Genomic DNA, 51040 nt, shown 5'->3' with positions numbered 1-51040 from the left:
GGCGTTTACAGGAGGACCAGCACAACGGCACCGAAACCAGTCGATCCGGGCAGCATGAGGCGTGCCCGCCCGACCATGTATTTCCGCCCCGTAGACCCGCCGCCTTGCCTAGCTGCTGCCGAGACGCGATCTGCACGATGTGATCGAGCCAGATCACCGGTCCTCACTCTGTACGCCTTGTACGACTGGGCGGTCCTCGTCCGGCTCGCCCGGCGTCCGTTGACGCAGCTGCTCCTCGGCCGTGTGCTCAACCCGTCGCATCGTGAAGCGCAGTGCTGGTGGTGCCATCAGCGACGTCACGATCGCGACCAGCACGATAACCGTGTACGCCGCTGTACTGAGCACCCCGAGTTGTAGACCCACCATGGCCACGATCACCTCGATCACACCGCGCGCGTTCATGCCTGAGCCGAGCGCCAGGGCCTCCCAGCGGGTAAGCCTGCTGGCGCGGGCTCCGATGTACGCGCCGGCGAACTTTCCGAGGATGGCGATCAAGAGCACGACAATGGCGGCGGCTAGCACGACTGGGTCACCGAGGGCGGTGAGGTCCATCCGCAGCCCTGCGGTGGCGAAGAACAGTGGGGCGAGCACGCCCAGCACCACGGTGCGCAGCGGGGCCAGTCTTCCCAGGTCGACCCCGCTGCGGACGCGATCGCGGATCGGCGCGTCGACAGCGCCCGGGATCGCGGTCTGGTCGCGGATGGTCCTGCCGCACATGCCAATGAGGATGCCCGCGACGAATGCGCCGAACACCGCCTCAAGTCCCATCGCGTGGGTGGCGGCCGCACCGAGCAACACGATCACCACGGTCGTCGCTACGATCGGTCCAGCCTCAGCAGATCGTGCGGCGAGCCGCAGCGCCGACCGCACGAGGGGGCGCCCGATGAACGCCGCGAACCCGATGACGACGAGAAGGTACAGCAGGGACAGGCCGACCTGTTGCACGCGCAAACCAGTGGTGGCCATCGCGGACACGACCGATAGCATCAGCCAGCCGAACACGTCGTCGACCATGCCGGCGGACAGGATGAGCTGACCCACATTGCGGTGCATGAGGTTCATGTCCATCAGCGTTTTCGCAATGACCGGAATGGCACTTACGCACATTGCTACACCGAGGAACAGCGCGAATACCGTCCGATCACCTTCGTCAGCGAGGAATGACGCAGGCAGGAGATACCCGGTGGCGACGCCGAGTCCCAACGGCACGATGAATCCGCCGATACTGACACGGGCAGCGGTCGCTCCACGACGTCGCACCAGTGCGAAGTTTATCTCCGTGCCTGTGATTCCGACCAGCAGCAACACCCCGATCTGCCCAACCGCGTCAAGCAGATGGAATTGCCCTGCATCTTTAGGCAACAGCCAGTCGGCAACGCCGGGTGCAACATGGTCCAATAGCGATGGACCCAGCAGGACCCCGGTGCACAGCTCCCCAACGACCGCTGGCATCCCAAAACGAGTGGCCAGTCGGCCAAGCAGCAGTGCGAGGAGGAGCAAGATACTGACTTGGAGAAGGAAGACGAGTAAATAGTGGGCGGCAACCGGGGCGACAGGCGCGGCAAACACCAAGAGAGGTCTCCTAAAGCAGGGCTCAACCCATCCCCAAAGAAGATGGGGATAGGAAAGCAACAGATGAAGGAATTTGAGCGGACGGCACCGTCAGGTACCCAATCCGGGGCGCGAACCAAGGCGGGGCGCGGAAGCGGGTCGAATCAGTCCCTATAGCCGCTCACCGTTCATCTAGGACGCGACCGAGCTACTGTGCCCGCAGCGCGCCTAGGCCGCTGTCGATCGCCTTGACACTGGCCGGCGGCAGGTCCGCGAGGGCTCAAAACACATCCGCCGCCCATCCCGCCTTGTGTGGATCTGTCAACCAATCGACCTACGCAGGTCCCGTTCACGTCATCCACCAGGCCCTCCCCTGTGGCCTTGCGCCCCTCCGACAGCCCGGTCCTACCCCGTGACCAACCTGATCGATGGGCCGTCGGAAGGCCAGGGCGGCCAGCCAGAACCCATCATGAACATCGTCAAATCCCAATGTCAACGGGTTCCACCGATGTTAGGCCCGGATTACCGAACACTCTGTATCGCTGACGCGACCAATGAGTTACGCGGGGATGGCGCCGTCGTCTGCGGGACGGGATCGCGCTCGCGGCAGTCCACCAGCCATGAGTGCCGCATACCACCCGCTCGATCTTGGCGCCTGCTTGTGACAGCGGGCAGGAGGGACGACAGCGGCACCCTGTTGGCCCCGCAAAGAGACCGCGCACCCGGACGGGACCATCGACAGACGAGATGACTTGGCGGCCGCACTGGCGTGGGACACGGCCTCGTTGAGGGCGGGATGTGGGAGTGCCGTCCCACGGTCACGGTGAAGCGTCCGGTTCAGCCAAGCGTGCACGGACCCACGCTCCGAGGTCGTTCTCGCCTGTGACAGTGCCCGGCATCCAAATCCCGACGTCGTGGATCGGTGTGGACGTGTCGGCGGCCAACCCGGCGCGGTCGGGTTGGCCGAGTCGAGGAAGCGAACAGGCCGGGTAGCGGCGGATTCTGCGCGTGCCTCCTGACCTACCTAAATGGGGATGATCGCCGCAAGCCTGGGAGTCGCCGCCGCCACCATCGCGCAGAGCGACCGCCCGGCGCCGAATTGCCGCGAACTCGATTGCAATGACGGATGCCAGCAACCCGAGTCGACGGTCAGCGATTCAGACGCCGGGCACCGTCAGGCTCAGCGGCTGCCGCCCTGTGCGAGCTGCTCCGGTTGCGACACTTCGGTGTCGGCCGCTGCGGGCGCGGTGGGTCGGCCGGGTAAAAGTACGGCGGTGAGGATGGCGCTGACCAAAGCGATGATCGCGGTGGCGACGAGGACAAGGGTCATACCGTGCAGGTACGCGGTCTTCGCTTCCAGAGCCAGCGCTGGATTTCCGAGGCGGGTGGCCACAGCCAAGGCTCCGGCGATGGAATCATGGGCGACATCGGCGGCTGGTGCGGGCAGGCCGGTGGTGTCGAGGCGGTCGCCGTAGCCCTGGGCGAGGAGACTGCCCAGCAATGCCACGCCGAGGGCCCCCCCGACCTGGCGGAGAGTCATGGTGATGGCGGTACCCGATCCGGACCTCTCGGGTGGTAGTGCACCCAGGACGGCGTCCATCGCCGAGGCCAGGGCCATACCGATTCCCAATCCAACCGCCGCCAGCCAGGCGGCTACGAACCCGTATCCGGTCGCTGTGTCCGTGGTCGCCCCAGCTGCTAGGCCGCAGGCAAGGATGAGCAGACCCAGCGCGACTGGGCCCCGGTAGCCGGCTCGAGCGGCAAGCCGTTCCCCGAGTGGCGCGCCGACAACCAGGCCAGCGATCATCGGCAGCAGCCGCAGGCCAGTGCCGAAGGCGTCGAATCCCGCCACGAGCTGCAGGTATTGCGGCACCACGAACAGCATTCCGAGCAGGCCGAACGTGACGAGCACTCCGGCCACACTGCCCCATAAGAACTGGGGTCGCCTGAACAACCGAAGGTCAATCATCGGCTGTGCGGTACGCAGTTCCCACCACACGAATCCTGACAACAGCACTACGGCGAGCCCCAGCGCGCTGAGAACCAGAGAATCCGTCCAGCCCCGACCAGGTGCCTCAATCAACCCATACACCAGGGCTCCCAGACCGGCGATCGACAGCCCACCGCCGGGCAGATCGGGTCGCGGAGGATGAGGGTCGCGCGTTTCCGGCAGGAGCAGCCCAATGGCGGCCAGCGCGATCGCCACCATCGGCACATTGATGAGGAAGATCGAACCCCACCAGAAGTGTTCGAGCAGGAACCCGCCGATCAGCGGCCCCAGCGGGATGCCCACACCAGTACCGATGACCACGACTGCCACCGCCCGAGGCCGCTCGTGTGGCGGGAACAGTGCCGGCAGCACCGCGAACGCGACCGGCATGATGATCGCCCCACCGACGCCCATCACCGCACGGGCGGCGATCACCACTCCTGCGGAGTCGGCCCAGGTAGCCAAGGCCGACGCAATGCCGAACAACGCCAGCCCTACTATCAGCAGGCGCTTACGCCCGTAACGGTCACCCAGCGCTCCGCACGTAAGCATCAACCCGGCCATCACCAGCACATAGGCATTCACCATCCACTGCAGCCCGTTGGTGCCGACCGAGAGTTCCCCGGCGATCGTCGGCAACGCGACGTTCATGATCGTGATGTCGAAACCCAGGGTTAACGCGGCAAGCACGATGGCCGCGAGCCCCCACCATCGCCGCTTGTCCGATTCCTCCATGTCAACCTCCCGCTATCGCCGCCATCGCCATGTGCCGCCATAACCACCGATCGTCGATGATTGGAAGATGACGCTATCATCGCCACATGGCGATGAGAAGGACCCTGCACCCATGCGGCCCTGTGAGAACCTGACGCCCGCGGCGGCGCTGTTTCATGGCCTGGCCGATTCCGGTTAGCGATTCTGCGCCGGCTCGTCGGCGGCGAAGCGCGAGTGGTTGCCTGACCGGGAGCTGGAACTGGCAGAGTCCAGCGTGTCGGCGCACCTGGCCTGCCTGCGGGATTGCGGCCTGATCGTTGGCCGACCGGAAGGCCGGTAGATGCTTCTACGCCCTGACCCGCCTGGGACTACTCGACCTACTCACCCTGCCGAGGGACTCCTCGCCGCCACAGGCCATGAGGTCGCGCCTTGCCCAACCTACGGCTCATCGAGCACCGGCTGCGAGAGGAACTGCTGATGAGCGCCGCCGCTGAGCGCGGACCGGACTGTGAGCCACAGGAATCGGCGCCGATGAGCACGGTGGTGACGACGAGCCCGGCGGCGATTGGCCTGCGCTGACCTGTGCGGGTCGCGGTGATGAGCTACGAAGAGTGCCTTGCCGAGAGTCACCGCCGCCGCGCATAGACGCTGTGCGCCTGCCGGACGAGTTCAGACCGGCAGGCGCGGCGACAGCGTGGTTCAGGCGACGGGGATGAGGTCGGTGAGGAGTGCCTGCACCCGGGTGCGGATGTCGTCACGGATCGGGCGCACGGCCTCGACGCCCTGGCCGGCGGGGTCGTCGAGTTTCCAGTCCTCGTAGCGCTTGCCGGGGAAGACGGGGCAGGCATCGCCGCAGCCCATGGTGATGATGACGTCAGACGACTCCGCAGTGGTGTACTCCAAGAGTTTGGGCGTCTGGTCGGTGATGTCGATGCCGACCTCGCGCATGGCCTGCACGGCGGCGGGGTTGACGGTGTCGGCGGGGGCGGAGCCGGCGGAGCGGACCTCGACGGTGTCGCCGGCCAGGTGGCGCAGCCAGCCGGCGGCCATCTGGGAACGGCCGGCGTTGTGGACGCAGGCGAACAGGACGCTGGGTCTCTACGAGCGCCGCGGACTGCTCGCCGAACCGGACCGCACCTTGGGCGGGCATCGCCTCTACCCCGCCGAAGTGGTCACCGTGCTGAAAGTGATCAAGGCGGCGCAGGGGCTCGGGTTCACCCTCGACGAGGTCGCCGACCTGCTCGACGCGGGCCAGCACCGTCACGGCCGCAACCCCGACACTGGTCTGCGGGTCCGCGCCCAAACAAAACTCGCCGAGGTCGAGGCGAAGATCGCCGACCTGCAGGTCATCGCCGGCACCCTGCGCGCCGCGGTGGACGCTGGCTGCGACGACCTCGTCGCGTGCGCCGGGCAGCCGTGCTGCCCCATCCCCTTCGCCACCATCGCCGTGGGGCGTAGCCGGGGGCTGGAGCCGCAGGCGATCTGGCTTCAGACGGCTTACCCGACCCCGCGAAGGCATCGCCGTCCACCGGTTGCGCCTCGCAAGCCCGCTTGAAGCGGTGCTCGTCGCCGCCAGCGACGTAAAGCCCCTCGGGTATGCCGTGGTAGCGATGGCTCTGCTCAAGTCTGGCCTTGGAACTCTAATGGACTGGCAGAAGCACCGAGCCGAGCTGCGGACTTCCTATCCGACGTCTGCGGAGGTCGAAAGAGCGGAAGCCAGTGAACAAAATTTGGCGACGATCGTGGTGGTGGATATGCAACGAGCGGCAGGGATGCCACTCGACGGCACAAAGGAACAGGAGTTGATCCGCGCGGTGCAAATCTTGAGCGGGTTTCCCCTGGTGCGTCTTCAGGCCGACGTGACGCCGCCCCAGCAAGCGGCGATTAGACGCCGAACAGACGGCCGGTCGTCTTTCGACGCTTTGCGAGCACGCCTTCCGGGATCACGCGACCGCGCCATCTGGGCGAGCAGCAACGCCGCCAGGGTGTCGACCTTCTTCGGGGGCTCGCGGACGGTGATAGCAGCAGCCGCGTAGGAAGGCGTACGGTTAGACGCCTTCCAGCCTGGACTTACACGGTCGAGATGGTCGACAGGGCGGCGCCGCGAAAGGGTCACCTGATGGCAACCGGGGACGAGGCGTCGGACCGCACCGTCCAGTGGCGGGTTCCTGCGCTGGCTTGAGTGGACGGATGACGACACGGACGAGTCCGGCTAGCCGTTCACGCTGGCCGTCGTCGCTAGCCTGCGGGCCGGCGGCCGGTTGGAACTGGATCCAGCGGTGACGTTCCTGGTCGACGACAACCGCCGGCGGGAGGAGCGCCGGATGCCCTCGAAGACGATCTGCATTGCCAGTCGCGGAACCATCTAGAACTGGGGCTCATCCAGCCACGGTGGCGCGGCCGGGGCATCGCCGGCATCTCGTGAGAGCCGTGGTCGTACAGTGCCGGACGCAAGCTCAGCGACTAGTGGGTGCTTTTCACCGCAAAGCGCGCTAAGTGCTCTCGCTACCTCATATATGTCCGCCTTAACGTAGGTCGTTGTCGTCCCGGCGGCAGATCTGCCGTCGTGCCCAGCGTAAGCGCGAGCGATGCCATAGCCGAAGTTGCGCTCTACCCAGGTCAGAGTCGTGTGGCGGAGCCAGTGAGTGCTGACTTGCTGCGCAGCGATCCAAGGCAGCGATTTGCCTAGCCGCTGCCAGATGTAGTCGTAACGACGGCGCGTGATCGGTGCCCCATTCCGATACCTCAGCAGCTGGCCGCCAGACCCTCGATCCTTGTTGAGTTGCGCAAGCGAACGGGCCAGCGTTGGCGAGATCGGCTGCCACCGCACCGTCTCACCCTTCTCTCGCAGTTGCACGAGACAGCCGTCGAGGTCTAGGTCTTCTCGTTGAAGCGCGAGAGCACCACCTCGCCTACAGGCCGTCTCCTCGTGAAGCCTGAGCAGAATCGAATCAAGCCGGGGATCATTTCCGGTATTTGCCACCATCTTGTTTATCCCAGCCAACTGATTGTCAGAAAGCGCCCGGCGAGTGCTTGCAATGCGACGAGGCTTGGCGACCCTCGCAGCGGGATTCGCCGTTTCCGAAATCAGCCCATCAGCCACCGCGTAGCCGTACAGGCAACGCATGGCTGATATGAAATGTTCCACTGCGGTTCGTCCGCCACGTGAATTCCGGCGCACGACGACGTTCTTCTTGATGAACTCGGCGAGGTGCCTTATCTCCATGGCCGAAGGTTCGTCTATGCGCCGATCACCCCAAACTTCTTCAATTTTTCGCCAGTAGGTCCCATACACCCGACGCGTGCCTTCGGCAACAGCGCCGGAAACTCTTGAAATATGCTCGCTAAAAGTTGGAATTTCTTTCGACGGTGCAGCGCCTTTGAAGACTTCTTCGGCACTCACCCCCAGCCGGTCGATCAAAAACCGCACTGCCTCCAACTCCGCGCCGCCTCTCAGGCGTCCACCTACATCGTCAGCCATGCTCTGTCACCCTTCTCAGAGATTGCTGGAGCCCGAGCGCGCGGTCGAGCCTATTCATGGTAAATAGCCGGAGTTCCACGCCTCGCAAGTCCGCTACCATCAGGAGGCGATCTATCGGCCTGATTCCGACGGCGAGTCGGACGCTTGACGGAATGAACAGGTGGCCTTGCCGGGTGACTGTCCACATGCCTGACCCTGACCTTGTCACGCGGAGGGACCCGGGTTCCACCTCGTATTCGATTGGTTGAAGGGCGCTCCACTGCATAAGGCGGAGCGCCGATCGGTCGGCCAAGCGGCCCCGATCATTAATAGGGGTCACGCAATAGTAGAATGGCGATTTCTCTACTTCTTCGATCAGCTCGGCGAGGGGAAAGCCTCGATGGCGTGCTCGAATGGAGGCCTCAGCGTCATCCGAGCCGCGTTGATCGCCAAATTCGCCATCCTCCCAATTGGGCCAATCCTCGCTTGACGGAAGCACTCCTCCCACTTCCGTCGCCTCCCTTCGTCCGCCACCGGCCCACGGCGCCCGTAGGGGCCTCTCCCACAGAGAAGTGCCACGCTGCCCCCAGCCCGCTCGTCGGCTCTGGCTAGGTTCGCTTCGAGAACCAGACTTGAAAATGCACCCTCTCATAATCGTGAACTACCGAACGGGCGCTAGACCGTCCTAGGACAGCAGTAATTGTCTGCTGGTTTGCTCTCTCCTTCCGCTGGCCGGGCCGGCCTCGACGAACGCCGGGCCCGGCCAGCTGCCAAACGACAGCATCGCTCGCTACTTCGATGCTGCTCTTCCTTCCGCTTTGTTGCCTTCGCGGGAGTTAGAGACCACAGTCAAGGGAATCCTTAGAGAAGCAACTGAACCTTCTCGTTTGACTTCAGATCGACGGCCGATCCGCGCCACGGTTCGTAGCATCGGCGTGTTCTGTGATTGGATATGCATGACAACGGCCCTTTTGCCGCACTTCTCTACGTAGTCCAGCAGACGCCGCAGCAGGCCCGTCCCGATGCCACGCCGCTGCCAGTCATCTCGCACAAGGAGACCGACCTCTGCATCAACACCTTGAGCGATCAGGTTTGCCACAGCAATGATCGGCTGGCCGTGCTCTGACCGGTCATCACTCACGAGGTGGAGGGCCGCACGGTGAGGACGTCACCATTCGCGAGGGCAAGTGGTTCTGGTCTCACGTCCGGCTGATTAGGCACCTTCCGTTGTTCGGAGGCGCCGCGATCTCCGGGCAGATCGGGAGTGAGGCCGGCTGCCGCGGATCCCGCGAGAGCTGCGTAGTCCACACCGCACAGTTCGACCGACAGGTCCCACAGCAGGCGGCCAGCCTGCGCGTCGTGAGAGTTGACGCTTGATTTCTCGATTGTGGCGGGGCCTCGCGTTCGCCACCAACGGCTTGGCCCGAGGTATACGCCGGATGGAACGTCGGCAGTGGCAGCGCGCAGTAGGGGCTGCGCGCCGTCTTCTGCCGGCTGCGCGATGATGGCGCCGATTGCCTGTAGGGCAGCCACGCTTGCTCGGTGTTTCGGGCTTCGCGGCCTGGGCCACAGCAGCTGTGTTGCTGCCCAGCCCGGGTGGCAGGCGATGCTGCGCATCGGGGCTCCGGATGCGGCGATCAGGCTGTGGAGGTGGTAGGCGAACAGGAGGTTCGCGAGTTTGCTCGCACTGTAGGCGTGGTAGATGTTGGGGTTCTGTGGGCTGGGCCATTCTTGCGTGTTCAGACGCGCGGCGCGGTGGGCGGTGCTGCTGACGGTGACGATCCGCGCGTCAGCTGCGCCGATCAGCTTGTCCAGCAGGAGTCCGGTCAACGCGAAGTGGCCCAGGTGGTTGATACCGAAGCAGGCTTCGAAGCCGTCGAGGGTTCGCCATCCGGGCTCACCGATCACCCCCGCGTTGTTGATCAGGATGTCGACGTGTGGGTGACTGTCGATGATCGCACTGGCCGCGGCTCTGATGGAACGAAGACTTCCTAGGTCGATGCTGACCTCATCGATGACAGCGTCGGGGAACTCATCGCGGATGGCTCGGGCCGCCTCTGCCATCCGGCCCGGGTGCCGGCAGGCCAGGACGACGGTTGCTCCTGCTGCGCCGAGTTGACGGGCGGCTTGGTATCCGATGCCGGCGTTGGCGCCGGTGATCACGGCGATCTTGCCACGCGCGTCGATTGGCGCCTGTCGGGTGTCGTTGGCTGCCCGGAGGGCAGCGCGGGACCGAAGTCCCGACGCTGCCTCCCGTTCGCCGCCCGGCCGAGGTTGATCGGTCGGCATAGTCAGCGGCTGGTTCACCAGTCACCGACCGCGGAGGCACCGTTGTAGGTGCCGAGGTTGACGCTGATCCAGATGCTGAAACGGGTGCCGTCCTTGACGTTGGTCGCCAGATTTCTCCACTGCCGCGGCGGTACGTAGGTCCAGCGGTTGGCGCACGTCGCCCGGCCGGAGTAGACGACGCACGCATGGAAGGGTGCACCCCAGCTGCCGCCGTCTCCGGTGTTCTTGACCTGGATGTCGCGGCACTGGCTCGTGGTGCGGTAGGTACCCGTGCGCGGTGCTGATGCGACCTCCACGCCGTCGAAGACCATGAAGTTGTCGGCCAGGCCGAAACTGGCGCTGTAGGGCGCACTGCGGCAGCCGGACGCTGCCTGTGCCGGTGCCGCCGCCACGGCGAGTCCGGCAGCGATGACCATCAGGCCGACGACGGCGGACAGGGTCTGCCGGATCTTGCCGGTCGTCGGCTGCTGGTCGACCTCGGGCGGCGGCTGGATGGATGCTGACATTGCTCCTCCTAGGTTCTTGCGGGACAAACGGCAGCGGCCGTGGAGGGAGCGGCGCGCTGGTGGTTGGGTTCGGCGACGGTTGCCGTCGAGCCCGTGTGGGGGACGTTCAGACCGGTCCCGGCGGCGGGGATGGCCGCGGCGGGATCGGGGCAAAGGGCCGGCCGGAGGGCGCGGCCGGGCTGTAGTAACGCCTCCAGGACGGGTCCTGTGGGGTCATGGGGTAGCTGTTCAACCAGGTCCAGTCACCGACGACGGTGTGTTGCTGATGACAGGCACCGCCGGCCACCGCGCTCTGGTAGCCGATGCCGGCGTTGACGCCGGTGATCACGGCGATCTTGCCGCGCGCGTCGATTGGTGCCCGTCGGGTCTTGTTGGCTGCCCGGAGGGCAGCGCGGCACCGAAGTCCCGACGCTGCCTCCCGTTCGCCGCCCGGCCGACGTTGATCGGTCGGCATGGTCAGCGGCTGGTTCACCAGTCACCGACCGCTTTCGCACCGAAGTAGGTACCGAGGTTGACGCTGAGCCAGACGTTGAAGCGAGTGCCGTCCTTGACGTTGGTCGCCAGGTTTCGCCATGACTGCGTTGGGACGTAGATCCAGCCGTTGGCGCACGTCGCTTGGCCGGGGTAGACGACGCATGCCCAGAACGGTGCGCCTCCTGAGCCGCCGTTTCCGGCGTTCTTGACCTGGATGTCGCGGCACTGAGTAGTGGTCCGGTATGTGCCCCCGGACGGAAAGGAAGCGACCTCGACGCCGGCGAATTCGCCGAAGGTGTCGTAGATGCTGAAGCTGGCGCTGTAGGGCGCGCTTCGGCAGCCGGACGCTGCCTGTGCCGGTGCCGCCGCCACGGCGAGCGTGGCAGCGATGACGATCAGGCCGAGTACGGCGGAAATGGTCCGTCGGGCTCTGCTACTTGCGCTCCGCGGATCGCGCTCGTGGAGCGGTTGGATGGATGCTGGCATTGCTCCTCCTGGGTTCTTCGGGACAAACGGCAGCGGCCGTGGAGGGAGCGGCGCGCTCGTGGTCGGGCTCGGCGACGGTTGCCGTCGAGCCCGTGTGGGGGACTTTCAGACCGGTCCCGGCGGCGGGGATGGCCGCGGCGGGATCGGGGCAGAGGGCCGGCCGGGGGGCGGCCGGGCTGTAGTAGCGCTTCCAGGACGGGTCCTGTGGGGTCATGGGGTAGCTGTTCAACCAGGTCCAGTCACCGACGACGGTGCGGCCGGCGGCCTCTTCGCGGCGGACGAACCGCGCGAAGTGCTCGCTTTCGCGGTGATGGTCAGTGATCGTCACGCCGGCGCGGTCGTAGCTGTACAGGACTGCTTCCTGGAGCACGAGCAAGGCTTTGTCGTGTCGCAGGCGGTCGTTCTCGTCGAGCTTGAGGCCGTCGATGACGGCGGGTATCTGGTGGTATCGGTCCACGTCGGCAAAGTTGCGCGCGGCGATCTCGGAGCCCATGAAGAAGCCGTTGAACGGGGCGGGGTACTGCACGCCGCCGATTGAGAGCAGCATGTTGCTGATGACGGGCACCGCCGGCCACCGCAGTCCGAGGTCGGCGATCCAGCGGTGCTGCGGGTGCTGGATCGGAACTTCGAGGATGTCGGTCTGGTCGACGGGTAGCGCGTGTAGGTGGCCGTCGTCGGTGGCGACGATCCACGGCAGGATGTCGAACGGTCCGCGATCAGGTGGGCCGGGCCAGCCAAGGGCGGTAGCCAGGCGTGTGAGTGTGCGATTGGCGGGATCGCCGAGGATGTGTTCGCGATCGGTCCAGGCGGCGTACCGGACGAGCTGCGGGTTGATGATTCGTATGGGCGCGGGGCCGCCTGCCGGGACGGGCGGGAAGATGGTGATGGTTGACCGGATGCGGCCGGCGTTGGTTGCGTGATGCAGGTGGCTGACGAGTGCGCGCTGCACGCCGGTGACGTCGGTTGTGTGGCGGTGGTCGTGTACCCGCAGGCTCGGCCAGCGCAGTCGGCCGATGCAGCGGGCGGAGTTGCGCCACGCTACCCGGGCGCCGTAGGTCAATTCGTGGGTGGTGTGCCGCCATGTGCCGGTGGTGGTGATCTCCGAGCGGACATCGCGCCAGCGTCGGGTGAACCCCGCTTGGCCGGTTTCATGGTGCAGCAGGCGGAGGAACGAGTGCGCTTCGCCGAGGACGGCGCTCTGCATCGTCGACGTAGCTGGGTTGGCGACGTCTGCGGTGTTCATCCGTCGACTCCGGCGTCCGGCTCGGCAGGTGGTTGGTGGCGAAAGACCGGCTCGTTGCGGGCGTCGTGCAAGTAGCGGGTTCCTTGCGTGTAGCCGGTGCCGCTGCGCTCAGGTCCGAGGACGCGCACGGCGAGGCGGTAGTGGGTCTGCCGCCACTGGGTGATCGCTGCGGTGAACTCGCGCATCGCGGTGGCGAGGAATGTGTCGGTGGAGGCCAACTGCCGAGCCGCCGCCAAGGCGTCATCGAGACTGACCTGGCCGTGCATGATTGCCGTGCGAACCTCGGGAACTGACAGGTACGCGGCGGAGTTCAGACGCTTGCCGTCTGGAGTGCGGCACAGCGATTCGAGCATCTTGTAGTGACGGGACTGGATGGCGCTCGCGCCGTCGGTGTACCGGCGAAAGGCGTGAAACGCTTCGGGCTGGATCGTGGCCAGCAGCGGCCAAAGCGAAGCGCTCTCGCGCAGCAGTGACGCCGCTGCGGACAGCCTGGCAGCAGCGAGCGGCATCCTGCCGGCCTGTACGGCGTTGATGATCTCGGTGAGATCCGTCGCCAGCAACGCGAAGGTCGTCTCGAAAGCCTGCAGCACGCGAATGAACATCCACTCGTCGTGCATCGTGTGTACCGGCAGCATGCTGACCTGCAGGGCACGTCGGTCCTCGGCGGTGAGGTCCACGTTGACGGCGGCGGTCACGCGTCGCAGCTGAGAGATCTCTGAGAGGTCCATCGTGTCCTCGACGAAGCTGAGGCGCCGCAGTGCTGGCATCACCGCGCGGAGCGCGTGTCGCAGTCTTTTGGCTGCCACGGGCGGTGTCGGGCGCAGTTGTGGAAGCGGCGCTTGGTCGTCGTGGGCAGCTCGGAGCTCGAAGGCGATGAGGTCTGTCAGCAGGATCGCGTGGAGGCGGTCGCGGTTGGCGAGCTGTTGCGCGGCCGCGCCCGGACCCTGGTTCGGGGCTGGAATCGGCAGGAGAGCCAACCCGAGGTATGAGCGGTAGTCGAAGGTGCCGTCGATCTTGTCGAGCGCGCCGGAGAGGAACGCGGACAGGTAGGTGGTGCTGGTGCCGTTGAGCTGCGGGAGCCGGTCCCTGGCGGCGATCAGCGCTTGTGTCCACTCGTCGGGGACGACGTGCTTGCCGTAGTGCTGGTAGGCGGTCACGACCGCGTCGAAGGGAAAACGGTCGGCCGAAGGGCGGCGCTGCGCCAGCCATCGGTGCAGGGGCTGCGCGCTGGTCACCGTGATGCTCCGATCGGCGTCCCGCTGCGGGATTTGATTCGGTACTTGGCGATGGCGTCGCAGAGCGCGTCGATGTCGCTGGCGTTGGTGTAGGCGTGCACGGCGAGGCGCACGACGCCGCGGCGGGGTGCGACGGCGATGCCGTGGTCCTCAAGCCAGGCGGCCATCGCCCACGCGCGTGGCTCCCTCAGCGTGAGGTGCGCGCCTCGCTCGTCCACGCTGCGCGCCAGGTCCACGATCTCGCCTTGCCTTGTGAGCCGGTCGGCGGCGGAGGCCAGGAGCCGTTGCGTGTGTTCACGGACCGCGGCCAGGTCCAGGTCTTCGATCAGCGACAGTCCGGCCACTGCGGCGTACGCCGCGGCGACCGATGGTGTGCCGGTCTCGAGGCGGCGGGCGTGCGCCGGGAAGTCGAGCCGCGTCGCGTCAAAGGCGTGCGGATCGATGCGGCCGAGCCAGCCGGTCAGGGCCGGGGCGGGTCCGTTGGGGTTGCGCGCGTAGAGGAACGCGATTCCCGGCAGGCCCAGCAGGTACTTTCCGGTGCCGGCCATCAGGTAGTCGCAGCGCAGCGCGTCGACGTGCAATGGCATGACGCCGGCGGCCTGGTAGGCGTCGACGATCACGGCGGCGCCGGCGGCGTGGGCGGCGTCGGCGACGCGTCGGATGTCCAGGCGGGTCGCGTCTTGGTGAGTGACGGCGGGCACGGAGACCAGCGCGGTGTCGGTGGTGATGGCGCGCAGGTAGTCAGTGGAGCTGACCCGGCCGGCGCGGGGGCCGCACCAGCGCACTCGCGCTCCGCGGCTTTCCTGGGCCAGCCATACGTGTGCGACGCCGGGGAATTCGGCCGTGGTGCTCAGCAGTTCGCGTCGGCGCCGCCAGCGCAGGCTGGACACCGCTTGGTGGGCGGCGACGCTGACGTTGGGCAGGATCGCGACCTGGTCGACCTCGGCGCCGATGAGTCGGGCGAATCGGCGCCGGGCGTCGGTCACCTGTTCCTCGGCGGCGCTCCAGAAGCCGGGGCGGGACAGGTCGTCCAACATCGCGGCCAGTGCCTGATCCATCGCGGTGCTGCGCGGAGCGATGCTGCACGCGGCCAGGTGCACCGTCTGCTCCAGGCTCGGAAATCGGCTGCGGATGCCCGCCGGGATCCGGACGGCTGTGGCGCTCACTGCTGGGCCTGCCTGCTCTGGCGACCGCGAGGGCTGGATTCGGTCAGCTCGGTGCGCGCCTCCCACAGGGCCGCGAAGTGGCGATGCGAGATGAGCCGGGTGAGGCTGTCGACTGGGGTGTTGCGGGTGCCGAGCACGCCGTGGCCGATGATGCGGGTCGCGATGGTGTAGTGCTGGGTGCGCCAGAGCGCGATCTGCTCGTCGAGAGACACGAGCGCTTCGGCGAGCCGGTACAGCGGGTCGGATGGCTGTCCGCGGTAAAGGTCGATCGGGGTGAGGTCGAGTGAGGCCAGTAGCCGGCTCAGCGCGATGTCGAGTTCGGTGGTGGCCTGGCGCAGCAGTTTCCAGCCGGGCGATTCGAAGCCGGAGCCGTTGCCGAGTTCAGCGCGGAAGGACGCGAACTGCATCGGGTGCAGGTGCCGCAGGATGTCAAGTTGGTGGGTGACCAGCCGCAGGCTCTGCGCGGCCCGCTGGACGAGCAACTCGGCCGCGCCGGGGTGGTCGTCGGCGATGTGGTCGAGCGCGCGCGCCAACTCGTCGTAGATCAGCTTGAACCACAGTTCCGAGGACTGGTGGACGACCTGGAACAGCAGCTCGTCTGGGTGCGCCCCCTCGGTGGTGCTGCGTTGCAGGGAGAGCAGTACGTCGGTGCGCATGTAGCGGGCGTAGTCGGTCGCTGCGGTGCCGGGCAGCACTGCGGGCAGGGGTGTCGTGGACAAGGGTGGTCCTCCGCATGGATTGGATCGGTTACGCCGCGGCCCGGCGGGGATGCTGTATGGGTTCGGCGTGAGGTAGGGGTCAGGCGCGCAGCGCGGACAGCGCGGACGCGGCCACGCGGGACGTCGGCTCTACCAGGGCGGGGTCCGGGGTTGCGTTGAGGCGCAGCGGAGCGGCCGTCAGCGTGAGGTAGAGGTTGGCGTCGTAGGTGACGATGTGGCTTCCGGCCGCGTCGGTGTACTGGTAGGCGCCAGCGCCCAGGGACGCGAGTTCCCGAACGGTCTCGGTCTTGTCATGAACGCGGCGCAGTCCCTCGTACATGACCCGCCCGGCCTCCGGTGCCCCGATGGTGGCCGCCACGGTCACGACGACGCCTCGGGGCAGTTGACCGAGCGTCGCCGTACACGTCAGGTTGGTGGTGGCACCGACCGGACGGCTCTGGTGCTGTTGCTGTCCCACCGGGCCGAACAGTTCGCTCAGCGGCCGGAAATCCAGCGCCGGGCACAGCGCGTCAACGCTTCGGTAAGTCGCTGACGGGCCCGTGGATGTCCCAGCAGTGCCGAACCCGGCGGTGCTGGACGACGCCACCGGTGCGGTCACGGACGTGTCGTCGGCCTCCGAGTAGCCGGTCAGTGCCAATGCCGCAAGACCAAGGAGCATGACAAGAGCCGCAGCCGTTCGGCGAGCAGGCAGGCTCACGCGGTGCCCTGCGCCTTGGGCAGAGGGCATCAGCGCGAGAGCTCCCTGCCGTTCTCGGCTGCCCCTCATGCCAGAGATGGATTGATTTGCTCGACCGTTCATTCGGCAGCACCTAACTGGGGGCACAACGCATCAGCCCACCGCAATATGGCGGCGAGCCCGAACCCATGTCCCTCCCCCGTTGTCGAGGACTGGGTTCTTCGGCATCGAATCCACCACAGCACCTTTGTGTGTGTCTACCAATGCGACTACACCTAGCCGGATACCAAACAACCACATCGGCCAGCCGCAACCATGCTGAGCTGCACAGACAGTGGCAATAAAGGTAGATCGCGGAGATGGTGAAGCTGGTGCCCTGGTGGCGGAAACGCTAGCGTCCAATCCGCCATTGGATGCGGCGGCAGGATGCACCACCGCCGGCCAGGAACATGCAACACGGGGAGGTAATAGATCGTGAATCAACCTGAATCGCAGGTGCGGCAACGCCTAGCGGCATTGGCGGCTTCGGCGTTCGCCCTTGCGATGATCGGCGCGTTTTCCGCCTCACCGGCGAGGGCTGAGGTGAGCCCTTCGAGTTCGGCGACCGCTACAGCCAGCCCTGACAAGCCGACGCCACAACGGTCCACCGTCGAGACGGAGCCCTCGGCGTCGAAGCCGACCGCCACCAGTGCTCCCGACCCGACCGATCCTCCGCCGGAGCCCGACCCCACCACTCCCCCGCCCGATCCCACCACCGCGCCGCCGGAGCCCGATCCGAGTACTCCCCCGCCCGACTCCCCGCCCTCGCCGGAACCAACCCGGGCAAGTCCTCGGCCGTCGAGCAGTGCGCCAGGCGGGGGGCGGACTCCGCAGCAGCCAGGCGGGGGTGCCACGGACCGTGGCGACCGGCCGAGCAACGATGGTGGTACCGCGGAATCATCGGCGCCGTCGCTCCCGGTGACCGGCGGGAGTATTGCTCCGATCGCTGCCGCTGGGGGCGCGGCCCTCATCGCCGGCGTCGCGCTGCTGCTGGCCGGCCGCCGCAAGCCACGATGAGCACAAGCTGGCCCAGCTGACGCAGGCGGAAGGAGCAGCCAGTGACGACGCAGCACCCGGACCGGGCGGTCTGGCCATCCTCGATCGAGGACGTCCCCACCACCGCGCCCGGCCGGGCGCCTGCGGTCGAACCCGTTCGCCGCACCGCTACCCCACCTGAGAGCGGCATCCGCACCGGCACGCATCCCGCTGGCTCCGACCCGATACGGTCCATGGCGTCCGGTGGCAGAAGCGTCCGACGGAGGCGATGGGCGCGCGGACCTGCGGCGCTCGCTCTGGCGGCCCTGCTCACGGGTGCGTCCATCGGATTCGGCCTGCGCTACACGGTCGTGCCACCGCCTCGTCACACACCGACGGCTACGGCGCCCACCGCATCGGCTGGCGCAGCGTTCGCGCAGCGCCAGGCAGCGGTCAACCGGGCCAGTCTGCCGACGCCCGACATCGCGGACTTCGCCGGTCCTTGGCTCGGCAAGGTCGGCGGGTGTTCCGTCGATGCCATCAGCGAAGCGCAGCGCGGCAACGGTGAGACGACTCGAACCCGCTGTACGGCAGGCATCGTCACCAGTTACTGGATCACGTACCGCAACCTCGCCGACCGGGAGGCCGCAGAGGCCCGATACCGCAGCCAGGCGGCGAACGCAGCCACCCTGGCGTCGGGTGCGGCACCTCCGACGCAGCAGAGCAGCGCGGCCGGCCGCACCGTGCAGTACATCGAATACGCCTACCGAATCCCCACCGGCGACCGCGCGGGACAAGTCGTGGTCGCCATCTGGTGGAGCGACCCCACGAAGCCCATCGCAGGAGTCTTCACCTGTTACTGGGCTGAGCTGGCATCCTCGTGGGTACCACTACGCGACCTGTGGGCACAGGCCGCCACGACGCCCGGTCAGCGGTAGGCGGCCAGTGCCGGCAGCCGCCCGGCGGCGATCTCCTCGACGGCGTGATGCACCGCCGTCGCCGGTACGACGACCTCGCGGCCCGCCCACGGCACGGGAAGTGTCGCCTGCCCGCACTGCGCACACCACGATCCCGCCTGCCAGACCTGCCACGCACGGCCAGCCAGCGTGCCACTGCGGCGGCTACTCAACCGAGCCAGCGCGAGAGCCGCCGCAGGAGCACCCACCAAACCGACGAGACCCATCATCAGGGCGCATGCGGCACGGTCAGCTGCCGGTGCCGCGACAACGCCGTATGCCAGCAGACACAGCAACCCGCCGCTGATCCCCGCCAACACCATGGGCCGGCGGGGTGACCGCGGCTGGACCGGCGGTCGCAGGAGGTCCGCCAGCCCTGTGGTCGACGTCGTCACGCTGCGACCTCGAGCCACCAGAACTCGCGGTGCCAACATGGTGGTGCGGGTGTGGGCCGTCCTGATCCCTGCGGCGTAGACCGAGGCCAAATGGCGTCGACCGCCGGTGGCGCCACAACACCGGCTAGCGACACGAGATGACATATCGCGAGTATGAACGCCTGCACCGACATAGCGACGACTAGCGCTACAGCGTCCCACCGTCACGCCCTGTCCCTGCACTGGATGCGGCGCTTTCATACCGGCCAATCGGGCAGCCGACAGTCAGACTCGGATCCCAACGCCTCCCACCATCGGCGACCTCTCAGGCGCACTCGCGTACGGGTCAGATCCATCCCCGAGTGGTCGCCATTCGGAAAGGCGCGCCAAGCCCGGCTCCAGCAACGAGAAGTCACCGAAGAGCGGGGTGATCTCCTCTGGGGACCGGAGGGTAATCTCGGTGCGGGCCTGTGTGCGGTACACGTCTTTCGCTACCTGAACGGAGTCCTCGCCGTGGGTGTCTACCGCCACATGGCTGAGGTGAGAGATCGCGATGGCACTCCCGACGACAAGGCGATCTCGCAGAGGGGCGACGACGGCCTCGACCTGCGACGGGGAGACCTGCTGGAGGACCGCGAAGTACAGCAGCGCGGCCGGCTGATCCAGATCGAACAGCGTCGCAAGATCCCCCTCCGCCAGGGCATCGAGAACCAGATCTGGCCGTGTGAAGTCACCCTCGATCGCCCTACAGTAAGGGTTGCCGGAGAGGATTTCGTTGGACGCGACGATGGCGACCGGGTCGATGTCGACGTACAGAACGCGTGCCGTCGGATCCACACGTTGAACGATGTGGTGGACGTTTCCCTGCGTGGGAATTCCCGAGCCGAGGTCAATGAACTGCCGGATTCCCCGCTCCGCCAGCGCCTGAACCGCTCGGCCGAGGAACTGCCGGTTTGACAGCGCGATGTCGGCGCTCTCCGGCACCACCCGCTGAAGCGCCTGCGCCGCCGCGCGGTCAGCTGGGAAGTTGTGCTTCCCGCCCAGCAGGTAGTCGTACATCCGAGCCACGGTTGCCCGTCCCCCGGCAGATGCTGGCTCCTGGCCCGTCTCGTCGCTCACCATGCGCCGCTCCCCGTTCTGTACAGGACGGCGGCGAGCGCCGTCCTGTGTGACCTCCGTTGCGGACCGGGAGCCTAGCGGAGAAGACCACAGTGGCGTGACGGCAAGCGGCGGTGTCCGTAGGGGCTCCGTGACTCGGCGGATGCCGCTACACTCCGATCTTTGGTCACACACTGGCGGTCACGGTGTCAGGAGGTCCACAGTGTGGTGGAGACGAGCACGCGTCGCTTGGCGCCTGCGCCGGGCCGGAGTGCCCGACCCACCGCAGCCCTACACCGTCGAGGCGTGGTGCGAGGCGATAGCCGTAGCCCAGGGACGCGCAATCCGGATCAACTGCGCCGAGCTACAAGCAGATTGGCCGCCGGGGTTCTTCTTCAACAGCGCCGAAGCTGACTACATCTTCACCGACGTCAGACTGCCATCGCTAACTCGAACACAAACCATTCTTCATGAGCTTGCCCATCTGCTCCTGGGGCACCGAGGCAACGCACTGCACGGAGACATCGACCCTTCCGCAGAGGCTGACGCCGAGATTGCCGCAGACATCCTGTCATGTCAGCTCGCGCGAGCGGCCCGTGCCGCCCGACGAGTGTCGGCATCGCCGCAGGAGGCGGAGCTGATCGACCGGCACTGGCGCACCCGGGACTGGATGAACGACCGCTGGGACGGCTGGCAGCTGGATCTGCTCTGGGTAAAGCTCAGAGCGGAAGTCCCCGATGCGCCGCTGATCCTCGTGCCGCACGACGATGAGCCCGCGCCGGCACTGGGCGGCAGCCGCCGCACCTACCGTCGCGTCGTCGAGGTCCACGAGCAACTGCGTCGGCTGCGGCCGTGGTACTCGGAGGATGTTCGCGTCAGCGCCCTGCGGCGCGCAGAGAGGTGCCGGTTAGGCCCGGCGGACGCGGCGGCGGTTGCCGAAGCAGCAGTCATCGCCGTCGCGCTTCGGCGTCGGAAGGCCGGGGCGCCTCCCGCAGACGAGAAATCCGTGCTGCCTCAGCGCGACTCGGGCCACCTAGACATCCGCAAGGAGACACGGCGCCTTGCCAAGATATCCCGCGCCCTTCATCAATCTCCGCTCGTCCACGCCGAACTCGCGCGATGGGGCACCGCGACCAGAGGCGGCGGACTTCACCGACATGTCGCGTCGCCGGATAAGGACCGCCAACGCTGGTGGTTTGCTGCTTAACCGGGCCCAGCACGCCCGGCCTGCCGGCCGCCGCCAGTCTGGGTGATGCCTCCAGCCCGGTGCCGCCGCAGCCGCACCGCAAGGACATCCACGCCGACCGGCTCAAACCTGCGCTGCCGGCTGATGTTGTCACGGAACTCGCTCGGAAACGTCTCGTCACCGAACAGTGGTCCGGCCCCCAGCGAGCACCCGAGCTGTAGTAGCTCTCGGCGGTGCTGCTCATCGACGACACCTGGAACGACCACGCTCATGTCCAGGTCCATGCCGAGGTCCACCGCCGCCCGAATAGTGGACCGGGCAGTGCTCCACCCGCCGTCCAGGGCGTAGGCAGCATGCACAGAGACGAAGTCGAACTCTGCGGCGCTTAAGAGCTCAAGGCCGCGGTCGCCGCTACCGAACTCCTGCAACATGAACCGCACGCCGCTGCGCCGAAGGTCGCGGTACGCGTCGAGGTCCTGAATGCCTTCTGACGGTGCGATCGCCAAGACCAGCGTCGCGGGCGGCGCGTCAAACTTCCGGAGCAGATTCCGGACGGCCTGGACGAGCTTCGCGTTGACCGATCGGCCCGGCACGGGGATAACCAGCCCTGCGTGCGACAGCTTGGGGCGCCAGGTTTGGGCGGCGGCCAGCGACCGTGTCAGCGTGGTCTGCGTCAGGGCATCCAGCGCTTCCTGGTCGTTGATCAGTTGATAGACATATTCGTCTGCCGAGAGGACTTCGTAGGGAGAGTACAGCCACCGAGGGAGTGCCTGAGCCAACACGGTAGCTCCCGATGCGAGGTCAACAATCGGCCTGAAGGAGATCGACATTCGGGAATTCCGAAGCTCTGCGCCGAGCGTGAGCGGGCCAGGTTGTTCGGTCGTGGCGACAAGAGGATCGCGTCCTTGCTGCACCGATCGCCACATCCGCCTCTCGGCTAGCTTTAGAAGTTCCTCGGCGTCTGCTCGGGACCCGGAGACCATGCCTGCGCTGGCTCGCACCGCTACGCTTTGGCCGCCATCTTGCACTTCTCGGCGAAGGTTGGATACTGCCCAGCAGGCCCGCTGATAGGCGGTGGCTTCGGAGGACGCCCAGACGGCAACCCCGAACTCGTGATCACCGATTCTGCCGACCGCCGCTTGGTGTTCGCGGAATGACCTCTCAAGTCGCTGCGCCAGCTTGGCCAGGACGCTGTCGGCGCGGTCCCGACCTATTGCTTCGCTGATGAACTTGAAGTTTTCGAGGCCGATGGCGATGAGGTGACAAGAGTCAGTGCCCTCAGCCGCTACGACTCGCCGTGTGAACGCCATCCTGTTCGACAGGCCGGTGACGGCATCTTGAGTCGCGGCGAGCGCATGGCCGGCTGATTCCTCGCTCAACCGCTGATATGCGAACGCGATGTCAACGCTCGTGGAGATCGCCGATGCCAAGGCGCGCATGGTCGAGCGTTCGCGAGGCGTCAACACATCACGGGGCCCTTGCAGGTAGATCCGCAGGACTCCGTGCACGCCGGCGGCCTCCGCGCCGATCTCTTGGACGATCGATGGAGGACCCACTCCCTCAAGTCTGGGTGCGCCCGACGCGGCACCGTCGTACACGACCAAGGCGTCGCCGTCGGCTCGAACCAGCCTTCTAGACGCGCCGACCTCGACCTCCGCCGTGCGGGCACCGAAAAGGTCGACTGCACCCCGAGCCGCCGTACGCAGAACCTCGTCAAACTCCCTAGTAGTCAACGCATCGATCAGGGCAGCCAGCTTCTCCCAAACTCGGCGCTCCTCACGCAGCTTAAGCCGAAGCGACAGGACGCCATGTAGCACAAGCATGGCGACAGGAAGGATGACGAACGCTCTTTTGTCGAGACTGATTAGCGTTGCTGCGACGCCCGATATCACCGCCTCCGCCACACCAACTATCAGCCTCATTTGCCACATGTATCGCAGCATCGCCTTGAACTTACGACCTGTGGAAAGGCATACTGCCGTCGTGGTAGCCAACTCGTCCAGTAGCCAGATGACGAGCGCTGCACTGGCGATTGCTAACAGACAGCGTTGAATCGGGAGGTCAACGCTAACAGCTCTATCGAACGCGGGTCGAATACCGTAGAGCGACATGACCGCAGCGGCAAGCATCGCCGCGACGATATCTTTGCTGATGTTGTGGACGGCCTTATGAAGGCTCGCCGACCGGGGATACCTCGTCAACACCTTCGCAGCGGAAGCCCCGACAGCCACGCAGACGATGACCCACGGCGCCGGCAGCGCCGAAGCACACACAAGGCACGCCGTGGGAGTCAGCGTTATTCTCATGGGGATTCGCGCCGGGAGTGGCGCAGAGAAGATCGCCCCGACTGCTATCAGCGATGCGCCCGTGAGAACGTAGACGAGATGGTGTTGCGCTGGCTCGCTCAGGTGGACGAGCGCCCATCCCAGGCCAACCAGCGCCATTACAACCAGCGTTGCGGTGAACAAAGTCAATGCGAGGCTGTTTCTGCGGAGCGCGTCCATTTAGCCCCCCGTGGCTATTCGGCCCCCCAGCTTTCAAGTCGCTCACAGTAGCAGACCGGTGACGTCAGCTCCACTCAAGCCCTTTACGCATAGCCCCTCCCCTCGCATGGGTACCTGCTAACTCGGCCGAATGTATTCACCGAGTTAGCCGATTTTCAATGCAAAAGTGTCTTTTTGCCCATCCACAGCACACATCGGCACCTTGAGGGTCGCCGCCTGCGCACGGGCGACTGCGTAGCGAGCACAAGCCACCACCGCACGCGAGCGAGAGAGCAACGTTGAGTCCGCGCCCGGCAGGTCGTGAGAACCTACGGCGATAGATGCGCCACTCTCCGCAAGCGACCTTCGAGCCGAGCGCGCCCACACCACATCGGCCCCAACCGGTTGAGTTCTTCGACCCCCCACAAGTGACGCGCTGGGCGCCGGCTTCAAAGCCGGTCCACACCCGCGCACGACTCGCCTCGTCGACTTCTGCTCGCCGTGCCGCCCGCGGGCGGGCAGGGACCCGTCAGTAGCTGCCTTCCTCAGGATTGGGTGGAGGGTGTTTGGGTGTCGTTGGCTGCGTGGCTGCGGTCGAGGATCAGCACGTAGGAGAACAGGCCCGACCGTGCGCCGGATACCTGTTCGTGCACGGAGAGGAGTTCGCCGGTGCCGGGATTGATGACGAGCTGCGTCGTGGAGCCGTCCGCGGTCACCGTGAAGCCGAGCCCGGTCCGTCCGGCGATGTCTGTTTGCTCGCCTTGATAGGCGATGTTCGGCACGGCAGCTAGGACGCGCAGAGTGGTCCGGCGCTGATCCTGGTTCAGGTACTGGTGGGTAGCGAGGCCAGTGACGCCATGGACGAGGATTCGCGGGTAGGCGGGCCTACCGGCCAGTTCGCGTGGGGCCAGTGCGCTGGCGAGCGCGGTGGCGTCGGTGGGCAGCGGTTCCGCAAGGTAGGCCTTCAAGGCCCCCGCGGGGTATGGGGTGGTCGTCTTTCGGGCAGTTGCGAAGCGGTCGCGCTCGGCGGGGGCCGGGCGGTGGGCGAGGCCAGGAACGTCGGGGAGCCGGCGGGTCTCCTCACGGCCGGAGTCGTCGGCGTCGCGGCGCCAGCGCTGGAGATCGGTGCGGGTGATCTTGTTCGTGGCGCGGGTCCACGACTGGGTGTGCAGGTAGGTGTAGGGCAGGCCCGTGACGGCATCGGCGGGTGTCCTGCCGACGTTCCGCGCGAGGGTCATCAGGCGTTGGTGCGGGGTGAGGCCAGGATCGGTGACGGCCGTTGGAAGCGCTGTGGTGCTCTGCTGCCGTGGCGTTCCGGACGCAGGTTGCGGGTGGGTCTGGCCGGCGGGGGTGCTTGACTGGCAGGCAGTGAGCAGGACTCCGAGAGCGCTCGCTGTCATCAGGTGGGCGAGAGCAGTCCATCGGGGCATGGGCATCGTGGTGATGATTCCTCCCTGGATAGATAAGTGGTCAGAGGGCTGGCGCTGGTCCGCTTCGGCGTTGAGGCGGCCCGGCGATGTTGTGGTTGGTCGGCAGTCGGGACGTAAATGCGCGGCCGCCGCCCGGTCTGTTTCCGTTGGCATGTAGGGCTAGGTGGCGCTGCGGAGCAGGTTGGTCAGTACCTGTTGGCCGCGGACGGTGAGCACGGCCGTCAGGGAGCGCCGGTGTGGCACCTGCCGCAGGTGTCCGTCGGCGAGCAGCACATTGAAGGTGTCGCGGACGGTGCCCTCTGAAGGACGATTGGTGCCATCTGAAGGGGCATCCACCGTGGCGGCCAGCTCACGCACCGTCCAAGTACGAGTGGGATCCTCAAGCAGCGCCGTGTAGATGCAGCGCCGCTTTCCCACCATCGATACACCGTCCGAGCCCAATTGCTCACCGCCTAGTCAGATTGGCCTGCCGCATGGGACGGGCTGCTGTCAGTGAGCGACGTGTCGGCCGCCACGGGCGTCCCATGGATCGGCTGGTCGGAGGCGTTGGCCGGTGAGCCGATGGTGACCGCGACCCACTCGGCGTTATGCCGACGAGCGTGCGTGGTTGCCGGCTTCGGGGAAGGCAGCATCAGGTGGCCATGCGGGCGTGGAGGGTGACGTTGCTGCCGACGCGTAGCAGGACCCCCGGGTCCAGCATGAGTCGGTCGAACTGGTCGAGTTCGGCGCTGGTGAACCCGACGGTGCCGGTGAGCTGATCCCGCAGGTGCCGGGCGGTGTGGCGGTAGAGGGCGCATCCGGGTCCGCCTCCGCGGCTGGTCTCGGTGTGCGTGGTGGCGCACACCTGGTCCATGCCCAGGGCAACGAGCAGCCCAATGGTGGCGTCGGCCGACGGACAGGCCGCCGGAGACCGAGTGAGTGCATGGATCGCCCGGATAACCTGGTCGATGACGGTGGTGCCACCTGGGACAGCGGTGTAAACGACCGGCGGGGCGACGATGGTGCCGGCGAGGATAAGCCAGCCCCCGGAGCGGAGCAGCGCAATCACCGGTGCCAGCGCGCCGAGATGGTCTGGCTGACGGTGGGCGAGCACGATGTCGTAGCCCCGTGGATCAGCAGGTGAATCCGTCCCGGTTGAAGCGTCGACGGCGGTGACCTGTCCGCTCGCGCCGACCAGGCGGGAGACGTGCGCGATGTCGGCCGCGCCAGTGAGGTCTAAGACTCGGTGCCCGGTGCTGACGTTGACCCGCTCGAGTTGGTCGGTCAGTAGTCGCGTGAGTGTTGCTTGTGCCGCTGCGTGCCACTGCTGTCCGCCGATCGGCGCCTCGGTGTTGATGTTCTGGTCAGCGCGGCTAGTGCTATGAATCATGGTGTTGAGCTCCCATCGGTGATGCCGCCGCGAAGTCGTGTGGCGGGTCGTCGATTCCGGCCGGGTGGCCGTGGCGTTGGTCGACGCAGTTGGCACGCATGCGGGCTAGTTCTTGGCGCAGGCGCGGGCCGTCGCGGTGACCTGGGTGCGCGGCGCGGTGCTCGGCGGTGGCTCGGGCGAGGAGTTGACGCGCTTGGGCGCAGTGCCCGTCTTGATAAAGGACGAGGGCGAGGGTCGCTTGGGCGGCGAGGGTGGGCAATGCCCGGGGACCGTCGGCGAGGGTGTGGTGGCGGATGAGATCGCGGCAGCAGTCGGCGGCTTCGGGGAGTTTGCCGGTACGGCGGTACGCGATGGCCAGGACCTTGAGGGCGCCACGTGCCTCCGGTGACGTGGCGCCGCGCAGCCGCCGCAGGGAGCGGCAAGCCCACCGGGCCCAGGGCAGTGCGGCGCTGGGATCGTCGTTCGTGAGGGTGAGTTCTGCGAGCAGGGCGGCAGCGTTGGCGGTGGCGACGTCCAGGGCGGGGGCAGGTCGTCGGTGGGATCGGTGTGCAGCAGGCCGGTCTGCAGCGCTTCGATCGCGCGTGCGTGGTCGCCGTGATCGGCGCGTGCCCGGACGTAGGTGAGCCGTTGTGCCATGGACATCCGGGGTCCGACGAGCTGTCGGGGCTCGGATCGCCACGTGATATGCAGGTCGGTGGACCCGGCTCCGACCGCGACGCGGTGGATGCCTCCGGGTGCGTACGCGGCAGCGCATTGAATCTTGCCCGGAGGTACGAGGTGAGGGGCGCGGTGCAGCACGGCTTGGGCGACCGTGTCGCGCAGCGCTTGCGCTGGCAGGGGTGCGCGTCCGCAGGCGGGCATGCACAGGTAGACCGGCTGGCGCCCGGGCAGCTGCACCAGGATCATCGGGTGGTCGCAGTCATGGCAGGTCACCAGGCCCGGCGGGACGGGGGCGGCTGGCACCGCGCGGGCTCGCGCCACCCACTCGTCGATCGTGGCGGATGACAGGCCACGCTCGCGGGCCACCTCGCTGATCGCATGGTGTAGGTCGTGCTCGACGGCACGCTTGAGCGTCGCGGCGACCGCGTCGGCAACGAACGCAGGCGTCCATGGGGTAACCGGCGTGCTCCGCGACGGCATAGCTTGTCCCTTTCCTGATCAGGTGGTTCTCGCGGTTGGCAAGCCAGTCAGTGCTGGCCATGAGGGGATTGCTTGGGTGCAGACGGCGCGGTGGTTTTCACTGGCGGGCGTCGCAGCGATGTCCGTGATGCGGGCGCGATGTGGATCGCCTTTGGGCAGGTAGCGGGCGGCGATGGTCGTGGCGACGGTGAGGCAGCGATGGGCGATGTCGCGCCATCCGCAGTCGCGGTAGAGGCACGCGAGTTGTGTAAGCGTTTTCAGGCTGACCGGCGCTTCGGGTCCGTGCCGTTGTGCGGCAGTGGTGTAGACGTCTGCGAGGTCTCGGATTGCCCTTTCACAGCGGCCGACGCGGTGGTGTGCCTGGGCCATGCCGGCGCGGGCGTACAGGGTCCGCTCGTGGCCGTGGCCGAGTTCGGCGGTGGCGAGGTCGACCAAGTCGCGGTAGGCGGTGACGGCCTGGTCGGCGTGTCCGGTCAGCGCGGCCAGGGGTGCCAGCATCGCCGCCGCGTCGAGGCGCTCCGCGGGGTGATTGGTGCGGTGGGCGAGCGTGTGGGCGTAGACCGCCCACTGGTAGGCGTCATGGAGATCACCCAGCGTCTGCCGCGCGGCGGCGTGGTCGATTGCCCTCCGAGTGGGCATCTGGTGGAGCCCTCGCGCCGGTTGCGGTGCCCGGGGCATGGTGAGGTGCATGGTTGTTCCCTTGCGTTCGTCGAAGGGCTGGCGGGGACTGTGCGGTGAGGCACGAGGCGCCGGTCAAGTGCTGCTCACGTCGGTGGGCCTGAAGTGGCAGCCAGCCGATGGGTTCCGTCCTGGCCCGGCGCGCTAGTGGGCGGGGCTTGGGCGATGGTGGAGGTGAACTGGTAGGAGCGCAGCACCACCATCGGGTCGGCCATCAGCTCGGAAAAGCGGTCCAGGTCTTCTTCCGTCGCGCCGTCGACCAGCAGTTGGTCGGCCAGTTGGAGGACGTTGTCGGCGTAGAGCTGGCAGCCGGGGCCGCCGCCGGTCCAGGTGCTGGCGGTGGTGCGGGCGTGCACGTGGTTCATCCCGGCGTGCAGCAGCAGGGAAGCTGCCCTGTCGCCCCAGTGCAGGTCGACGCCCTGGCTGGCGAGGACGTCGAGAACGCGGTGCACAACGGTGGCGAGTAGTTCCGCGTCTTCGGGGGAGGGAGCGCGGTGCACCCACATCTGGGCGTAGACGATGTCGCCGAGGACCAGCCATCCGCCCGGCTTCAGTACGGAGATCATCTCGTCGAGCAGGTCGGTTCGGTTGGCAAGCGGCGCCAGCGCGCAGCGCGCATTGATCAGGTCGAACGGCGCGGTTTCGGCGGGTATTTGCAGCCCGTGGTGCAGGTCGCGTTCGTAGACGTGGACGATCGCGGTGGGGTCGAGCAGTTTCGCGTCGTCGTCTAGGGCGACGACGCGACCCGACGATCCGACCAGGCCGGCGAGGTGACGCGTGAGCGAACCAGCTCCAGCGCCGACATCGAGCGCTCGCTGCCCGGTCCGGACTCCGATGCGCGCGAATTCACGTGTCGTGATCGGGTCGAACACCTTTGTGAGGTCTCGGGGCGGCGTGCTGCTGCTTATCTGGTTGCGTTGTTGGGTGGACGTCATCGGTTCCTCCTAGGTTCAACCCTGGTTCGCGAGAACGCGGATGCCGCTGTGGGTCCAGCGCAGCTCGACGGACTCGGGGCTGTGGACGAGGGCCTGATCGACAAGCCGGATCAGGTGTTGGCGTAGGTCGGCTCGGGTGGACTCCTGCCATCGCTGGTAAGTAATGAGTGGCCGGGTGGCCGCGGTGCGCCGGTCGTAGGCGGCGGCGAAGCCGACGACGAGTGCTTCCAGATGCTCCGCGTCGTACAGAGCCCCAGGGCAGAAGCAGACATAAAAGCGGCGACGCGGGGCGGCGGCGTAGGGCTGGAGGAGACCTCGGCAGGTGGTGCAGCTGCCAGGTCGGTGAGCAGCCAGAGGCTGGTGTCGTCGTCGTTCACGTTGTCACCGCCCTTGCTCGCTTAAAGGTGGGTGGGGTGGTCGGCGGCGCCGTTCGGGTCGGCGACGCCAACCACCCACCGCCGCCCGCGGTGGATGCTCGGACGGCGGCCCTGCACCTGATGGGGCCGGACCTGCCAGGTGCAGGGGTACAAGCGAGGCGCGGAGGTCGCTTGGCCGGGCTGCGAAGGGCGGCGTCGGCGGTCATCGTGGGGATCCCGCGGGAACGGCGAGCACGTCGTGCAGGCGGGTGGGATTGGCGCGCAGCTCGGCTGCGGGGGCGTGCAGGGCGATGGTGCCCCGGTCGAGGACGGCGACGTCGTGCGCGATGTCGAGAGCGAGGGCAAGGTTCTGCTCGGCGAGCAGGACAGCACTGCCGGTCGCAGCAAGGCCGGTGATGATCGCGGCGAGCTGGCCGACGACGGCAGGAGCGAGGCCCTCGGAGGGTTCGTCGAGGAGCAGCACCTGCGGCCCGGCGAGCAGGGCGCGGGCCAAGGCGAGCATCTGCTGTTCGCCGCCGGAGAGTTGGTGGGGCCGGTGGTGACGACGCTCGCCCAGCGCGGGAAACAGGTCGAGGATCTGCCGTGCGGTGATGCTGCGGGGGCGGCCGGGATGCGGTCGGGGCAGCGCGAGGTGCTCGGCGACGGTGAGGCCGGCGAACAGGCGGCGTCCTTGCGGAACGAGGCCGACGCCGGCGCGGCAGCGGCGGCGGGCAGAAAGGCCAGTCACCAGCCGGTCGTTGAGGACGATTTCAGTACCCGACAGCGCGGGGTGCAGGCCAGCGATGGTGTTGATCAAAGTGGTCTTGCCGGCGCCGTTGCGGCCGACCACGGCGCTCACCCTCCCGGCCTGCACATCGAGGCTGACGCCGGTGAGCACAGGCGCGCCGTGATGCCCGGCTCGCAGGTTGCGCACCCGCAGGACCGGCGGCGCGTCTGCGGGTGGGCCGGTGGTAACGCCGGGCGTTGTGGGCCCGTGGTCGGCGGGATCGGCCTCAGCGAGGTAAACGCGGCGCACGTCCGGGTGGGCGCGCACCTCTTTGGGGGTGCCGGTGGTGAGGTGTTGGCCGTGGTGCAGGACGGTGACGGTGTCGGCGACCGCAGCGACGAGATCGAGGTTGTGATCGACCAGCAGAACGGCGATCTCTGTGGGCAATGCGCTGATCAGCTCGGCAAGGCGGGTGACCTCGGTGCTGGCGAGGCCGGCGGAGGGTTCGTCGAGCAAGAGCAGTCGGGGCTGGGCGGCCAGGGCGACGGCGACTTCGAGACGGCGTTGGTCGCCGTACGAGAGCTGGCTGGTGGGCCACTGGGCGCGCTCGGCCAGCCCGACCCGGTCCAACGTGTCCAGGGCCGCCGCCGACGCGCGAGGCCGCAGGCGCAGCGCGGCCAGGTGCTGCCCGGGCACGGCGAGTAGAACGTTCTGCGCAACGGTCAGCGGGCGGGCGAGAGCGGGATGCTGCCAGGTGCGTGCGATTCCGGCGCGGGCGCGGCGGTGGGCGGGCCAGCGGTGGATGTCGTTTCCGGCGTAGTGGATGCGCCCCGACGTGGGCCGCAGGGTGCCGGCGATCAGGTGCAGCAGGGTGCTCTTGCCGGCGCCGTTGGGTCCGATGAGCGCATGCCGGGCCCCGGCGTACAGGTCGAGGCTGACCTCGTCGACGACTCGACGGGCGCCGTAGGCGCGGCTGACGGTGTCCAGTCGCAGCAGCGGTGTGCTCATGTCCGCTCCCGATCGCGTCGGGTGATGAGGCCGGCCAGCCGATGCCGGGGCAGGTAGGCCAGGGCGAGGAAGCAAACGCCGAGCAGGGTGATGCCGTGGCCGCTGAGTAGGCCACCGGCCCAGTCCCGGGCGGCCACCAGGAGGATCGCGGCGGCGCAGGCGCCGATCATGCTGCCGGACCCGATCAGCGCGGCGGCGAGGGCGATCGCGGATACGCCCATGGCGGCGTCGGCGGGCGAGACGTATCGGGTCACCGCAATGAGCAGCGCGCCGGCCGCGCCAGCGATCGCACCGGCGAGGGTGTAGGCGGCGAGGAGGAGTCGGCTGGTGTGGTGGCCGGCGGCTTGCACGCGGGGCTCGTGGGCGGCGATGCCGCGCAGGAGCAGGGCGAAGCGAGTGCGGGTGAGAAGGATGACGGCGGTGCCGATGATCAAGGTGCACGCGAGGACGTACAGGTACACCCAGCCGGGCCGGACCATCGGCGGCAGGCCGGGCAGCGCGACCACCGCCCCGGTGTGGGTGCCTTCGCTGCCGCCCAAAGCCCACTGGCCGGCGGCGGCGTGCACGAGTTCACCGATACCGAACGTGACCATGAGAAAGGTGGTGGCCCGGACCCGCACCGCCAGCAGGCCGGTCACAGCGGCGGCGATCGCCCCGGCGGCGCTCGCCGCGAGCAGGTGGACCGGGCCAAGGTTGGTAAGCGTGGCGAGCGTGGCGGCGGTATACGCGCCGACGACGAGGTACGCGGCCTGCCCGAGGGGTGGTTGCCCGGCCAGCCCTACCAGCAGCTGCGCGCTCATCGCGAGTACCGCCATGAGCAGGGCGGTGGCGGCAAGCGAGACGACGTAGGCGTTGACCATCCATGGCAGCGCCACTGCCGCCGCGACGACGATCCCGGGGGCGATGGGTACCAGGCGCGCCGTCCGGCTGACGGTTAGGCGTTCGGTCGTGGCGGTGTTGGGGGCGGGTGTGAGGGTGGTGGTCACGCGGGCCGTCCTGCAAGCGAGGGGCGGTGTCGGATGGTGAGCGCGATCAGCATCGCGGCGGCAAGGACAAACGCGGCGGCACCGGGGACGAGGGCGACGCCGAGGGTGAGGGTTTGGCCGACGCCGAGGGCGGCGAGCAGGGCGCCGCGGATGCTGCCGAGGCCGCCGACGACGCAGACGATCAGGGAGTAGACCAGGATCGTGGTGTCCACGCCGGGGGCCGGGCCGATGACCGGGGCGCCGAGCACGCCGGCGGTGACCGCGAGGACTCCCCCGCCGACCAGCACGGCGGCCCGGGTCGTGCGGGTGCGTAGTCCGGTGGCGGCGGCCATGTCGGGGTCGGCGACCACGGCTCGCACGACCGCTCCGGCGCGGGAACGCTCGACGAGCCAGATCAGCAGCACCACGATCAGGGCGGCGACCGCGATGAACCCCAGCCGGTAGAGCGGGTACTGGTAGTCGCCGAGGCTGACCGACCCGGCGAGTGCGTGGGGTGGGTCGACGGAGCGCGGTTCGGCGCCGAAGACGGTGCTGAACTGGTCGGCGGCGATGTACGCCACCCCGAGGGTGGCGAGCACCTGGTCCAGCGGGCGGTCCGTGAGGGGGCGCACGGCGGCGGCGAGGCCCGCTCCCCCGAGCGCGCCGACCAGGACCGCGGCGGCGAGGGCCAGGCCGAGGCCGGCCGAGCCGCCGTCGGCGAGGTGCCAGGCGAGGTACGCGCCAGCGAGGTAGAGGGTGCCGTGGGCCATCGAGAACACCCCGGCCACGCCGAAGATCAGCGTGAGTCCGGCCGCGATGACGAACAGCAGCAGTCCGTACGCGACCCCGTCCAGCGCGGTGATCGTGTAGGGGTTCACCAGCCCGCTCAGGCCCACGGCACTCCTCCTTCCGAACGCAGGTCAGGCGGAGGCGAGGCGCCGGCCGATGGTGGTGTGCATCAGGTAGCCCGACAGCATCAGCTGCGGGTCCATCAGCACCTGCCGCAGCTCGGCCAGGTCATCGCGGCTCATGCCGGCGGCGACCAGTTCGGCTTCGCGCTGGATCGAGTTGGAGTGGTGCAGCCGGCAGATGCCGGTGCCGCCGCGCCACGAGCGGGACTCGATGCGGCTCTCGACAGCGACCAGGCCGAGGCGCAGCATCACCTCCGGCACCCGCTGCGCCCAGCCCATGTCCGCGCCGCGAGACTCGCCGTAGGCGAGCAGGGCGCCCTGGAACCGCTCGATCAGCTCGGTCGCCCGAGGGCTGGGGCTACGGCGGATCATGTCGCGCCAGGTGCAGTCCCAGTCCGCCACCACCACCGCGCCGCCCGGGACGAGAGCACGCGTCAGGTCGGCGAGGACCTGCTCCCGCTCAGGCAGGTGCATCAGCACCAGACGGGCGACGATCGCCTGCTGCGACCCCGCGGGCAGTTCGATCTCGCGGATGTCGCCGGCCCGGACCGTGACATTGGGACCCTCAGGGATGTAGCGGGGGTCGAGGTCCACGGCGGTGACGTGCCCGTCCGGGGCGACCTGGTCGGCCAGCCAGGTCGTCAGCGTGCCCGCCCCGGCGCCGATCTCCGTGACCTTCCAGCCCGGCCCGACCCCAAGCTCGAACAGGGTCCGGCGGGTGCCAGCGTCGAGGATCTCAGCGAGGTGACGCAGCTGGTTGGCGGCCTCAGTGGTGGCGTTGTCGAACATGTACCCGGCCTGCTGCTCGCCGGTTGCGGTCGTGGTCATGGTGTCTGTGCCTTCCGGTGTCAGGAGCCGAGGGTGGTGAGCGTCTGCACGGTGCGGTTGACCCACACCTGCCCGTCCTGGGCCACTTCCCGCAGGTAGTACGCCTGCACAGGGGTGTGGTTCGTCGGCCCGAACTGCCATGCGCCCCGAGGCGAATCAATCGACCCCACCCGCGGCAGCGCCGCCGTGAGCGTCTGCGAGGTCAGCCCGCTGGCCGCCGCACTCGCGGCGTTCGACGCGGTCGGGCTGCTGCTCGCCGCGTTGCCGGGGGCCGGTGCGGTGCCGGTGGGTGTGGTCGCGGGTGCGTCGGGCTGAGCGAGCGCTTCGGCGATGGCCCTGTCCAACACGAGCGCCGCGTCCCACGCGCAGACGTGGTAAAGGTTCGGCAGCTTCCCGTCGTTGGCCGAGGTGAACCGGCGCACGAAGTCACGGTTGGCCGCGTTGTCCAGCGTCGACGAGTAATTGAGCGTGGTGTAGATGCCCTTGGCCTGCTCCTTCAACGCCGCCAGTGGCGCGCCTTCGGTGAGGAAGCCCGAGGCGTACAGCGGCGTGGTGATGCCGTACTGGCGGTACTGCTTGACGAACTCGATCGCGGAGCCGCCGGCGTAGAAGGTGTAGACGGCCGCCGGCTTGGCCTCCTTGATCTTCGTCAGGTACGGGGAGAACTCGGTCGTCGGCGCCGGCGCCCACGGCGTCCACGTCGGCTCCCCGCCCGGGTTCGCCAACTGCCCACCCGCCTTGCGGAAGGCGGTGACGAAGCCACCGATCTGATCACGGCCGCCGATGTAGTCCGGGCCGATCACCCACACCCGCCCGTTGCCGATCGTCGTGCGCAGGTAGCCGGCGATCGACGCGCCGGTCTCCTGGCTCAGCCACGATGTCGACCACAGGTAGGTGGGATCGGCGATCGTGGAGGGCCGCCCACCCATGCCGATCAGCGGCACCTTGGACTCGTTCAGCAGCGGGTACAAGGTCTGCACGGTTTCGGCGGTCCCCCCGCCGACGAGGGCGAGGACTTTATCCTGCTCGATGAGCTTGCGCGCCGACGCGAGGGCGGTGGCCCTGCCGTCGCCCTCGTCGGCCTCGATCACCCGTACGGGTCGACCGCCGAGCTTGCCGCCCAGCTTGTCCAAGGCCAGCCGCCACCCCGCGGCTTGGTCGTCACCGATTGCCTTGTAGGGCCCACTCTTCGGCACGATCAAGCCGATGCGGATCTCGGTGGCGGTGGTGTCCGCGTCGCTGAGACTCGATCCGGCGCAGCCGGCGACAGCGAGCAGGGTGGTGGCAGCGATGGCGGCGGTCGCCGTTCGCCAGCGATGGTGCCGGCGGCCGGTTGGTTGAGGAGTCACGAGAGTCGACGTCCTTCCGTTCGGAGGGGATGGGGCGAGGGCCGTGCGTGGTGCTGGGGTGGTACGACAGAGCTGGCCGAGCGGTGCAGGACGGCCAGGACGGAGGCGGGTTCCGTGGCGTCGCAGGTCAGGACCGGCACCTGCGCGCTGACCTGTAGGGCATCGCGGATCTCGCGGCGGTTGCGAGTGCCGCCGAGCGGCCGGTTGATCGCGACCAGGTACGGCAGGTCACGGGCGTCGAGGTAGTCCATCGCCGGATAGGACACCGGCAGGCGGGTGGTGTCGACCAGCACGACCGCGCTGGTGGCGCCGAGAGCGAGGTGGTCCCACATCCACCACCAGCGCCGCAGCTCCGGCGTCACGTGCAGGATGACGGTGGCGCCGGTGGACAGGGTTGCGTAACCGATCTCTCCGACCTCTCCCGGCTGGCCGGGTAGCGTCGAGCGGCCACGCTGAGCGGCCCGCAGGAAGCAGGACTTGCCCACACCCGCGCCGCCGGTCACCAGCACCTTGACCGTCGGGGCGGCACGTCCGATCACGCCCGAGTCCGCGCTCATGCTCATCGCCGCCCGCACGCCGGCTCAGCCGGCAGTTCGCGGCCCTGGCCTGACCGCGTCGCCGATGCGCGTCGCCATGGTGGCCAGCTCGTAGGCGACCTGGGACGGGTCGCAGTCGTTGCGAGCGAGCGCCGCCAGAGACGACCCGTCAGGCACCTGCTGCACGACGAGGATCCCGTCTCGCATCGTCAGCATCTGGAAGTGCACGCCGCCGGTCTGCAGCAGGTCGGTGGCCCCGCGCGCCAGACTGACCAGGCCGGACACGATCGCCGCGAGTTGGTCACCGCGGTCGGTGTCTAGAGCATCGGTGCTGGCCAGCAGCAGGCCGTCGCCGGATACCGCGACGACGTGAGCCACTGCGGGTATCTGGTTGGCCAGATTGTTCAGAACGGTGGACAGCTGCGCATTTCGAGCAGTAGTGGCGAGGCTCATCGGCGTTCTCCTGTCGAGAGGGGAGGGGTGGACGGCGCGGCTCGCAGGCCGCGCATCGTGCCGGCGACCTGCGCCCGGATCGCCGCCGGGTCGATCTGCACGTGAGGCTCCGAGGGGGTCCGCTGCGCCGGGAGGCCACCGGGGACGACGTGCGCCTGGGGACGACGTTTAGGCAGACCGGAGGGAGTGCGTCCATCGGTTGCTGGTTCGGCGGCGGACGCCGCCGCTTGCCAGCCCGCGTCGGCATCGGTGCTGAAGCCACGCTCGTCGCTGCCAGGCGGCCACAGCCATGGCGACTGGGCTGCCATCGCCTGAAACATCGGTGGATCGGGCGGTCGCGGCGCGCCGACCGGCAATGACATCGGGCCCCGCTGGCGGGGCACGGGCGGCAGCTCCATCGTCGCGTCCGTTTGCGGGGGTGCTGGTGGCGCCGGCACCAACGGGGTCTGCCTGGTCGGACCGGTCCAGCCAGTCCCCGTCCACGGCGCCGCGACCGGATGAGCGGCCGGCGCGGGAGCCGGCCGCGTCGGGCGTTGGATCTGGCTCGGTACGACGATCTCGCGTACGTGCACCCGGGTGACGTATTCGGCCGGCACTATGACCTCGGCGGTGACGCCGGTCGGCTGGGTAGCACCTAGGCGTACCCGCACCCCGAACTCGGCCGCCAGCCGGGAAATCACGACCAAGCCCATCTGGTCAGTGACCGCAACCTCCATCTCCGGACTCGCCAACAGCGCGTTGGCGCGAGCGAGTTGCTCAACCCCCATCCCGAGACCGGAATCGGTAACCAGGATTTGCACGTCATGCCCCGACCACCCCGCGAACACCCGCACCTGCACGGCAGAGAACCGGGTCGCGTTGTCCAGCAGCTCCGCGAGAATCGACTTCACCGCGTCAACCGCACGGGCATCGACCTCGACCTCGACCAGCTGCTCCATCGTGATTCGGACGAAGCCCTCGATCTCCGACAGAGCGGCGTTGACCAAGTCCGCGAGCACCACCGGATGCGGCTGTGACTGGCCGGGGCCACCACCGGCAACGATCAGGAGATTCGCCCCAAAGCGGCGCAGCCGGGTCGCCTGCTGGTCAGCGGCGAACACCCTCGCCAACCGATCCGGGTCTTCCTCATCACGCTCAAGACGATCGATGCTACCGAGCAGTTGATCGGTCAGCGCCTGCACTCGCCGGCCGACAGAGGTGATCATGGCGCTGACTAAGGCGCGTCCCCGTGCCTGCCCCACTGCCGCGTCTACCGCCGCGCCCAACACCAGGTTGAACGCGTTCGCGACCTGCCCGACCTCGTCGTGGCCGACAACGGGCACCGCCACTCCACCGGTGTCGTGGGCCAGCCGCTGTGCCGCCGCCGGATCCGATGTCGCCCGTAACCGCGCCACCAAGGCTGGCAGTTCCACGTCCGCGACGCGGCGCGCGCCCTGCTCCAGCGACGACAACTGTGCAACCAACGAACGGGCCACCCGCACCGCCGTCACCGCAGCGACCAGCAACATCAGCAGCCCGACCGCGGCTTGCACCGCCGCCGCGCGGACCTGGTCCATCCACAGGTCATCAGCAGCAGCCGCGATGTCAGCGTTCACCGCTGCCTGCACCTGGGCCAACAGGTCCGCCCGAGTGGTCATCACCCGGCTCCATTGCTCGGCGCCGCCCGGAAGCCGCACCGGCTCATACACGCCGGTGCCGGAGACCAGCCCGTCTAGGCGCACCGCAGCGAGGACGTCCGCGCCGGTCAACGTCCGCCCTAACCGCGCCTTCCATGACGGGCGCGCCAAGGCGTCGAACTCGCGCAGCGCCTCGTCCTGGCCGGACCGGGCGGCCACAATCTCCGCGTGCAGCGCCGGGGTCAACCGGCGCGCCGCCACGGCCTGCAACACCGCCACCTGCTGCTGACCCACCGCCTCACGGGCCCGCGACACCGCCGCCGACGCCCGCATCTCATCCGCCAACTGCGGTTCGACACCGCTCTGCGCCACCGCCGACAGCAGATCACCGAGATCAGCGAGAACGACCCGGTACCCAAATGCCACGGCGGACAGCGCCGCCGGGCCGTCTCCGCGCACCCGCTGCCGCTGCGCCTGCACGTCCGCCAACCCGGCGTCAGCGCGGGCCAGGACAGCGCGCACACCCCCGGGCGGGTCTTTGAGTTCTCCTCGCAGTACCCGGAATCGGGAGATCGCCTCATCGGCGCGCTGCACGGCCCGCTCGAAATCCGCTGGCGTCACCTTTGACCCCGGCAGCAGCAGACCCACTGCGGTAATCCGCTCCGCCTGCAGTCGCTGAGTTACCTCGGTCGCCGACGCACCGACGGAGAACAAGTCCCCGGCCCCCTCAGCGGCCCCGGCTTCTCCCACAGAGGACCACAGTCCGAAACCCGCCGACACCATCGCGACCAGCACAGTCGGCAGCACGATCAGCGCGGCCTTCCACCGCACCGACATATCCGCCAACCGGCGGCCCACTCTGACCCGTGAGACCCGCATCGCACCGCTACTGGACGCGCTCACACCGCCGCCCGGCTGTCCTTGGATGCGGTCCCGCAGCCACGCCCGCTCCACACCGCGTCGCGCGGCGAGCGCCGCCCGGTCGCCGTAGCAAGCGCCTGCTCGTTGACGGGCATGCCGGCGGAGAGTTGCCGGCCGGTCGATACCAGCAGCTGCGGCGCGATGGCCAAATGCGCCACCAGCGGCGTGATCAGCAGAGGCATGAACCTCCTGGCAACAGGCACGGCGAACCTTCCCTCGGTGAGTTGGTATCGCTGGCTGGTGGGTACAGCGCAGCAGCGGCGATGACGCCGGCATAGAGCGACCTAAGACGAAAGCGATCAATGTCGGCTAGCCCTGCCAAGCGGTTCTGACAATCCGCCGACATTCCCGGCGCCAGCAACATCCGTGGAAGATGAATGTCAGTGGATTGTCGGAGATTGACGACAACCCTTATCGACAGCGCCAGCAACGGCATTTGATGTTCGAGTCGCCGCCCCGTGCACTCAACAGACGATGAGGGACCGCAGCTGCGATGCGGCAACGCGATCCGCTGTATCCACTACCCCTTGGGAGGGCATGCACCATGGCCAGCTCATCCATGGCGGCGGTGCTCTATCGGTCACTGCCACACGTCCGCGACTTTGAACGCGCTGCACCACCTCGGGAGCCAGTCAGCACTGCGGCGCGCCTCGACGTCGCCCTCACTCTGCTTGTAATAGCCACCGCGCGTGCGCTACACGCAGGCGCGCGGTGAAAAGCGCGATGCTCGACGAGCGCATCCTCACCCAGCTCCGAGGCGACCTGCTCGCCGCATCCCGACGAGTACCGACGCGACGACACATCATCCAGACGTGCGAGCTGTCCTCGGTAGAACGCTGGGTCTTTTCCGATGACAGCAGCCTGATCTGCAAGCTCGCCACCGCACCGTTCACCGACGAAGCGACCGTCCTTCGTGCGCTCCACAACCAGCAAGCCCCGGTCCCGCTGCTGAACGGCTACACGATGCGCCCCGACGGTCTGGGCATGCTGATCGAAGACCTTGGCGAGCCGAGCCGGACCGCGACGTTCGCGGAGGCTGCCGCCGCGGCCCGGTGGGTTCACGCCACTGCTGGCCTCCCCAACCTCCCGACCTTCGACGAAGCGGGCCTTGCGCGGCTGCCAGAGCAAGGACTCGACGCGTTGAACGAGCTCCGTCGGCAAGGGCGCTTCACCCACGACGCGGCAGGGATCGAGGTGGCGCTGCAGCGACTCGCTGCCGCCGCACGACACAGGGCCGACGGTGCCGAGCGATCACCGTTCGGGCTGTGCCACGGCGAGTTCCACCGCACGTCGCTGCACGTCAGCCGCGTCGGGTGCCGCCTCATCGACTGGGCCAAGGCATTTACCGGACCGGGCCTACTCGACTTGGCCACCTGGTTCGGCACCCGTACACCTACCGAACCGCGACTCCTCACCAGACTCATTCACGCCTACGTCGCCGCAGGCGGCAATCCCGACGCGGAAGCTGACCGGGGCGGGCTTCCCGCTGCCCGATGGGCGCTGGGCTGGCACCGGGTGTGGGCAGCCTGCTGGATGCTCACTACCGCCGCCGCTGGCCACTACCAAGCTTCCGCCGATCGGCACCATACCCAAGTCGTCCTCCGGCAACTCCGAGCCGCGGTGGACCTACTCGGAGCACCGCCGCTCATCAGCACCAACTGCCCATCACCTACCGCAGGAAGATCCTCGTGAAGCGCCTCGTCGTCGACACCCGCGCCTCGTCCTGCTACTGCCGCACACGTCCGTGGGCGGCGGACGGCCGCAAAGCGCTGGTGCAGATGAATGCCAATCGCGTCGTGACCGGTCGCTTCGCGGACAAACTCCACCTCGTCCGGACCCGCTTTCCCGATGACGAGCTGCCGCTAGGAGGCTGCGACGCCGACGAGCTGATCTTCGTCTTCGTCGACGGGCAGGTTGCGATCCGCCCGTACCTAGTGTTCGCCGCCCGCACGCCCGCCTCCCAACACCACGACACCGAGTTCCCGGTTGGCAGCATCCTCGACACGGACCTCACGCCCGGGCCTAGCCGGTACGATTTCCACACCCGCTACCAGCCCGGCGGCAACCGGACCTGCGGCTCCTGCACGCGAAGCGGGCAGTGCGGAAAGAGCTGTCCCGCAGCGGTCGTCGCGTCAGGCGGGCGTATTGGTGACGTCGACAGCAAACAGTGCCCGTCACCGAATCAGGCGGCCGCAGCCTGCTTCCGCTCGCCGCCGGCGTGAGGTGATCAGCCTGTTCATCGCCATCGAAGGTCCCAACGGAGTTGGCAAGAGCACCGTCGCCCGACTCCTCGCCGACTGTATCGCCGGTCTCGGCCCCGCCGGTGTGCACCTCACCGCGGAGCCGACTCGCACCCCGCTGGGCCAGCTCCTGTGCCGGCAGGAGGACTTCCTCCACGGCAAAGCCCTCGCCCTCGCCCTCGCCGCCGACCGCGCCGCACATATCGAGAGCGAGATCATCCCTCGCCTCGACGACGGTTTCCACGTCGTCACCAATCGGTACGTCGCGTCGTCGCTAGTCCTACAACGCATTGACGGCCTCGACCTCGCCGAGATTTGGTCCTACAACCGCTATGTCCTGCCCGCCACCGTCATCTACCTCGAAGACGACCCCGACGTCATCCGCGCCCGACTCGCCGCCCGACCGCACCTGACCCGTCTCCAACGCGCCTGTTCACCCGAGAAGGAGCTCGCGCTCTACCGCGATGCCGCAACCCATCTGCACCGGCAGCAGTGGCGCCAACACGTCGTCGTCTGCCACGGCCTCACCCCCGAGCAGGTCGTGGACACTATCCTCGGCCTGCTACCCGCCGACGGCCCCTGACCAGCGAGGCTCCGCCGTGCTGTCCATCCTGACGATCAACGTGCAGGCCGCCGCGCTCGCACGCGCGCAGAACCTGCTGCCCTGGCTACTCCAGCGCGACGACCACCTGGTCATCCTGACCGAAACCAGCAACGGACCCGGCACCCGGCATCTACTCACCGGCCTTCGCGCGGCCGGGATGTCCGTCACCCACCAGCCCTCACTCGACGGCGACCGCGGCTGCGCTATCGCCAGCCGCATCCCGACCCGGCCCGCCCCAGACCTCAACGCCGGAATCAGCCTGCCCGGCCGCGCCCCCGCCGTCACCCTCGACACCCACCCCGACGTCACGATCCTCGGCCTCTACGTCCCCTCCAGCGACCGAGCGCCAGCCAAACTCGCCAAGAAACGAGCCTTCCTCACCACCGCCAGCGACGCCGTTACTCGGCTATCAGCCGACGACTGCGCACACCTGGTCGTCAGCGGGGACTACAACGTCATCAGCCGCGACCACCAACCCCGCTACCCCGGCTTCCAATCCTTCGAGTACGAGTTCCTCAACGCCCTCGACGCACTTGGGCTCGCCGACGTCCACCGGACCCTGCACCCGGACGTGCAGGCGTACAGCTGGATCGGTAGAAACGGCAGCGGCTACCGCTTCGACTATCTCCACGCCGGCGCCGCGCTCATGCCTACGGTGGTGTCCAGCACCTACCTACACCAGCCCCGCCAGGCGATGCTCACCGACCATGCGGCACTCACCGCCTGCCTCAACGTCACGCCGCACGCCGTTGCCGAGCGGTTAACTACTGCCGTGTCAGCACTGTTCTGAACAGTGTCGGCCTCGAATAATGCCTGCGGTCCCGCCGAGTCTGCTTCCCGCCTGCTGCGGATATGGAGCAGAGCGGAAGGCGGGCTGCGTCTCGTGAACCCGGACTTCCCTGGCACGTTTCTTTACGGAATCCAGCTAGAGTCGTGACGTTAGGTCACCTCAATGCCCATGGTCTTCTTAGCTGTCCCGCTCGTCTTCCTCGGAGCGTGATCGTGTCCGTTGCCCCGCCGCCGGAGCTCGCCCAATCCCGGGCTGCCCTCGGCAGAAGACTCGCCGAGGCGCGCAAGTCCGCCGGCTACACGCAAGAGACGCTGGCACCGCTGACGCACTACGGCCGCAGCACGATCGCGAACGTGGAGCGCGGTCGCCAGAGCATCGGCCGAGACTTCTGGGTTCGGTGCGACGAAATCCTGCATACCGGCGGTGTGCTCGCAGCGGAGTACGACCGGCTTCGAGTATTGGTAACGCGCAGCACCGCAGGACATCTCGACGGTGGACGGGCACGCGGGGCTACGTTCGCCACGCGCACAGAAACACCCGTGCCAACGGCGCTCTCCTTGCTCGCGCCCCAGGCAGCAAATGGCGATCTTGCCCCCCAGACGTACGTCGTTGACCTGTGGGCACCTGCCGGCAGGTTCTTCCCTGGACTGGCGATACCGGCCTACGTTCATCCTGCTGTGGCCGAGGACGGCCGAGTTCTCGCGGCGGTACCGGCCGGCTACTGCGACGATCGGCTCTTGCGCACGCCGCGACGGAGTCTGGTAGTAGGGCGGATCGAAACCGATCAGGGTGCCCAACTGTTCGGCTTGGACGCCCGTCACGCCCGCCAACGCCTCGCCCCGGCGGCCCCTGACGCGCGGCTCGTCATCCCGCAGGCATACCAGCTCGACGAACTGGTCCTCGCACTGTTGTGGGCTGTGGCGAACCTTGACGAAGCGCTGCTGGCCGACGATGCGCGTATTGAGCAGGCCACCGCTGAACTGGCCTCCTACGAGCAGATGAGCCGATCCGCTGTCAGCCACGATCTTGCCGCGGATCTCAGCGACGTCGGCAGGATGTGGCTTGGGTCGGTTTTCTGCGCCGGACACATCCACCGACACGCCGACGCCCTCACCTCGACCCCGGCCTACTGGACCCGCGAACAGCGTGGCGAGGAAGCCAGCACCTGGCTGCTGTTCGCCCATAAGCAGAGGTATCTGGACCTCACCGCCGCGCGCGCCGGAAGTCACCGCATCATCCGCGCGTTCTGCATCCCTCGCGCGGCAGTCGACGCCTCCCCTCGCGGCGAGCGGATCCTCCTGCTGTTGGCGGTGACCCTGATGGAGTCATACGGAATCGAAGTCGTCATCACCGACGAGCCGGAGTACGCAGGCACACCCGGCTTCGTGACTGATAGCGACCGTCACGCGGTGCTCGCCAACTGGGTCGGCGCCCAAGGCATCTGGCACGTCGACGTCACCGACGACCACCGCACCGTGCGCCAGTACGGCGCGGCCATCAACCACGCCAGCGGCCGGTCGGTTATCGCCGCGGCGTCTCCGCCCGCACGCCTGCGTGTCCTGGCCGAATACCTGGATCTGAACTGGGAGACGCTCGCCAGTCGTTGCCGAGACCTCGCCGACCAGGGGTGCGCCGCCGTTGTGCAACCCCGCAGCCGACATCTGTCTACCGCCGGCATCGACCGCGCCTGCCGCTACCTCGCCGACGCCGCTGCATTGACCGACTAGTCTTCCGACAGCAATGATCGTCGCCGTCGGGAGGCCAGAACATTGTCATCGGGGAAGCGAGTATCGCCGCGGGTGACGGTCTTCGGGCTTGGCGGCACTATCGCCATGACCACCTCAGAGGGCGGCGGCGTCGTCCCCGCACTGACCGCCGGTGATCTTGTAGCCGCTGTGCCCGGCCTTGCCGATACCGGCATCGCGGTCGACGTCGTCAACTTCCGTAGCCGCCCCGGCGCCTCCCTGACATTCGCCGACCTGGCTGACCTGGCCCGGAGCGTCCACCAGGCCGCCGCAGGCACCGCCGGCATCATCATCACCCAGGGCACGGACACCCTCGAAGAAACCGCCTACTACCTGCATCTCCTGCACACCGGACCGCAGCCCATCGTCGTCACCGGTGCCATGCGCAACCCCACCCTCGCCGGTCCAGACGGGCCCGCCAACCTCCTCGCCGCCACCAGGGTCGCTGCCAGCCCTCATGCCCGAGACCGGGGCGCTCTCGTCGTCATGGCCGACGAGATCCACGCCGCCGACCGTGTCCGGAAAACGCACTCCGTCAGCACTCAGGCGTTCACCTCACCCAACGGCGGCCCACTCGGCTACGTCGTGGAAGGCGAACCCCGCTTCATCAGCCGCACCACCCCCCGCCACGCTGTACCGACACCCGTACGCCAGCCGCGGGTAGGCCTCTACACCGCCACAGTCGGCGACGACGCGACTTACCTGTCCGCAACGGCAGCCCACTTTGACGGCCTCGTCATCGCTGGCTTCGGCGTCGGGCACGTCCCGGACACCTGGGTCTCCACTCTCACTGCGCTCGCCCAGCAGATCCCCGTGGTCCTCGCCTCCCGCATCGGTGCGGGACCTGTGCTCACCAGAACCTACGGCTTCCCGGGCTCCGAGCGGGATCTCACCGAACGCGGACTCATTCCTGCAGGCTTCCTCGACCCCTACAAGGCCCGGATCCTGCTTCATCTCACCCTTGCCGCAGGCGCCACCGCCCACGAAACGGCAGCGGCCTTTCGCGCCGTGGCCTACCCCGGCGAGCCGTGGCCATGGCCGCAGCAGCCGGCCACCAACGCCCCGACCGTCTGAAGGAGCCCTCTTGCGCAGCCGCGAAGTCGTCCCCGGACGTACCATCGTCGCCGTCTTCGACCACGGGGAAGACTTCTACGACGCCCTCGACCGCACCTGCCGCACCCATGACATCCGCCAGGGCTACATCCCTACGTTTATTGCGGGCCTCGCCACCGCGGACATCGTTGGCACCTGCGAACGCCTCGACAACCCCGACGCCCCCGTGTGGACCAAAGTCCACCTGACCAATATCGAGGCCCTCGGCGGCGGCACCCTCGCCTACAACCTCGACACCGACACCATCGAGCCGCATATCCACCTCACCGTCGGCTTGAAAGCTCACAGCGCCACCGCCCACACCAGCCATCTGCTCGCCGCGACCGTTCAATTCCTCACCGAAATGATCATCGTGGAGATTGTCCAGCCAACGATGACGCGCGTCCGTCAAGCCGATCTCTACGGAGTGCCACTCCTACAGTTCCCCTGAAGACGATCGATCGCGGCGGCGTAACGAAAACCTATTTGACGTACCTGATCAGAGGGTGTGGCAGCGCATCGGTGACGTGACCCAGGACGGCGCGTCGACGACCGCTTCACCCCTCCAGCAGTTCATGCAATCGGGCGAACGACCGAGACAGGCTGTCCAGCACCGCCGCACCCTTGGCCGCGCTGCCCATCGACGGCCGCCCAATAGTCCCGGACGACGTGTACGCACGCATCCCAACCGTGAGCAAATCAGGCCGGTCATCCGCCAAATGGTCAGCCGCCTGGTATCCCTCGCGCAGTAGCTGCGGCGCCCCGTGCAGCAGCAAGGAGACCTCAAGCTCCCCACCATGCATGTCGTCATGAGAAGTGGCCTCACACCCCGCCTCGACCCGCGCGGTGCTCCAGTCCTCAGCGGCAGGGAACAATGCCATCCGCCGCCGAACCGTCGTGGCCTGCTGAACAGCGTTACGAAGGACGTAATTCCCGCCGTGCCCGTTCACAATCACCAATTTCTCCACGCCCGACGCCCGCAGGGACTCGTCAACATCCTCGATCACCGCAAGCAACGTGCGGGCACTAATACTCACCGTCCCGGCGAACCCCGCATGCTCGTGGGAACACGAAATCGTCAGCGGAGGAAGCAAGAACACCGGATAGTCCTCAGCAACGCGCCTAGCCACCAGACACGCAACGACCGTGTCCGTGATCAAGGGCAGGAAATCGCCGTGCTGCTCAAAGCTGCCCACCGGCAACACCGCCGTCCGCGCAGCACGGACACGCTCGTCGCCAGACGTCGCGATCGGAAGCAGAAAGGCCACCCGGACAGCCTGCCACGACCGGCGACGGCCTCGTCCGCCCGCCGCAGCAATCTCCCGGGTAGGCCCTTCAGACTCCGCACTCCCCAACATCGCAATCTTCTGCCGGCCAACAATGCCGAGGTACGTCAGCTCGTCCCGGCGGACCTGTCGGAGGTGCTGTGCGTGGACGCATGGCACCGCGCCGGTCTACGAGTCCGGTCAGAAGCCCTGACGACGGGTGGCATGACCGCAGCCAGCGGTAGCGACGCGACTCACCGCAACGAGCGGACGCGCGCATCCCTACGATGATGTAGCCCGCTCTCGCTCTCGCAGGGTGTCGAGGATGTCATCGCGAAACGAGGCGTGACACAGATGATCGCCTAGCAGGCAGCCGGCGACCCGCCCGAACTCAACAGCGAACTGGCGGCTGCCACCACCGTCGGTGGGTCGAGACTGTCGAGTACCAGGTCAGGTTCGTAGAATGCCAGCTCTTGGCACCCAACTCGGTGAGCGACGACAGCGACACGGAAGCCGGCGTGACGTGCGCAAGCGATATCGTTGGGCGCATCCCCGATGACGATCACTCGCGCAGAATCGAGCGGATCACCGTAGATCGCGGAGTAGCGCTGAGCTACGACCGCCGGTAGCTGAAAGCGATCTCGAGCGTCCGATCCGAACCCGCCGATGCGAAGATCAAGAAACTCATCCAAGCCCGCCACGTCCAGCTTCACCTCGGCGGCCGAACGCAGATTGCCGGTCAGCACGGTCTGAACGAAGCCACGCTTGTGCAACTCCGCGATGCTCGCCGCAGCACCTGGATACGGCGGCTGGACCTCAGCCAACTCCTGCCGACCCTCCTGCATAACTGCGGCAATGGCCTGCCGGAAGGTGGGTATACCCGCCTCTGCGGCTGACAGGTCCACGCCCGAAGCGATCGCCGTGTCGACGGCGATCGACTCGTCCGTATACCCATGCACCTTCTTGTCAGGGAAGACAACCTGGGACTGCGCGATGCCGTACGCCCGAGCGATCGCACGCGTCAGCCAGCGCAAGTCCGCAGGGATGAGCGTCCCGTCAACGTCCCAGATGACCAAGCCGGCGCTGCTGTGGTTCATTGCAGGATCGTCGCACGTCCAGCGCAATGTCCTCGCGGCGACGACGGTGCTTACTGCCCCCATATGCGCGATACGCCGGGTTCGCCCTCGCGGTGACGTCGGTAGATGGTTACCGCTACCTGATACAGGAGCGCCCGGCGTAGCCCCTGCATGGAATCCAACGACGCGACCATCGCCACCTTCACAACACCGCCTACGATCCACCGCCCCGGTGAAGCGGGGTCACCGTGGCGTAACGACCGCGTGCTGAAGCACCAGGATGATCGTCGACTCTCATCGGTGGGGAGCGAAGGATCTGTGCAAATCGGGAGCGGACGTCCTGGTCGGCTAGCTTGAGCGCGTCGTTTAGGGCCGCCTGCATGGCGAGGCTAGGGACGTCGGCGCCGTGTTCGACGACCGGTTCTTGCTTCCGGCGTCGACCCAGGTCTTGGCCAAGGTCAGGTAGGCGTGGTGGCCTGGTCGAGTAGGTCCATGCCGCTGGCGCTGGCGCTGGCGGCGGTGACGGTGACGGCGAGGAGCAGGCCGTGGGTGCCGTTGATGATGCCGCGTTTGCGGCCAACGATCTTCTCTGCGGCGTCGGTGCCCTGGGTGGACAGACCCGTTTGGTTGCGGCAGCCCTTGGTGGCACTGCCGCGTTTGTCAGGGGCGAGCAGGCCACCCGGACGGTTGCGGTCAGCCTGAGGTTCCGTTGGTAGTTCGTCTTGTGATCAGGCAGTCACGCTGGCATGCTGGCGTGGCATTCCGGCAAACCGGACCGCCGGATCGTCCTGTTCGGCAGAACGCAGGCCGAGGTCCAGCAGACCCGGGATGAGGGTGGCAGCGATCTTGCAGGGCCGCCCGACAGGACTGCCAGCAAGTTTCGACGGGGCGGTGATGGGTTGGCACTGAAGTCGGGTGCGCCAGATGGCCCCAACACCCTGCTCAGCGACGCCCGCCGCCGGCTTCTGTCCCCGAGCGGTTCAGGCCGACGGATGTCCCGGCAGGAAGTCGCCGAGGCAGTCAACAGCTACCTGTGGGGCACCTACGGCACGAGAACCAGCATGGACGCCAACCACGTCGGAAAGCTTGAGCGAGGCGAACACCGCTGGCCCAAGCCCACAACCCGGGAGGCATTCCGTGCGGTGCTAAAGGCATCACGGGACGCTGACCTCGGCTTCTACATCACCCGTGGCCAACGCCATTCTGATCCCGTTGCGCACCAGATGCCCCCTGGCGCGATGCCCACCCTCGAGGATGATCACGCTGGCGAGTCGCTGACCGGCAGGGAGATCACGGACACTGGCGACATGAACCGCCGCGAGTTGCTACGCCTGCTGAGCCTGACAGGTGCGCTGTTGGCCGCGCCCGTTCCGGGCAGCCAGCTCGACTGGGCGCGCATCGAATCCTCCAGTGACGGGAACAAGCGACTCGACCCAGCAACCCTCGACGAGTACGAGGGGCTGAACGCCCAGCTGTGGGCGGCCTTCGGCGCAGCCGAGTCCAAGGCAGCAGTATCACCGCTGGTCAACCGTCAGCTGACGACGCTCACGGCGAACCTACGTCGCCTCCACACGACACCCGTACACCGCAGGCTTTGCGGGATCACCGCCGACCTGCTCCAGCTTGCCGGCGAGGTCGCCTTTGACGCGAACGCGTACAGCGAGGCCGCGCACTGCTACACCCTGGCAGCGACCGCCGCCCGAGAAGCCGCTGCCTACGACCTCTGGGCATGCGCGATGATCCGGCACGCCTTCATCAGCGTCTACGAGCGCGACTTTCGGCACGCCGCACCGATGCTGGACGTTGCCGCCGGCCTGGCCCAGAACGGCGACAGCGCGCTGTCGACCCGGCACTGGGCACACACCGTGCGGGCACAGGCTCTCGCGGGCCTCGGCGACCTCGGCGGATGCCGGCGGGCGCTCGACCAAGCCGAAGAGGTCAACCACCTGCCCGGCCAGGTGCACAACAGCGGATGGTTGCGCTTCGACGGCTCCCGGCTCGCCGAGGAACGCGGAGCCTGCTACGTCGAGTTGAGGCGCCCAGACCTGGCCGAGCCGGTGCTGTCCGGCGCTCTGTCGCAAAGCCTCTCCACACGACGACGCGGAACCGTTCTGACGGACCTCGCCTTGGTCGGAGTTCACCGTAGCGACGTACACCAGATCGTGCTCTACGGCAGCGCCGCCCTCGATACTGCCCGCCAAAGCGGCTCGGGCGTAGTCGGCTCCAAACTAAACCAACTACACCATCACTTGCAGCCGTTCCTTGCCGACACGCACGTGCGGCATCTCAACAGCCAGATCAGTGCTCTGATAAAGGCAGGGAACTGACATGACCAGAGGGAGGACCAGCGTGCAGGTCGAAGAACCGGGGCGCGTGTTCCGCGAGGCATGGATTACGGGAGTTCGTAAGCACTACCCGGGAGAACCGAAACCGGGCTACGTCACGCCCTGGGAAGACACGCCCGGATGGGAACGGGTGAGTGCCGCTGCGGTGTATGAGCAGGTCCGCCAGTTCATCGAGGCAGCCGACGGCGCGACGGCGAGGCTGACCCGTGAACAAAAAGGACGCTTCGTTGCCCTGTGCTGGATTGCTCAGATATTCAAGCACTTTCCGAACCCGAAGGCTTCCTACGTGGCCGACTGGTCAGACATGCCGGAGTGGCAGCGAGAGACGGACTCGGACATCTTCGAACACATCGAGCAGACGCTCGTCTCGACGCGCTGAGCGAAAGACAAGTCGACAGGAGCGCGCACTTCTCACTCCCATGCCCGCCGTCCGGATGCTTCTGAGTCAGCGCGAGGTCGGCGGGCGGGGCACATAGACCAGCATGATCAGCGCATGCAAGCGGTGACACTCATGTCGGCCGAGGTCAGCGCGGCGCGCCCGGAAAGCCGGGTGCGCCGACGAGACAGCAGCTCAGTGTGCGTCAAACTCACCGTCGCGGATGCCGTTGGTGAACGCCGTCCACTCACCCCGGGTGAACCCCAGCACTGGTCCCGTCTGGTCCTTCGAGTCCCGCATCCCCACGGTGCCGTCGAGCGCGACGGCGACCTCGATGCAGTTGTCGCCACCGCCGGAGCGGCTGGACTTCCGCCAGTTGGTGAACTTCTCGGGGGGCATGGTCATCTCCTGGTGTAGTCGGGCAGTTCCTCCGCCACGCTGGCGAGGAAGTCGAGGCTGTCGGCGGGGCTGAGGGCCGCGGATCGCAGGCGCTCATACAGAGAGGCGTAGTTGGCAACTTCGTCCGGGTCGGTGAGAACGAGGTCGCTGGTGATGGTGTCGACCGCGACGATCACTGGATCGCTCGGGTCGGGGTATCGGTAGCTGAAGTACGAAGATCGGGGTACCGCGTTGCCAGCGATTCGCGCGGTCAGCCGCAGTACCCG

General features: G+C 67.6%; 51 protein-coding genes and 2 pseudogenes. 16 read left to right on the top strand and 37 right to left on the bottom strand.

Translation table 11 applies throughout. From position 1 onward, the window contains the following. Positions 1-153: 153 nt before the first annotated feature. Complete coding sequence (locus tag AB0C20_RS11025) at positions 154-1569, bottom strand: cation:proton antiporter (RefSeq protein ID WP_357567831.1); 1416 nt, start codon at positions 1567-1569, stop codon at positions 154-156. A gap of 1162 nt (positions 1570-2731) precedes the next feature. Beyond that, positions 2732-4276: an MFS transporter gene (locus AB0C20_RS11020; RefSeq protein ID WP_357567826.1), complete on the bottom strand. Its 1545-nt coding sequence runs from the start codon at positions 4274-4276 to the stop codon at positions 2732-2734. Between the two features lie 112 nt (positions 4277-4388). Here AB0C20_RS11020 and AB0C20_RS11015 point away from each other — a divergent pair. Beyond that, positions 4389-4733 (top strand): annotated as a pseudogene (locus AB0C20_RS11015) (metalloregulator ArsR/SmtB family transcription factor). After that, positions 4685-4834 carry a hypothetical protein gene (locus tag AB0C20_RS11010; RefSeq protein WP_357567832.1) on the top strand — a complete coding sequence of 50 codons (150 nt, stop codon included), beginning with the start codon at positions 4685-4687 and terminating at the stop codon, positions 4832-4834. The pseudogene AB0C20_RS11015 and the gene AB0C20_RS11010 overlap by 49 nt, the downstream one beginning before the upstream one ends. Before the next feature lie 120 nt (positions 4835-4954). Here AB0C20_RS11010 and AB0C20_RS11005 read toward each other — a convergent pair whose 3' ends face one another. Further along, entirely contained in the window at positions 4955-5305 is a 351-nt protein-coding gene (locus AB0C20_RS11005) for an arsenate reductase ArsC (RefSeq protein WP_357248105.1), read from the bottom strand. A 16-nt stretch (positions 5306-5321) separates the two neighbouring features. Here AB0C20_RS11005 and AB0C20_RS11000 point away from each other — a divergent pair, with 16 nt between their 5' ends. Both AB0C20_RS11000 and AB0C20_RS10995 read left to right on the top strand, forming a co-directional pair. Further along, the gene (locus AB0C20_RS11000; RefSeq protein WP_357248107.1) at positions 5322-5810 is read left to right on the top strand and encodes a MerR family DNA-binding protein; all 489 of its coding nucleotides are present in this window, start codon (positions 5322-5324) and stop codon (positions 5808-5810) included. Positions 5811-5865: 55 nt separating this feature from the next. After that, positions 5866-6291 (top strand): hypothetical protein, encoded by a 426-nt coding sequence (locus tag AB0C20_RS10995; RefSeq protein WP_357567825.1) that lies wholly within the window; start codon positions 5866-5868, stop codon positions 6289-6291. A gap of 329 nt (positions 6292-6620) precedes the next feature. Here AB0C20_RS10995 and AB0C20_RS10990 read toward each other — a convergent pair whose 3' ends face one another. The 12 genes from AB0C20_RS10990 to AB0C20_RS10935 form a co-directional block, all read right to left on the bottom strand. Next, entirely contained in the window at positions 6621-7736 is a 1116-nt protein-coding gene (locus tag AB0C20_RS10990) for a site-specific integrase (RefSeq protein ID WP_357248110.1), read from the bottom strand. A 769-nt stretch (positions 7737-8505) separates the two neighbouring features. Continuing rightward, positions 8506-8766: a GNAT family N-acetyltransferase gene (locus AB0C20_RS10985; protein ID WP_357567830.1), complete on the bottom strand. Its 261-nt coding sequence runs from the start codon at positions 8764-8766 to the stop codon at positions 8506-8508. A gap of 86 nt (positions 8767-8852) precedes the next feature. Beyond that, the gene (locus tag AB0C20_RS10980) at positions 8853-10022 is read right to left on the bottom strand and encodes an oxidoreductase (RefSeq protein ID WP_357567824.1); all 1170 of its coding nucleotides are present in this window, start codon (positions 10020-10022) and stop codon (positions 8853-8855) included. After that, the gene (locus AB0C20_RS10975) at positions 10019-10510 is read right to left on the bottom strand and encodes a hypothetical protein (RefSeq protein WP_357567823.1); all 492 of its coding nucleotides are present in this window, start codon (positions 10508-10510) and stop codon (positions 10019-10021) included. Before AB0C20_RS10975 ends, AB0C20_RS10980 begins: the two co-directional genes overlap by 4 nt. Positions 10511-10616: 106 nt before the next feature. Then, positions 10617-10982, bottom strand: a complete 366-nt coding sequence (locus tag AB0C20_RS10970; protein WP_357248122.1) for a hypothetical protein — start codon at positions 10980-10982, stop codon at positions 10617-10619. Then, entirely contained in the window at positions 10979-11470 is a 492-nt protein-coding gene (locus tag AB0C20_RS10965; RefSeq protein WP_357567822.1) for a hypothetical protein, read from the bottom strand. Before AB0C20_RS10965 ends, AB0C20_RS10970 begins: the two co-directional genes overlap by 4 nt. Next, the gene (locus tag AB0C20_RS10960) at positions 11418-12713 is read right to left on the bottom strand and encodes a nitric oxide synthase oxygenase (RefSeq protein WP_357567821.1); all 1296 of its coding nucleotides are present in this window, start codon (positions 12711-12713) and stop codon (positions 11418-11420) included. The genes AB0C20_RS10965 and AB0C20_RS10960 overlap by 53 nt, the downstream gene beginning before the upstream one ends. Then, a complete protein-coding gene (locus AB0C20_RS10955) occupies positions 12710-13948 on the bottom strand; it encodes a tryptophan 2,3-dioxygenase family protein (protein WP_357567820.1) in 1239 nt (412 codons plus the stop codon). The genes AB0C20_RS10960 and AB0C20_RS10955 overlap by 4 nt, the downstream gene beginning before the upstream one ends. Beyond that, on the bottom strand, positions 13945-14985 hold the full coding sequence (locus AB0C20_RS10950) for an aminotransferase class V-fold PLP-dependent enzyme (RefSeq protein WP_357567829.1): 1041 nt from the start codon (positions 14983-14985) through the stop codon (positions 13945-13947). The genes AB0C20_RS10955 and AB0C20_RS10950 overlap by 4 nt, the downstream gene beginning before the upstream one ends. Positions 14986-15110: 125 nt before the next feature. After that, positions 15111-15833 carry a tryptophan 2,3-dioxygenase family protein gene (locus AB0C20_RS10945; RefSeq protein ID WP_357567819.1) on the bottom strand — a complete coding sequence of 241 codons (723 nt, stop codon included), beginning with the start codon at positions 15831-15833 and terminating at the stop codon, positions 15111-15113. Between the two features lie 79 nt (positions 15834-15912). Further along, positions 15913-16491 (bottom strand): hypothetical protein, encoded by a 579-nt coding sequence (locus AB0C20_RS10940; RefSeq protein ID WP_357567818.1) that lies wholly within the window; start codon positions 16489-16491, stop codon positions 15913-15915. A gap of 497 nt (positions 16492-16988) precedes the next feature. Continuing rightward, positions 16989-17195 (bottom strand): hypothetical protein, encoded by a 207-nt coding sequence (locus AB0C20_RS10935; protein ID WP_357567817.1) that lies wholly within the window; start codon positions 17193-17195, stop codon positions 16989-16991. Positions 17196-17466: 271 nt separating this feature from the next. On the opposite strand from AB0C20_RS10935, the gene AB0C20_RS10930 reads away from it, so the two are divergent. Together AB0C20_RS10930 and AB0C20_RS10925 are read left to right on the top strand one after the other, a co-directional pair. Beyond that, positions 17467-17565: an LPXTG cell wall anchor domain-containing protein gene (locus AB0C20_RS10930; RefSeq protein WP_357567816.1), complete on the top strand. Its 99-nt coding sequence runs from the start codon at positions 17467-17469 to the stop codon at positions 17563-17565. 329 nt (positions 17566-17894) lie between these two features. Then, positions 17895-18461 carry a hypothetical protein gene (locus tag AB0C20_RS10925; RefSeq protein ID WP_357567815.1) on the top strand — a complete coding sequence of 189 codons (567 nt, stop codon included), beginning with the start codon at positions 17895-17897 and terminating at the stop codon, positions 18459-18461. Here AB0C20_RS10925 and AB0C20_RS10920 read toward each other — a convergent pair. Both AB0C20_RS10920 and AB0C20_RS10915 read right to left on the bottom strand, forming a co-directional pair. Next, complete coding sequence (locus tag AB0C20_RS10920) at positions 18452-18874, bottom strand: hypothetical protein (protein ID WP_357567814.1); 423 nt, start codon at positions 18872-18874, stop codon at positions 18452-18454. The genes AB0C20_RS10925 and AB0C20_RS10920 overlap by 10 nt on opposite strands. 264 nt (positions 18875-19138) lie before the next feature. Beyond that, positions 19139-19975 carry an SAM-dependent methyltransferase gene (locus AB0C20_RS10915; protein ID WP_357567813.1) on the bottom strand — a complete coding sequence of 279 codons (837 nt, stop codon included), beginning with the start codon at positions 19973-19975 and terminating at the stop codon, positions 19139-19141. A 247-nt stretch (positions 19976-20222) separates the two neighbouring features. Between AB0C20_RS10915 and AB0C20_RS10910 the strand changes: the two genes are divergently transcribed. Continuing rightward, on the top strand, positions 20223-21158 hold the full coding sequence (locus tag AB0C20_RS10910) for a DUF6545 domain-containing protein (RefSeq protein ID WP_357567812.1): 936 nt from the start codon (positions 20223-20225) through the stop codon (positions 21156-21158). Here the strand turns inward: AB0C20_RS10910 and AB0C20_RS10905 are convergent. From AB0C20_RS10905 to AB0C20_RS10835, 15 genes are all read right to left on the bottom strand, one after another. Further along, on the bottom strand, positions 21155-23641 hold the full coding sequence (locus tag AB0C20_RS10905; RefSeq protein WP_357567811.1) for an EAL domain-containing protein: 2487 nt from the start codon (positions 23639-23641) through the stop codon (positions 21155-21157). The two genes, AB0C20_RS10910 and AB0C20_RS10905, sit on opposite strands and share 4 nt — an antisense overlap. 524 nt (positions 23642-24165) lie before the next feature. After that, entirely contained in the window at positions 24166-24858 is a 693-nt protein-coding gene (locus tag AB0C20_RS10900; RefSeq protein ID WP_357567810.1) for a hypothetical protein, read from the bottom strand. A gap of 351 nt (positions 24859-25209) precedes the next feature. Then, on the bottom strand, positions 25210-25470 hold the full coding sequence (locus tag AB0C20_RS10895; RefSeq protein ID WP_357567809.1) for a hypothetical protein: 261 nt from the start codon (positions 25468-25470) through the stop codon (positions 25210-25212). Between the two features lie 211 nt (positions 25471-25681). Then, positions 25682-26515, bottom strand: coding sequence for a hypothetical protein (locus AB0C20_RS10890; RefSeq protein ID WP_357567808.1), 834 nt, complete (start codon positions 26513-26515; stop codon positions 25682-25684). Next, the gene (locus tag AB0C20_RS10885) at positions 26409-27173 is read right to left on the bottom strand and encodes a tetratricopeptide repeat protein (protein WP_357567807.1); all 765 of its coding nucleotides are present in this window, start codon (positions 27171-27173) and stop codon (positions 26409-26411) included. Before AB0C20_RS10885 ends, AB0C20_RS10890 begins: the two co-directional genes overlap by 107 nt. 404 nt (positions 27174-27577) lie before the next feature. After that, positions 27578-28249 (bottom strand): hypothetical protein, encoded by a 672-nt coding sequence (locus AB0C20_RS10880; RefSeq protein ID WP_357567806.1) that lies wholly within the window; start codon positions 28247-28249, stop codon positions 27578-27580. Between the two features lie 74 nt (positions 28250-28323). Then, positions 28324-29172 (bottom strand): methyltransferase domain-containing protein, encoded by an 849-nt coding sequence (locus AB0C20_RS10875; protein WP_357567805.1) that lies wholly within the window; start codon positions 29170-29172, stop codon positions 28324-28326. Positions 29173-29751: 579 nt separating this feature from the next. Continuing rightward, on the bottom strand, positions 29752-31263 hold the full coding sequence (locus AB0C20_RS10870) for an ATP-binding cassette domain-containing protein (protein ID WP_357567804.1): 1512 nt from the start codon (positions 31261-31263) through the stop codon (positions 29752-29754). Further along, a complete protein-coding gene (locus AB0C20_RS10865; RefSeq protein WP_357567803.1) occupies positions 31260-32249 on the bottom strand; it encodes a branched-chain amino acid ABC transporter permease in 990 nt (329 codons plus the stop codon). Before AB0C20_RS10865 ends, AB0C20_RS10870 begins: the two co-directional genes overlap by 4 nt. After that, positions 32246-33124, bottom strand: coding sequence for a branched-chain amino acid ABC transporter permease (locus AB0C20_RS10860; RefSeq protein ID WP_357567802.1), 879 nt, complete (start codon positions 33122-33124; stop codon positions 32246-32248). The genes AB0C20_RS10865 and AB0C20_RS10860 overlap by 4 nt, the downstream gene beginning before the upstream one ends. A gap of 24 nt (positions 33125-33148) precedes the next feature. Continuing rightward, positions 33149-33967, bottom strand: coding sequence for a class I SAM-dependent methyltransferase (locus AB0C20_RS10855; protein WP_357567801.1), 819 nt, complete (start codon positions 33965-33967; stop codon positions 33149-33151). A gap of 20 nt (positions 33968-33987) precedes the next feature. Beyond that, positions 33988-35316 (bottom strand): ABC transporter substrate-binding protein, encoded by a 1329-nt coding sequence (locus AB0C20_RS10850; RefSeq protein ID WP_357567800.1) that lies wholly within the window; start codon positions 35314-35316, stop codon positions 33988-33990. Then, the gene (locus tag AB0C20_RS10845) at positions 35313-35873 is read right to left on the bottom strand and encodes a hypothetical protein (protein ID WP_357567799.1); all 561 of its coding nucleotides are present in this window, start codon (positions 35871-35873) and stop codon (positions 35313-35315) included. Before AB0C20_RS10845 ends, AB0C20_RS10850 begins: the two co-directional genes overlap by 4 nt. Before the next feature lie 24 nt (positions 35874-35897). Next, a complete protein-coding gene (locus AB0C20_RS10840) occupies positions 35898-36305 on the bottom strand; it encodes a roadblock/LC7 domain-containing protein (RefSeq protein WP_203147233.1) in 408 nt (135 codons plus the stop codon). After that, on the bottom strand, positions 36302-38800 hold the full coding sequence (locus AB0C20_RS10835; protein ID WP_357567828.1) for a nitrate- and nitrite sensing domain-containing protein: 2499 nt from the start codon (positions 38798-38800) through the stop codon (positions 36302-36304). The genes AB0C20_RS10840 and AB0C20_RS10835 overlap by 4 nt, the downstream gene beginning before the upstream one ends. 753 nt (positions 38801-39553) lie before the next feature. Here AB0C20_RS10835 and AB0C20_RS10830 point away from each other — a divergent pair. The 7 genes from AB0C20_RS10830 (at position 39554) to AB0C20_RS10800 (ending at position 45764) form a co-directional block, all read left to right on the top strand. Then, positions 39554-40534, top strand: a complete 981-nt coding sequence (locus tag AB0C20_RS10830; RefSeq protein ID WP_357567798.1) for an aminoglycoside phosphotransferase — start codon at positions 39554-39556, stop codon at positions 40532-40534. After that, positions 40531-41064 carry a hypothetical protein gene (locus AB0C20_RS10825; protein WP_357567797.1) on the top strand — a complete coding sequence of 178 codons (534 nt, stop codon included), beginning with the start codon at positions 40531-40533 and terminating at the stop codon, positions 41062-41064. The genes AB0C20_RS10830 and AB0C20_RS10825 overlap by 4 nt, the downstream gene beginning before the upstream one ends. Before the next feature lies 1 nt (position 41065). Then, the gene (gene tmk / locus AB0C20_RS10820; RefSeq protein WP_357567796.1) at positions 41066-41665 is read left to right on the top strand and encodes a dTMP kinase; all 600 of its coding nucleotides are present in this window, start codon (positions 41066-41068) and stop codon (positions 41663-41665) included. A gap of 16 nt (positions 41666-41681) precedes the next feature. Next, positions 41682-42476 (top strand): endonuclease/exonuclease/phosphatase family protein, encoded by a 795-nt coding sequence (locus AB0C20_RS10815; protein ID WP_357567795.1) that lies wholly within the window; start codon positions 41682-41684, stop codon positions 42474-42476. A 206-nt stretch (positions 42477-42682) separates the two neighbouring features. Beyond that, complete coding sequence (locus AB0C20_RS10810; protein WP_357567794.1) at positions 42683-44203, top strand: helix-turn-helix transcriptional regulator; 1521 nt, start codon at positions 42683-42685, stop codon at positions 44201-44203. A 72-nt stretch (positions 44204-44275) separates the two neighbouring features. Continuing rightward, the gene (locus tag AB0C20_RS10805) at positions 44276-45295 is read left to right on the top strand and encodes an asparaginase (RefSeq protein ID WP_357567793.1); all 1020 of its coding nucleotides are present in this window, start codon (positions 44276-44278) and stop codon (positions 45293-45295) included. Positions 45296-45305: 10 nt separating this feature from the next. After that, on the top strand, positions 45306-45764 hold the full coding sequence (locus AB0C20_RS10800) for a DUF296 domain-containing protein (RefSeq protein WP_357567792.1): 459 nt from the start codon (positions 45306-45308) through the stop codon (positions 45762-45764). 106 nt (positions 45765-45870) lie between these two features. On the opposite strand, the gene AB0C20_RS10795 is transcribed toward AB0C20_RS10800, so the two are convergent. The 3 genes and pseudogenes from AB0C20_RS10795 to AB0C20_RS10785 form a co-directional block, all read right to left on the bottom strand. Continuing rightward, complete coding sequence (locus AB0C20_RS10795; RefSeq protein ID WP_357567791.1) at positions 45871-46581, bottom strand: creatininase family protein; 711 nt, start codon at positions 46579-46581, stop codon at positions 45871-45873. A 359-nt stretch (positions 46582-46940) separates the two neighbouring features. Beyond that, positions 46941-47675, bottom strand: coding sequence for a haloacid dehalogenase-like hydrolase (locus AB0C20_RS10790; RefSeq protein WP_357567790.1), 735 nt, complete (start codon positions 47673-47675; stop codon positions 46941-46943). A gap of 379 nt (positions 47676-48054) precedes the next feature. Next, positions 48055-48271: pseudogene (locus tag AB0C20_RS10785) on the bottom strand (IS5/IS1182 family transposase); the annotation flags it as partial. Positions 48272-48646: 375 nt separating this feature from the next. Here AB0C20_RS10785 and AB0C20_RS10780 point away from each other — a divergent pair. Both AB0C20_RS10780 and AB0C20_RS10775 read left to right on the top strand, forming a co-directional pair. After that, a complete protein-coding gene (locus AB0C20_RS10780; RefSeq protein WP_357567827.1) occupies positions 48647-49981 on the top strand; it encodes a transcriptional regulator in 1335 nt (444 codons plus the stop codon). 1 nt (position 49982) lies between these two features. Beyond that, complete coding sequence (locus AB0C20_RS10775) at positions 49983-50378, top strand: hypothetical protein (RefSeq protein WP_357567789.1); 396 nt, start codon at positions 49983-49985, stop codon at positions 50376-50378. A 192-nt stretch (positions 50379-50570) separates the two neighbouring features. On the opposite strand, the gene AB0C20_RS10770 is transcribed toward AB0C20_RS10775, so the two are convergent. Both AB0C20_RS10770 and AB0C20_RS10765 read right to left on the bottom strand, forming a co-directional pair. Continuing rightward, the gene (locus AB0C20_RS10770) at positions 50571-50780 is read right to left on the bottom strand and encodes a DUF397 domain-containing protein (protein WP_357567788.1); all 210 of its coding nucleotides are present in this window, start codon (positions 50778-50780) and stop codon (positions 50571-50573) included. Next, a partial coding sequence (locus AB0C20_RS10765; RefSeq protein WP_357567787.1) for a Scr1 family TA system antitoxin-like transcriptional regulator occupies positions 50777-51040 on the bottom strand: 264 nt, incomplete at its 5' end. The genes AB0C20_RS10765 and AB0C20_RS10770, both read right to left, overlap by 4 nt.

The organism is Micromonospora sp. NPDC048843 (assembly GCF_040649965.1).
In the GTDB taxonomy this organism is placed as follows: domain Bacteria; phylum Actinomycetota; class Actinomycetes; order Mycobacteriales; family Micromonosporaceae; genus Micromonospora; species Micromonospora hortensis.
The sequence above is the reverse complement of the archived record's forward strand: the minus strand, read 5'-3'. Positions and strand labels throughout refer to the sequence as shown.

Coding starts and splice junctions, on each gene's coding strand:
- AB0C20_RS11020 (WP_357567826.1), bottom strand. CDS start 4,276: ATGGAGGAATCGGACAAGCGGCGATGGTGGGGGCTCGCGGCCATCGTG.
- AB0C20_RS11005 (WP_357248105.1), bottom strand. CDS start 5,305: ATGGCCGCCGGCTGGCTGCGCCACCTGGCCGGCGACACCGTCGAGGTC.
- AB0C20_RS10995 (WP_357567825.1), top strand. CDS start 5,866: ATGGCTCTGCTCAAGTCTGGCCTTGGAACTCTAATGGACTGGCAGAAG.
- AB0C20_RS10990 (WP_357248110.1), bottom strand. CDS start 7,736: ATGGCTGACGATGTAGGTGGACGCCTGAGAGGCGGCGCGGAGTTGGAG.
- AB0C20_RS10975 (WP_357567823.1), bottom strand. CDS start 10,510: ATGTCAGCATCCATCCAGCCGCCGCCCGAGGTCGACCAGCAGCCGACG.
- AB0C20_RS10965 (WP_357567822.1), bottom strand. CDS start 11,470: ATGCCAGCATCCATCCAACCGCTCCACGAGCGCGATCCGCGGAGCGCA.
- AB0C20_RS10960 (WP_357567821.1), bottom strand. CDS start 12,713: ATGAACACCGCAGACGTCGCCAACCCAGCTACGTCGACGATGCAGAGC.
- AB0C20_RS10950 (WP_357567829.1), bottom strand. CDS start 14,985: ATGTTGGACGACCTGTCCCGCCCCGGCTTCTGGAGCGCCGCCGAGGAA.
- AB0C20_RS10940 (WP_357567818.1), bottom strand. CDS start 16,491: ATGCTCCTTGGTCTTGCGGCATTGGCACTGACCGGCTACTCGGAGGCC.
- AB0C20_RS10915 (WP_357567813.1), bottom strand. CDS start 19,975: ATGGTGAGCGACGAGACGGGCCAGGAGCCAGCATCTGCCGGGGGACGG.
- AB0C20_RS10905 (WP_357567811.1), bottom strand. CDS start 23,641: ATGGACGCGCTCCGCAGAAACAGCCTCGCATTGACTTTGTTCACCGCA.
- AB0C20_RS10900 (WP_357567810.1), bottom strand. CDS start 24,858: ATGACCCTCGCGCGGAACGTCGGCAGGACACCCGCCGATGCCGTCACG.
- AB0C20_RS10895 (WP_357567809.1), bottom strand. CDS start 25,470: ATGGTGGGAAAGCGGCGCTGCATCTACACGGCGCTGCTTGAGGATCCC.
- AB0C20_RS10885 (WP_357567807.1), bottom strand. CDS start 27,173: ATGCGCTGCCGCGTACGCACCCGGAGGCATCCACCGCGTCGCGGTCGG.
- AB0C20_RS10880 (WP_357567806.1), bottom strand. CDS start 28,249: ATGCACCTCACCATGCCCCGGGCACCGCAACCGGCGCGAGGGCTCCAC.
- AB0C20_RS10875 (WP_357567805.1), bottom strand. CDS start 29,172: ATGACGTCCACCCAACAACGCAACCAGATAAGCAGCAGCACGCCGCCC.
- AB0C20_RS10870 (WP_357567804.1), bottom strand. CDS start 31,263: ATGAGCACACCGCTGCTGCGACTGGACACCGTCAGCCGCGCCTACGGC.
- AB0C20_RS10855 (WP_357567801.1), bottom strand. CDS start 33,967: ATGACCACGACCGCAACCGGCGAGCAGCAGGCCGGGTACATGTTCGAC.
- AB0C20_RS10845 (WP_357567799.1), bottom strand. CDS start 35,873: ATGAGCGCGGACTCGGGCGTGATCGGACGTGCCGCCCCGACGGTCAAG.
- AB0C20_RS10840 (WP_203147233.1), bottom strand. CDS start 36,305: ATGAGCCTCGCCACTACTGCTCGAAATGCGCAGCTGTCCACCGTTCTG.
- AB0C20_RS10835 (WP_357567828.1), bottom strand. CDS start 38,800: ATGCGGGTCTCACGGGTCAGAGTGGGCCGCCGGTTGGCGGATATGTCG.
- AB0C20_RS10790 (WP_357567790.1), bottom strand. CDS start 47,675: ATGAACCACAGCAGCGCCGGCTTGGTCATCTGGGACGTTGACGGGACG.
- AB0C20_RS10780 (WP_357567827.1), top strand. CDS start 48,647: ATGTCCCGGCAGGAAGTCGCCGAGGCAGTCAACAGCTACCTGTGGGGC.
- AB0C20_RS10775 (WP_357567789.1), top strand. CDS start 49,983: ATGACCAGAGGGAGGACCAGCGTGCAGGTCGAAGAACCGGGGCGCGTG.
- AB0C20_RS10770 (WP_357567788.1), bottom strand. CDS start 50,780: ATGACCATGCCCCCCGAGAAGTTCACCAACTGGCGGAAGTCCAGCCGC.